Genomic DNA, 57,671 nt, shown 5'->3' with positions numbered 1-57,671 from the left:
CTTAATCCGAATAGACGACTTAGAGCTTGACCCGCAAGTACAACAAGAAGTCCATGCTCTTTTAGAGCAAATGAACGCCAATAACTTTAAAGAGATTGGTGATTACCAAGGCTTTAAAGATGAGTTTATGAAGCTAAATGGCTTTAACTTTGAAGACGTCGACTATTCGCAAGACATTTCTATTGAGTCGCTAAAATCGCTTAAACCTTAATGCTTGTTATCTGTTTCAAGTATGAGATATGTGATAACTATTCCTAGTCCTGAACACTTTTCAGGACTTTTTTTTGTTTCAAGCCCCAGCCACCCTATACTTAATTAAAAACCGAGAACAAGATAGAGCAGTCTACATTTTAAATTCACAGGAAGTGAAACCACGTAAAGGATGACCTATATGGGGAGATTGCAAACATTAGATTATGAAATCCCTGAGTCTATGCAAAAAAGTTGGCAGGAAATCGTCAACTTACTGGCTCAAATAACGCACGTACCCACCACATTAATCATGCGTATCCATCCAGATCGTATTGAAGTCAACACATCCAGTGAAACTCAAGGCAACCCCTATCGTACCGGCGATGCTGAACTGCTCGGCAACGGTTTATATTGTGAGCATGTCATTGAGCATAAGAGCGAACTCATGGTTCCTAATGCGCTCGAGGATGAAGAATGGTGCAATAACCCTGACATCAAACTAGGCATGATATCTTATTGCGGTTTACCGTTATTCTGGCCAAACGGAGAGACGTTTGGAACCATCTGCATGCTTGATTCCAAGAAGAATGAATACAGCGACACTTACCGCCAATTGCTCGGAACTTTCAAAGACTCAATCGAAGCGCAGCTCTCTGTCGTGTATCAGCAACACAAACTCCAGCGTCTCAATAATGAACTCAAAAATCGAGTTGAGAACCGTACTACGGACCTAGCGCAGTTGAGTTACTCCCTAACAAAAGAGATTGATCGTCGTAAGGCCGCAGAAAAACAAGTGAGCTATCAAAAAACACACGATCAGGGAACCGGGTTCTTAAACCGCGCAGCACTGGAAAGTGTTGTCGGAGAAACGCTCGGAACGTTGGATCATAGCCAGCAATCACTGCTCGTGATAAACATTGGCTTTAGTAATGCTCGCAGTATCCAAACCCGGTATGGCTTTGAGGCCTTTGACGAGATATTAAAGGAATTTCGGTATCGCCTTGGTAAACGAGAATCGAGTTATTTTGTTACCGGGAGACCGAGCTCGAATGACCTTGTATTACTCATTTGGGGCAACGATATTGATATGAAATTGCGTAAGCTACTGGATGATATCACCAATATTGGCTTGGGAAGCTTTTATATAAAAGACACAGAGGTTCACCTCAACTCTTATATTGGTGTTGTACAAGCCCACCAAACCAGCAATGCCAAACAACTTCTTCAAAATGCATGCTATGCCATGCTGCTGTGTAAAGAGTCTGGCGAAGCGTATAGTTATTTTTGTGAAAGTCATTCGAATGAGCTAAACAACCACAATCAATTGGAAAGCTACTTGTTGCAAGCGGTAAGAAATGACGACCTGATGCTGTACTTTCAGCCCAAAGTTCATCCCCATACTCACAAATGGATTGGCGCAGAAGCATTGCTGCGCTGGAGACACCCAATACTGGGAGACGTCTCTAACGAAGCATTAATACATATGGCCGAACAAAACGGACTTATTTTTGAAGTTGGCTCTTTTGTTCTTCGTACCGCGATAGACAAAGCGAAACAGTGGTCGGAGTTAATTGATAATTTCAAAATTGCCGTTAACGTCTCTCCAATTCAATTACAAAACGTGAACTTTGCGGAGCAAGTGCAACACCTACTCGAATCCTTCCATTTACCAGCACATTTTCTCGAACTCGAGGTGACCGAGAGCGCTTTAATTGCCGATGAAATAGTAGCACGCACAACGCTAAACAAATTGCATGAACTAGGTGTGACATTGTCACTTGATGACTTTGGTACAGGGTACGCCTCTTTCAGCTATTTGAAGAAATACCCATTTGATGCCATCAAGATTGATAAGAGCTTTGTCCAGCAAATGGAAAAGTCGGACGATGATCGTGCGATCATTTGCTCTATCATACACATAGCTAAAAAACTGGACCTCCAAGTGGTTATTGAGGGCATTGAATCACCCCAACAAGAGCAGTTTCTTATTGGTGAGGGTTGTGATATTGGGCAAGGCTTTCTCTATGGTAAACCGATGCCTTGTAATGAATTTGAGCAAAGTTTGTTTAATCAGCGTCTTTCAGGCGGACAATACGCCTACTCTTCCTAAGCATTCTCTTTACTAAGGTGTCGGTGGTTTCTATAATCGCCGCCCGCTTCTATTAAAAGGCCAATATCTTCATGGATCAGTTGACTGCCACGCTTAAGAAAATTGAAAAGCAGAACTACCGCGCTTATCAGCAAATAAAAGGTCAATACGACTTCACTGATTTCACTTTGTTCATCGATCACGTACAAGGAGATCCGTATGCTTCCGCGTCACGTTTTCGTGCAACTCGCGCCTGGTCCTTGACTGGTCTGGAATGGTTAAAAGACGAGTCCCCTGCTTTTCAACGAGCAGCACGTGATTTTATTGCGCGCAGTTTTGAGCAGTTTGCTAAACAAGAAAACTCCGTATCCATTTCATTGAATGGCCAAACTGTGTTGGATAGCACCGCAGTATTGTTTACCGAGGAAGGTATTGAACTGCGTTTTCGAGTTAACTTGCCTGCTGAAGGTCGTTCAGTGTTGGGGAAAAAAGCCAACAACATACTGACTTTCCATTTGCCTAAGTTTATCCGTCGAGCGACCTTAGAACGTGAACTCGACAAAGCAGCATTGATTGAGCATTGCCAAGTTGTTGAAGACCAAGATGCCCTGCGTGCACAGTTGGAAGCCAATAACCTAGTTGCGTTTGTCGCAAATGGCAGCATTCTCCCTCGAATTGCTGGCAACTGTGATCTCCCAATGAAAGAGGCGGTTGAGTTCAAAGCCCCTGAATCGCTGCAAGTGACTTTACATGCGCCAAACAGAGGCCATGTCACGGGATTAGGGATTCCAAAGGGCATTACGCTAATCGTTGGTGGCGGTTTCCACGGTAAATCTACCTTACTGAATGCGATTGAGCGTTCGATTTACGACCATATTCCAGGAGATGGTCGTGAATACATCGTAGCTGATGAAAAGGCAATGAAGATCCGCGCCGAAGATGGTCGATGCGTGCATCATTTGAACCTGTCGAATTACATCAACCATTTGCCAATGGGTAAAGATACAGCGGACTTTTCGACTCAAGATGCATCAGGCTCAACATCACAAGCCGCTTGGCTTCAAGAGTCTATTGAATCGGGTGCGAGCACGTTATTAATTGATGAAGACACCTCTGCGACGAACTTCATGATTCGAGATGAACGTATGCAGGCATTGGTGGCAAAAGGTGATGAACCAATTACCCCTCTTGTCGATCGCATTGGTCAATTGCGAGATGATCTCGATATCTCTACCATTATCGTTATGGGTGGTTCAGGCGACTACTTAGACGTTGCCGACACAGTCATTCAGATGCACGACTACCAAGCGGTTGATGTGACAGAAAAAGCGAAAGAAGTGATCGCTCAGCACCCTACTCAACGTCATAACGAATCGGAAGAACGTTTACAAACCTTCCCGCCTCGCGCCCTGAATCGCGTTGCTTTGATGAATATTCTCACTGACGGTAAATTCCGTGTGAATGCGAAAGGCAAAGAGTCACTTCGATTTGGCAAAGAGTTTACTGACCTTAGCGCTTTGGAACAGATTGAGTCCGCAGATGAAGTCAACACGATTGGCTGGTTATGGTTCCAAATCGCTCAGCTTCCAGGCTGGTGTAATCATCCAGCGAAGGAAATTGAAGAAATGCTGTCTGGTGAGTGGCATGCATCGCTCCCTAAGCAAGGGGACTTAGCCAAACCACGCACACTAGACGTAATGGCTGCGCTTAACCGCATGAGAAAATCTCAGTTTAAGCCTTCATGCTAGTTTTGATACGCTGATTGAGACAATCCAATGAAAAAAGGCAGCTAATAGTTAGCTGCCTTCCTTTATCTTTATTCATACCGAATCATTCGTTTCTCAGTACATTCCACGCTTCGCAAAGAATTCTAAACCTTTCTGCATCACCATTCTCTCTATCTGGGTGCCAACGAAGCGCGAGTTTTCGCCACTGCTTTCTAATTTCTGCGGGTGTTGCATCAGGGGTAAGCTCAAACAGTGAGAGTGCTTTTGTTTTATCCACACTGACTGTAGACGAACCACCAATGAATTTTTGATAAGTGGTCCAAAATTCATTCAACAATCGACGCACTTCATCTTCGTCCGCTTCGTAGTTGCGCCAATCCAGATAATATTCACGCAAAGGGTCGTTAATATCAACGATATGCCTCGAAGCTTCTAACGAAGACATCAGCTGGATATTCATCGCTTCAACTTGCAGCCAGGCATCTGGGTAAAGCGTTTCTTGCAGTTGGTATAGCGCGTTCATGATTAAGAAATTTCGTTTGAATAAATCCTTATCAGGAGAATCATCCAACTTCGAAATGTAGCCCTGTTCACTCAACTTGCTTGCTAAGGTGTGAACTTTCCAATCGGAAGGCTGCTTTCTAAGAATTTCTAGCATTGGCCAAAGCAACGGGTTTTCTATTGCGTGAGTCTCAATACTACTGACCGTGCGTTGTCCTTCCATTCATCCTCTCTGTTTTTAATATTGAAGCATCACTCTAATCTCAGAACTGTACTGGTAAAAATGCTTGCTGACGCGTGTTTCAGGCCCAATTTCTGTGGCACCGAATTAAGCGTGGGTATCATTTTGTACCATAAACAACAAAAGGCCGATAGTCATCAACCATCGGCCTTTGTAAGGAGATCACGTAAAGGTTAAATAACCCCTAGTTCACGTAAACGTTCCATAAGGTAGCTATGTGCGGTGTAGCGCTCAGACAAAACTACTTCTGGTTTTGGATGCAAGAACAACGGCAATGAGATACGCGACTTTTCTTGACGTCCACCCGTTGGATTGATTACACGATGAGTCGTTGAAGGAAAGTAACCGCCCGACGCTTCTTGAAGCATATCACCAATGTTGATGATTAAGTTACCAAAGTCACAGGGTACATCAATCCAATCACCTTCTTTGCTCTTTACTTGCAGCCCCGGCTCGTTAGCGGCTGGCAGAACCGTTAGCAGGTTAATGTCTTCATGCGCAGCAGCACGAATAGCGCCAGGCTCTTCTTCGCCTGTCATCGGTGGGTAGTGAAGAACGCGTAGTAATGTTTTGTCGCTGTTATTGATCATTTCTGACAACGCGATAGAGAACTTCTCTTGAACGTCCTTAGGTGCGTACGCTTCAACCCAGCCTAATAGCTCCTGAGCAAATGCATTCGCCCGCTCATAGTACTCTAAGATTTCAGCTTTAAGCTGCTCTGGGATCTGACCCCAAGGGTAAACATGAAAGTACTCTTTGATGTCTTTCACTTTGTGCCCTTTCGCTACTTCAGACACAGAAGGTGGGAAGTAGCCATCTTGGGTGTCTACGTTAAAGTGAAAATCATTCTTTTGATCTGAACAGAAAAACTCATGCCAGTTTTTGTAAATTGACTCTACAAGCTCTTGTGGAATCGGGTGGTTTTTCAACACACCAAACCCAGTTTCGCGCAGAGAGGTAACGAACTGTTGAGCAGCATCGTCAGCAAGATAATCGACAGTTTCCAGTTTCATGGCTTTACTTCTTTTTTATTAGACTGAATCACGGATTCTATGGATGGGCATGTTGTAAATCAAACTTTAATGAAAAGTGCACGCGCAAACGTTTTAATGTTGAGCAGTTTGGCAATAAATCAACATTTTCAGTGATCAAAAACACCATCAAAATAACAATTGCACACCGTTCAATTAAGTGTAATCATTACCCAAGTCTATGGAGTCCCACTGTAAGATAAATTGAAGGATCAAGTAACTCTATGAAAAGCACCTCGACACTCTTAGGATTGACGATTTTTTATGCCATCGTGTTTTTATTTTCTGCGTTAGAACCTAACTCACGTGCCGTTTGGTTTGCGGAGATTATCCCAGCAATTGGTATTCTTGTTGCTATTTGGGCAATCTCGATTCGCTATCAATTCAGTAATACGGCTTACTTTTTAATGTTCATCTGGCTCTGTTTGCACACTATCGGAGCGAAATATACGTTTTCCGAAGTACCATTTGACTGGTTTAACGACATGATTGGTTCAGATAGAAACAACTTTGATCGCGTTGCGCACTTTTCGATTGGTCTTTATGCGTATCCGATAGCTGAATACTTGATACACAAGAACAAGTTCAACAAAACGTTCTCTTGCTGGTTTGCTTTGTTTGCGATCATGTCGCTTGCAGCAGGCTATGAGATTATCGAATGGTGGTATGCAGAATTGGCTGGCGGCGATGAAGGAATCGCCTTTCTGGGCTCGCAAGGTGACATATGGGACGCCCAGAAAGATATGTTGTGCGACACCGTTGGTGCAGCGTTGTCGCTATTTTTAATGTCGGCTCAGCGTCGATTCTCTCAGCCACTCTAAATAAGGGTTAAACCCATCAACAATTGGAACCTGTACGATCTGTGCTACTTCATATTCGTGCAGGTTTTCTATTTTCTCTTCCACCAATTCATAGAGCTCTCGGCGAGTTTTGATCACCAGCAACCATTCGTTGTCAGTACAAATCTCCCCTTTCCACACATAGTGACTTTCAATAGGCATCGTTTGAATACACGCGGCTAATTGGGCATCTAGCAAACCTTTAATGATCTGATCTCGATTTTTTTCGTTGCTGGTTGTGCTTAACACCATGCAGTAGTCATATTTTATACTCATTTTCTAGCCCTTCATTATTTCATTGTCACTTTGCCGCCAATCATTTTGTAAGCGGGCGTTCCTCTCACTAGGGTATCTCTTGCAAACTCTTGCCCGCAACTGGGACAGGTGCATGGGGTTTGTGTGAAATCGTCAACAATGCGCTCTTTGAAGCACTTGACCAGTGCGCCTTTTCCGCCTTTACGGTACTTGAATAGTTGAGTTTTACACTTTGAGCAATAGATATCGACGGTTTTCGTCGGCTGTTTCTTATTCGGTTTCGCCATGATTCATTTTTATATCAGGTTTTACCCATACGTTATTAAAGTCAAACCAACCTAAGGCATTACACTTTGCATTTTGTAAGGCGCCGCTGTGGTCTTTATTGACACCCAACCAGCAGTGAAACATCGGAATCACCTGACAACTTTTTACCAACTGACGTCCTAACTCACGTGCAGGGAAGTCTGGATAAACACCAGCACGCCACTGATCAACGAGCTTCGCCCATTCGCTAAAATCGTAACCAGAACTGAATTTCTCAATATCACTGTAATCCAGAAGCCAGCCAGCCAACGCGTCATTTCGATTCGTTGCAATACCCATGGCTTTCACCCAAATATCCACTTCCTCCGGTGCGGGCGGTTGAGAATCATAACGAATAAACTCGACCTCTATACCGTGCGGTTTTAAGAGTGTCTTGATAGCCTTGGCAACTACTGGAAACATCGGATGCTTTTTCTGATACGCTACGGAAATCACCTTATCAGCCTGCGGCACGCTGCCCGCCTCTGCTGGCCTAAGATCAATCCAACCTGGCTTAAGGCCAAAGGCTTGCAATACACCCAATTCCATCACTTTATCTTGAGGAACATGCGCGTAAATCTGGTGACTGTTGAGAGTTTGTGATAGAAATTCTGCCCAGCGTGGGTCTTTTGCAATCCCGGTGTTTTTGTTTAGTAATAGAAATGTACAGCCAGGATCAAGCTCGACCTCATCAGATGAACCTTGTTTATCCATCTTTGGCTTAGACAAGCTTGGATAGACCATTGAAGAGTACGCTTCATCAATTACCCACACCTCAACTTGGTCCAGCAAGGGACGAAAGCCAAAGTAGCCATCAAAAGCAGTCAAAATGAGACGCTTATCATCATTCATTTTAACTTGGAACGGCCCAGTCCCTATTGGTTGTCTATCGAAGTTTTCTGAACGCAAAGCGCTTGGTAGCAAAATTTTTGCTTGCGACTCACTCAGCGCCAAAGGCAGGTAGCGATCAGGACGGACGAGTTCAATATCGACGGTCCATTCCTGTGGTGAAGATACCTTTTTTATATGAGAAAACAGGTTCAGGCTACTTAGTGCAAGCACACTTTCAAGTACACAACTGGTTGATAACGGTTCACCATTATGAAAACGCACCCCACGACGAAGATAAAAACGCCAGTGTGTATCAGAAATGGCTTCCCATGTGTGGGCTAAATCTGGCTGAAGTTGTTCATTTTCATCAAGACGAGTGAGCCCGCTAAAAATTTGTCGGGCGATGTGCTGTTCAGAACGCCGCATCGGTTTCTGTGGGTTTAACATCGCCAATGGTCGATAATAAGGCAAACGTACCACCTGCTCGCCCTGTCGATGCTGAAGCCCTAAATAACCCTGAATAACCTGCGTTAATCGAGCCGCGTCGTTATCAAGCGCATCTAGAGCCTGGCCAATTTTCCCTTCGTCGAGATAACGTCTGGCGAGGTTTTCACTGACATCGCTACGGTTACGTTTGAAAACGAGTTTTGAGAGCTTTCCTCGACCCGCCGCTGGATGCCATTCAATCCAGCCCTCCTCTTCTAATTTATTGAGAACAATACGGGCATTGCGACGTGTACAAAACAGCGCTTCGGTAATGTCTTCTAGCTGAACGTCCGTATCGTGACCGGCGAATTTTTCAAACAGTGTTTCGAACTGAACACGTAAACGAGGGCTACTCATAAAGAGGAAATTCTTATCTTATTGATGATAAGCTAAGTTTCCTCATTTTTATCAAAAAGTGCAAACGTCACGCAGTAAATTATTGAATATCGATGCCAATTTCTCGTGCAAGACCGACAAGTTGTTCCTCATTATCCAGCTTGATAGACCATTTACACTCTGCACCATGAGATAAAACAACGTTCGCTCCTCTACCCAGTAACTGGATAGAATCGGTTTGCGCTTGTAAGGTTACCATTGCACTGCCGGAGAGCTTAATCACGATTTCACGCTGGGTAGCAATGATTTTTCCTAATGAAAACTCAATCACCATCTTGCTTTATACCGACTTCGTTTTATGTTGCTTCACTGCGATAGTTAAGCGACTGGTACACACTAATCGGCCTCGTTCATCAGTTATGTCGATTTGCCACACTTGTGTTGAAACGCCAAGGTGTACGGGTTTTGCCGTACCAATCACATGACCACTTCGCATTGCACGTACATGGTTCGCGTTGATATCCAAACCGACACAGTAACTCCCCTCATCAACAGAGAAATTTGCAGCTAAAGAGCCTAATGTTTCTGCGAGTACAACAGAAGCGCCACCATGAAGCATTCCTAAAGGTTGATGAGTAAAACTACATACAGGCATGGTTGCTGTAAGGGAGTCATCCGTGAAATCTGTGTATTCAATTTGTAGATGCTCGATCAGGGTATTTTTTGATGTAGCATTCAGAATCTCTATGCTAACGGGCTTTTTCCATATACTCATTGTTTTACTCTTAATTTCACAAATTGGTTTGTCGGATTGTAACGATTTATTAGAGAGCTAGCATAGACTTTACTTAAGTCTAACTTCAAGATGTAACATCTTGGCCTCTTTGCCAGTTGATGAATAATTTGATCCATGCATCATGTTACTATTTGGGTATATACTATTGCTTCAAAACAAAAATAATTTAGATGGAGCCTATTATGAAGGTATGGATGAAAGCCTCTGCTCTTTTAACTATCGCGGGCTTAACGGCATGTAGCGCATCACCGACCGGCCGTAATCAGATCCTGATGTTTTCAGATCAAGAAATGTCATCGCTTGGCGCCAAATCTTTCGAACAAATGAAGAAAGATATCCCAATCAGCAAAGATCGCAAAACGAATGCCTACGTACAATGCGTTGCCAAACACATCACTGACACCATCCCTGCGCAAGCTGGATTTAAAGATTGGGAGGTGGTTGTTTTTGATAGTGAACAAGTCAATGCGTTTGCCCTACCTGGTGGGAAGATCGGCGTTTACACAGGGCTTTTAGGTGTCGCGAAAAACCAAGATCAGTTGGCAACAGTCATTGGTCACGAAGTGGCTCACGTCCTTGCTGACCACAGTAATGAACGCCTTTCACAAAGCCAGTTAGCAAATGCGGGATTGTCTCTGGCAAACGTTGCTATAGGAGCTTCCGAGTACAAACAGTATCAGCAAATGACGATGGCGGCACTTGGTATCGGTGTCCAATACGGTGTTATTTTACCATACGGTCGTACACAGGAATCCGAGGCTGATATTGTCGGGCTTGAGTTTATGGCAAAAGCAGGCTTCGACCCACGTCAAAGTGTCGATTTATGGAAAAATATGAGTGCTGCATCCGGCGGTTCTCAACCGCCTGAATTCTTCTCAACTCACCCATCGCACAGTACGCGTATTAAAGATTTACAAGCAACCATAAATAAGTTGCCTGCGTATAACACGAAAGCGCCAAAATGTGGCTAAACTTCTGCTACCAGTGTCTATTTTTCGCAAAAAAAGCTCCCTAAGGAGCTTTTTTAATGGGTATAAGGAATAGTTTAAGTACCCAGTATCTGTAGTGGCAAGCTCAATAGGCTATCTCCAAGGGTAGCAAAATACCAAATGATAGCGACAAAACCACCGACAGAAACCAAGTACCAAGCAAGTGAGAAGAGTTGTCCGTAACGGGTTAACGGCAATAAATGACTATGATGTCGACCTCTCCATTCCATGACCACTTCTAGCATCCCCATTAACAATAAAAACCCTAGCAACGTCAGCCCGAAAGAATAGCTGATAAAAATACCCAACAAGGCTGCTGCTATACTGCCGACTAATCCAACCCAAGTGTTCATCGAGAAGGTAATGCTTTTGAGTACATGACCACCATCTAGTGGCAGAATAGGCAACAGATTAAACAGGTTTAGTAACGCGTTAAACACTGCTAGGCCAGCGAAGAGCACCTCTCCAGTCATCCAATAAAGCAAAGTAAACGCGATGCTAAGAACTAAACCAAAAAATGGTCCCATAATCGAGATAACCACATCTTGCCAGCGTGTGTTGATCTTTTCATCACTCAGCGCTAAACCGCCAAGAAATGGAATCAAATAGATGCCCTTGGTCTTCATTCCAAAGTACTTCATCGCTCTAATATGGCCATACTCATGGAAAACTAAACAAGCGATCAAAGCTAACGCGAACTCGATAGAAAATAGCCAAGAATATGCAGCAAGACTTGCAGATGCTAGCGCCACTTTGATGACTTTCGCACTCTTGAGTGCTTTCATTCCAAGCGATACTAGCCCTATCACACTTAAACGCTTTTCCGTTGGCGGCTCAACTTCTGGTACTTGGCGTTCGATGTCTTTTTCATTTCGGCAACCTTCGCTAATAAGCTCATCGTTAATTGTGACCTTGTAACTCAATTCAAACGGTTGCCATGTTAATGAACACTCCAAATGGCATACCAGGACTTCCTCCCCTGCAGAGAGTCTAAACTGGTGAAGACAAGTGTCTGCAACATTATCACTGGCATCTATTTGGGACACCAAGGTGTTATCCCAGTATAACTGCTGCCAACCAGCCATCGATCCTTCGAGCCTTAACGAACGACCTAAAAATTCAACATTCAGTAATTCCAACACGATTCCTATTGCGTCTATTGAATAACAACAAAGCGAGGCGCGAATTATGCCTGCTAAGTACAGAAACGGCAAAGCCCGCTATCTCTTGGTTTGAATGCCATTTAACCATAAAGCCCGTAAAACAATTCTGGTCGTACCATTCTCTTAAAAAATATAACGATAATACATGCCCTTACGAATCACCGTTTGACCTATGCATCATATTTAAAACGCAAAATACGCTCAAACTTTGACAAGTTATTAAACATACAATTAACATTACATTTACATCACGGTTGTATTTCACGTATTAACAACTGGTGTAAGTATCACACAACAATTACAAGGACTTCGGTCCAACACTATGACACCCTAGGAGGGTCAAGGATGAACAAGAAGCACTGCTCTCTGCTTACAATTTCAATATTGTTTGCGTGTAATGCCCATTCAGCGGGCTTCCAGGTAGCTGAGCATTCAGCATCTGGTCTTGGTCGAGCATTTTCAGGTGAAGGAGCGGTCGCAGACAATGCCAGCGTTCTTGCACGAAACCCTGCAGCGATGACGCTTTTCAAAGAAGCTCAATTCTCGGGCGCGTTGTCTATCATCGATCCTGAAGTCGATGTGTATGACACGGTTAACAAAGAACATGCAAAAGATGTTGCCCCTTTACAAGTCGTGCCAGCGGGTTATTACATCAGCCCTATCAACGATAACTGGGCTTGGGGTATCGGTATGTTCACCACATACGGTGTTGCTACTGATTATCCAGATGATATTTCTGCGGGTGACATGGCAGGTGACACTTCCCTACTTTCAGTAAACATTAATCCTAATGTTGCTTACCGTATTAACGATTCTTTCAGTGTCGGTGGCGGTATCAACCTAGTGTACGCGGAAGCGGAGCTGACTCGTCACAAAGGCGCACTCGCCCGTATTTTAGGTGGTAATAAGTCCGATAACCTTGTCGGCATGGAAGGCGAAACTTTTGCTTGGGGTTGGAATATTGGCGCTTTGTACGAGCTAAATGAAAACAACCGTTTTGGCTTTGGTTACCGTTCTAAAGTTGATCTAGATTTTGACGACGGTGAGTTTAGTAGTTACGACTCAGGCCGAGCTCCATCACCAAAAGTGGATGGCCGTTTAAAAATCTCTCTCCCTTCAATTATCGAATTATCGGCTTTCCATCAACTGAATGAACAATGGGCAGTACATTACGGCTGGCAACAGACCGATTGGAGCACATTTAAAGAACTGAAAGCGACGAGTCCTCAATGTAATGATGGAACTGCTGGTCAATGTTTCTACAAACCAGAGAAATACGAAGACAACAATCGTTATTCTATTGGTGCCACTTACACCCTCAATGCGGATTGGACATTCCGTGCGGGCTTTGCATACGACGAACAAGCAGGTGAAGCCACATTGAGCATCCCTGACAGTGACCGTTTTTGGTACAGCGCGGGCCTAACTTACGCAATGAATGAGAATTTAACTTTCGATGCAGGCTTTGCACTTGTTAAGAGTAAATCAGGCTCTTTCACCGAGACAAATGCTCAGGATGAAGAGATCAAGTTCGACTCTGAAGGTACTGCTTACATCAGCGCGGTACAGATGAACTACACCTTCAAATAATGGGATTACGGAGTAAACCAATGAAACACACGTTTAAATTATCAATGCTTTGTTCTGCAATCCTTCTTGCTGGTTGTGGTGATAATACATCAAGCTCTGGTACTTCCGACAAAGTTCAATTTGAAGATGAAGTCCAAGCACTGCTCGACCGTGGAACATCTATCAGCTTTACGCTTCAAGGGGCGAATGCGGATGTACCTGCGCCCTCTTACTTATTAATGGACACAACAGATGGCACGCTTGGTCTGCCAACTGACGGTGATGATGCCTTAACCAACCCTAGAGCCTCGATGAATACGATGGATGGATGGTCAACGTCTATGCCAATCGTTCTGAACTTTAAAGGCGATGGTTTTGCAACGGGTATGCTGCCGTCTGGTATTAAAGTCATCAAGATTAATCAACGTTTGACCGAGTGGGATGGTAAGTCTAACCCAATCGAAGAAGTTCTCGTTCAGAACCAAGACTACGTTGTTCAAGCAAAAGGCAACTCTCTATATATCCAGTTCATGGATGCGCTTGATGAGTCAAGCGAGTACATTTTTGCAGTAACACAAGATGTTACTGACGTGAATGGTGAGCCAATCGGTACATCAGCCAGTTACGCGACAGGTAAATCGAAAGAAATCGTTTATGAAACTGGTGCTCTTGCTTCTATTCAAGCGGTGACACAAGCGGTGGAAGGCATTTTTGGTCTAGCTCAAGTTAACCCTGACGACATCGTTTACTCCTCCTGGTTCAGCACTCAGTCTGTAGGTGATACTTTGGCGGCGGTTAAAGGTGTAACCGCAACCGGTTTCTCAACGGGTGCAAATACACTAAACGCCGTTTACAAAAACGATGCGAACGAAGGTTCAGTAGATTTATCAACAGCCTATACAATGACACTTGGTGCAACACAAGACTTTAGCACTGCGCTAGACTCTGACGATGACTTCAGTAAGTACGTTAGTGACCTAGACGCAGCTAAAACGGCAATTAAAGGCCTTTATGCGAAGTCAGGTGCCGATGTAAATGTGACTCAAGGTGTAGTCAGACTGCCTCATTATCTAGAAAAAGGGGCAAACTGGAACATGCAGCCAATGGTATCTGCGATGCCAAGCCTAGCGAAGCTAAGCGCAGCACTGGCGGATCCGAACGAGCAAGCGAACATGGTTCAGCAGCTATCAACTGGCGTTTTCGCAAATAACCCTGTTGACGTGACAAAGCTTGCAACCGATCCTACAGAGCAGCTAAAACTGGTGGGTGCTAAACTCACATTAAGCGATGGTACCCAACTCGACAGTGAACGTATTGTGACTCGCTACTCCCCAGTTCCAGTTGTTAAATCGGTAGAAGATGTCGAAGTACTTGTCTTCACACCTAAATCTGGTGTCGCGACCGACGTTGTGATTTATCAACACGGCATCACTTCTGCAAAAGAAGATTCATATGCCTTCGCGTTTAATATGGTGAAAGCAGGTGTGGCTGTTATTGCTATCGACTTACCTATTCACGGCACACGTAGCTTAGATGAGCAACGTTCAGCTAATGCTAATATCTTGGCGTATCTAAATCTTTCTAACTTGGCAATCGCTCGTGATAACCTACGCCAAAGTGTACTGGATGTATTGGGTTTACGCGCGAGCTTAGTGGTATCGGCGCAAGGTGGTCTGTTGGCAGAAGGGCCTCTACAAGGCTTTAACCCAATGACGGGTTCTAAAGTCAAAATGTTAGGTCATTCACTTGGCGGTATTGTGGCTACATCTGCCGTGGCAGCAGCAAATAACACGCTAGGTAGCCCCAACGCAGATGCACTTTACACATTTAGCTCTGCTTCTGTACAGAACTCTGGTGGCCAAATCGGCAATTTGTTACTAGGTTCAGAAGCCTATGGCGCTCAGATCAGGCATAACTTAGCATATGCTGCGTCTGCAGACTACGCGAGTTATGCAGATGCGTCATGTACACAATTGGAAGATAAAACGTGTTACGAAGCTTTTGAGGCCGCAGCAACAGAAACTCAGTTAGCAACACTAGAAGCTGGCTTCTCGCAGTTTATCTACGCGGCACAAACCACGCTAGATACCGTAGACCCGTTCACAAACGCGTCAGATTTAGTTGCTTCTGGTTCACTAACAACACCATTCCTGATGACCGAGGTTGATGGCGATGGCAATGTACCAAACAGCGTTCCAAATGCACCGTTTGCCGGGACTGAGCCTCTAGCAGCTAAGCTAGGTTTAACGACCGTAAACAGTGCTAATACAGCCGTGTCTCCAATGGCAAGCTTTGTGCAGTATAACGCTACTGCATCGCACATTACGTTTGTTTCTCCAAATGGCACACTTTCTGATATTGACCATCACGTTGAGATGCAAATGGAAAACACTGACTTCTTAATGGATGACACTTTAACGGGTGTGACTAATACTTCCGTTCTGAAGTAATCGTATCATCTCTCTTACCAAAGCCCAGTTTCGACTGGGCTTTTTCGTTCTCTATCATAAAAAACCGTCCCGTATATCCTTTGCTATAGTTAAATCGGTGTCGTACCTAACTTACTTGTTTGAAAGGAAAACTCTATGCGCATATTCACTATAATGGTCACTGCTTTACTTCTTGCTGCATGCGGAAGTAGCCAATATCTTATGTCGACAAATGAAGGGAAAATTATTACTTCTTACGGAAAACCAGACCTTAACGAAGAAACGGGTATGTACGAGTATGAAGACATGGATGGGAAAGAAATGAGCATTTCAAAAGATCAAATTGTGCAGATTATAGAGCGCTAGCAATATGCCCTCTATATTTTTAGAGGGCCCTACCCACACTTCTGAGCGCAGTTAATACTCACAACGAACTTCTAACTTCCTCAATAAATGAAGCAACCAATTCATCACCCAAAGCAATCAATGCATTTTCTTATATACAGGTATTATTTGTTTAGCGAATATTTTACATCTTCACCCTAATCAGGTTGGAATATTGTAAAATCTCGGCTTTAATTCGCTAACACCCTTTTATTTCTCAGGATAAAGTGGATAATACCGCCACAAAATAACATTACTAAGGTGAGTCCTTATGTCTATTGAAGCTACTCTGCTTGCGCGCTGCGAGTCAAAATGTGAACTGTGTTCTTCTGAATCTCAACTAACAGCATACGCTGTCCCACCTCACGGTAACGTGACCGTTGATACTGCTATCATGGTTTGTGATAAGTGTCTGGGTGAGATCGATGAGCCAAAAGACATTAACCACTGGCGTTGTCTAAACGAAAGCATGTGGAGCCAGGTTCCTGCAGTACAAGTGACAGCATGGCGCCAACTCACTCGCCTAAACTCTGAAAGCTGGGCTCAAGATGCTCTTGACATGATGTACATGGAAGAAGAGCAAATGAACTGGGCGATGAAGGGGATGTCTGATGATGACAAAACGCTGGATTGCAACGGCACTGAACTTAAGAAAGGTGACGATGTAACGGTAATCAAAGACCTACCAGTTAAAGGCACTAACCAAGTAATCAAACAAGGCACAGTGATCCGTGGTATCAGCCTTGGTGATGATCCGAAACTAGTTTCGGGCAAGGCAAATGGCGGTCAGTCAATGTACGTGATCGCAGAATACTGCCGTAAGAAGTAATATCGTATTACTCTACAAGTCAAAACGGGGCACTATTAGTGCCCCGTTTTCATTTCTAATGAACACCAATTTGGAATAAGCTCCTCTACTCCGGTATTGACTCTGTATAGAGTTCTAGCTCCGTTATTCGCGTTTGAGCAGCTAAAAAAATACCGGCTTATAAGCCGGTATTTTCATTCATTATTTCAAGATTAACGGTACATACCGATATCTTTTTGAATGTGAGCTGACAAATCTTCCGCATAGTAACTGCGTGGTGCAGTATTATCTACGAATAGAATGTCTAGTAAGTGAGCAATCAGTCCTTTGAAGTTAACCGCGTAGGTTTTCTTATCCATAGAGGTTGGTAAAGCTACATTTGTCATTTGCATTGCTTGTGCCATGATTGCCTCTCTTTAAAGCAGTAGTCTGTTTTGTTGATTGTATATTAGTCAGTTTCTTATTGTTTAAGAAATGACAAATTTTACCTATTCGAATTAGATTATCTAATAAAACAAGTCCATTACAAACATCAAAAATACAAATGAATAATAACAGCATAAATAGTCATAAACTGTCTAATTATGTTGAATAACTTAACGTTACCTGCATAAAGCTATCTCAACTAACAACATATTCTTAACATTAAGTTTCGTTATTTATTTTATTTTTAGCGCTTTACTTATATTTTTTGATTAGTAATTTTAACGCTAGAGCGACTGTTCGACTTATTTTTGAGGAGCGATGCCACAACTGCTGATGTCATCACAACGATTAAGAATGTGAGTGACCACGTTGTCGGAATCTCATACTCTGTTCCCACCAATAACATCTTTACACCGATAAACATCATGATCACCGATAATGCTGGTTTTAAGTACACAAACTTGTCTAACATCGCTTGCAGAACAAAGTACAAAGATCGCAAACCCAACAGTGCAAACACGTTCGCGGCTAAGACTAAAAATGGCTCTCGTGTTACCGCGAATATGGCAGGTATAGAATCCAGTGCAAACATTACATCCATCACTGCAATTACACCGACTACGATCAGCATTGGTGTTGCCACCCACTTACCAGCTTGCTTTAAGATTAAGTGATTCCCTTGGTAATCATCCGTAACTGGCAATATTTTGCGAATAAACTGCTCAGGATATGGGTTAACCTCTTCTGCTTCACCTTTGTCGCGAGCAAGCTTAATACCTGTCCAAATAAGGAATGCGGCAAAAAGGTACAATACCCAGTGGTACTGCGCAAGTAACTGAGCACCAACCGCAATCATGATAGCCCGTAGAACTAACGCACCAATCACGCCCCAAAGCAGCGCTCGCGGACGCAAATGCTCCGGCACACTGTATTGTGCAAAGATGATGGCAAACACAAACAAGTTATCCACGCTTAGCGACTTCTCTAGTAAGTAGCCTGTTAAGAATGAAACCGTTGCTTTATCGTTCGTATAAGTGCTGTGCGGTGCGTAAAAGTCCCAGAATAAATAGATAGAACCTGCAAAAACAAAGGCAAGTAAGAACCAGAAAACACTCCAAAGGATGGCTTTTTTCATCGTTATAACGCCACCACGCGTTTGATAGATATCAAGCGTAACAAGAACAAGCGTAAAAAGACCAAAAGCACCATACATCGATAATGATTCTTGAAGTGGTGCCGATTGGCTCAATTGGGTGGTACTTTCGATAAGAGACATGCTTCCTCCCATGGCGGAAGGACATGAGTTTGGTGACCTTCCGCAGACAATAACAACAAGCAGTCACATAGTAATCATGTGCTGCCAGTCAATGAATGCGTTGGTCTCGTTGAAGTGTCGGCGTGGATGAATCACGCAACACCTTTACTTACCGGATAAGCTGATGCTTAACGAGATGACGATAAGTAAACTTGCGCTAACTACTCCCCAAACGCCGCAATGATAACGCCGAATGTAACGCTTTCCAACAAAAAAACTTTGTCCAATCGAAATAAAATTCTTATTAAAAATCAGAAAGAAATATAAAAACAAAGGAATTGGTTCAACCACGTGAACTTTTGTTATTAGATGTAAAGCTCAGCAAGTGACTCAAGATGATACATTTAGGAGTCAGAGCGTTGTCTTTGAGAACATAGACACAAAAAAGGAGCATAACTGCTCCTTTCCTAACTTCCGTGTTATTAGCAATTCAAAAGCCGCTCAAAGGTACAAAATAAACTAACGTTGACCAAATTGCGACCCAAGCAACCACCACTGCCGTATCTGTCCAATCTTTATTCCACATACTGCCACCCTCATCATCGCATGTAGCAATTGAAAGACAGCAAAATCGATACCAATATCTACTACCTGTGTTGCTGTGTATAAAGTTTGTGACTTTGATTCAAACAGTTTGGCTCATCGGTCAGAAGTTCAATAAAACAGTCTGCCATAGATAAGTTAGTTACGCGCCCCTCGCCTTTCATCTCCAGTAGCGCATCGTAACCTTCTTTCCCTTTCATGGTATAAGCGGAGGAAGTGCCTCGATACCAGGTGTCGTCTTGAACGTCGACCCATTGTTGACCATCAAAAATTGCTAATGACTGAATTCTTTCACCTTTAGGGGCATCAGCTCGGTACTCAAAGTTTAAATTGTAAGTGTATGGATAACTGCCAGAGCCAGTACCTTCCACATCATTGTTGAGTGCATTGTTTATGGCGCCTTCAAGTGCTCGGCGAATAGCACTGCCTTTTACGTCGTAAAAGCCGATCGGAACGGCAAAAGGCAACAATCGTCCGGCAATATCTGCCACTGTGATGTTGCCAGGATTCAATGATGTTCGCACGCCACCCGCATTATGAATCGCAAATTGAACCTCATGCCCGCGTTTATTTAGGCTGTACAAAAATGAACGAGCAACAGAAGAAGCCAGCTCGCTCTCACCAAACTCATCTGGGATTCGCACATGACGCTTTTTGGTGTCAATACTGGCAATGACTTGTGACTGTAACTGCCTTACCCGAGGGATGTATTTATCACTTAGGATTGCTTGAGTCTCCGGGTGTTTCTTACAGACCACCACATTAGGTTGACCATGGATAAAGTCACACGCGGTTTCGAATACGCCTTGGTCAAGCTGTTGATTTAGTGTCGAGTCCCAAAAAATACGTCGGCCAAGTAACAGTTCATTTTGACCACTCAGCATGGTTGCTTTGCCGTTTTCATCAAATTCAATGACGCAGTGCCCCATGGTCAAAGCATGAAAGCCCGCTTGCACAACGTAGGTATCTTTTACTTTGACACCATAAGGGTCATCTTGCCCTAAACCTATTGATGAGAAATCGCCTTGCAGTCGGTGGCTATGTCCACCAACAATAATACCAATCCCCTCAACTTGTTCAGCCAACTCTAAATCGCCTTCATAACCTAAGTGGCTCAGAAGAATGATATTTTTAATACCAGAGTAGTGAATTTGTTTTACGGTCGCCTTAGCGGTTTCAATTGCAGACTTAAATGGCGTATCTGCATCTGGGTTCGCGATATCGCTCATTTTATCAATGGATAATCCGAAAATCGCAACCTGCTCTCCATGAAACTCTTTGACGATGTATTGTGCGCTTTGTGTCTCCGTTTGATAGCTATACACATTGTTGCTATCGCTGACTCGGTGAGGCTTTTGAAGCGATTCATTTGATAGATCCCAGTTACCAGCAAGCAATGGAAACTGAGTGCGTTGACAGAATAAGGCAACAGGTTCATTACCCATATCCAATTCATGGTTGCCTAACGCCATCGCATCAATCTTTAACGCATTCAACAGATCGGCGTTGGCTTTACCTTTAAATAATGAGAAATAAAGTGTGCCTTGGAAACAGTCTCCAGCATGGAGAAATAACATCCCATGCCCTTGACGTTGAGCGTCGTCTCGTAGCTGCTCTACTCGGGTTGCGATGCGAGAAAACCCGCCAGCACTCACGTATGGCTCTAGCGTGAGTTCATTGTTGATCTTAAGCTTTAACTGTAATGACGTTGGCTCAAAGTAGGAATGTGTGTCATTGATGTGTGCCAGTTTGATTCTCACTGGCTTATGATTGTTATTCATCTTCATCTTCTCTCTTTTCATTCCTTATAATAATAAGAAGTGAATCATGACAGAATCATGAATTTTATGAAACTGTGATTTTTTGATTTCATGTTTAAGTGATCACGATGCTATCTACACTACTTTTGAAAGCAAGCGTCGCTTGTTGCGGTCTCTATTCAGTAAGGGGCTCTCGTAATTTTGTGAACTGAGCTTAACTCCAATATTTCGAATTAATATATGCTTAGGAGTAGCAAAATAACTCTCTATAATTCAAATAATTGCAAGGAGGATTGAGATGAGACTAGAACGCATCGAAATCTCCGGGTTTAGAGGCATCAAACGCCTTTCACTCTCTTTTGACGAACTCACTACGCTCATCGGTGAGAACACGTGGGGCAAATCATCATTGCTCGATGCCCTTTCTATCGCGCTACCTGCTAATGGCTCATTGTATCAATTCGAATTAAAAGATTTTCACGTTGATTATTCAATTTCTCATCCACAAACCCAACACTTGCAGATCATTGTTTGCTTTAAAGCACAAGACAAGAACGAAGTAAAAGCTGGGCGTTATCGACGGATAAAACCTGCATGGTGCACAAACGAAGATGGTGAGCAGGTCATTTACTATCGAATTAGTGCGTCTCGCGACGAGTATGATATTAAAACTGAATACGCGTTTTTGGATCATAACGGCAAGCCGAAGAAACTGCACCACTCTGAGAAACTCGCCGTAGAGTTGATGACTCTTCACCCTGTTATCCGCCTACGAGACTCCCGACGCTTCCCAGATTTAAACCACGTCAACGGCGACAGCAAAAATGCTCGGATAGAAAAACGAATCAACAACACCTGCCGACGGCTATTGGCGATGCCTGGGCACGTAAACAAGGGTGAGATTCGCAGTAGTCTCGATTCAATGCAAACACTTGTCGAACACTATTTTGCGTTCCGCAGCGTCAGCAAAGGTAACCCACGAAAACCTCGTGATGGTCTTTTTTATACAAGCCCTTCCTCTGATAAAGGATTAAGTCAATTCCTTAAGGAAACAAATGACAAACAAAGCCGCTTGCTTTTAATGGGGCTTCTCAATGCTTACCTTCAAGCAAAAGGCCCTACCGATTTAAGACGCTGCGCAAGACCGATACTGATCATCGAAGACCCGGAAGGCCGACTACACCCGACTCATCTCGCTAGAGCGTGGTCATTATTGCAGTTGTTGCCAATGCAAAAGATTTTAACTACCAACAGCGGTACGTTACTTGGCTCGGTTCCACTTTATTCAATCCGACGTTTGATTCGCTTGTCAGACCGAACCATTGCCAAGAGCTTAAACTCTGCCAAGTTTGGTAGAGATGAGTTACGCCGAATTGGTTTCCACATTCGTTTTCATCGCTCTGGGGCTTTGTTTGCACGGTGTTGGTTGCTCGTAGAAGGCGAAACTGAAGTTTGGTTATTTCATGAATTGGCTCGTCAATGTGGATATGACTTAGCTGCGGAAGGAGTTCAAATCGTTGAATTTGCACAGTCAGGACTGAAGTCACTGATCAAAGTAGCAAAAGAGTTCGGTATCGACTGGCATGTTGTTACCGATGGTGACCCGGCAGGTAAAAAGTACGCGCATGCCGTGAGAGCGCAACTCGATCATGATCAGGAAAGGCATAGACTTACAGAGTTACCTGATCGAGATATCGAACATTTTCTATATAATCATGGGTTTGAACTTTTCTTTAAGGACATCATCAAAGTTCCTCATGATCACCCTATCCCAGCTAAAAAAGTCGTCAACCGTGTTTTGAAAAAGCATGCAAAACCGGACTTAGCTTTGGCCATTGTATCTCACTGTGAAGAGAGAGGTATGGAATGCATTCCTGTACTTCTGCGTTGGACACTTAAGCGCGTTGTCACCATGGCAAACGGCAATACATGAGTTAGAGTATTTCACACTCACACTTTGTCTTGTAATACAAAAAAAGCACACCAAATTGGTGTGCTTGTATCAAACATCATTAATTTTGATTAAAGGTATTGAGAGGGATAAAACTCAATACACAGTGGATACAAATAAGATCGGGGGTTCACTACTGTGCTTGCTCAGCAAGCGTAGAAGAAGTAGTGCTTGATTTCGTATGCAACCAAAGTCCAGTCGCTTTCATTAGATAACCAAACACACCACCTAGCAGCAAAGATGGAATGACAAGTTGCCAGTTTCCATCAGCGGCAAATGTTGCGCAGGAACCAATAAAAGTGCCTGGAATGTACGCGAGCCAAGCCTGTTTCGCTTGAATACACATGAAAAATGCCACAATAGCGGTAATCACATAACCGATAATTTCCAAACCAACGTAAGTTGAACCGTGGATAATTACCATTGCCCAGAATACACCCGTCATATTAGTGATTAAGCTGATACCAAGTCCTTTCAATCCGCTAGTTGGCGCAGCAAAGTAGCTCGTGCAACCTAAAAAACCAGCCCAAGAAAGCAAACCTAAAGAAATGGCGATCCAACCCCATACGCCAGATAAAATTCCAGTAGTGATAGAGATAGCTAAAAGTGTCGTCATGGTAGTCGTACCTGCTTGGCTATTATCGTACCCATATGGCTCAATAACTGCCTTCATACATTGAAATCAAGGACACATGTTAGATACATCAGTCTTGTTTATCGGTGATAATGATCACAATAAGGTTATAACAATTTCATGACTTGCACTAAAAGTTTGACGCAACCGATAAATCAACAGATTTAGGGAATGAGTATTTCTAATACTCGGTAAAAAAGGATGTGTGTAGGACAGTTCTAATAGGTCACTCCAGCAAGCTTTAACGAGACTGGAAGCTAATATCGGCGTGCAGAATCATGGTTCACCAAGTGAGTGCATAAAAGCTCCTGAATCACGCTTATTCTTCGAAGTTCAGTATACTGTACATAGAAATATGCCACTCCCAATTAAGCGAGTGGCATTGCTGTGCTTCTAGAGTTTATTGCGTGTATTGAGTAGTAACTTATAATACCGAAGGCTTACCTTTCATCATTCGCAGACCTTCTCGTTTAATGCAGTCGACTAGTGGGTTTTCTGCCATATCAGCTCGCCATATAAATGAAAGTGTCCTTTCCATTTTTAGCTCGGGCACATTTAACGCAACAAGATGACCCGCTTCTATATATCGCTCTACATCTAAATACGGTAAACAAGTAAGGTACTGGCCGTTAGCAACTAAGCTGCGTAACACCGGAACGTGCTCGTACTCTCGCCATACATCCAAATCTTCAATAAGATGATGAATAGAGCTATCAAATGTTTTTCGTGTGCCAGAGCCATGCTCTCTCAACACCCACTTCGCTTGTTCTAACTGAGCGAGGCTTACAGATTGATTGCGAGCAAAAGGATGATGAGAAGCAGCGACAACAGTAAGATGGTCTCGGCACCAGACTTCTTGGTGCAAACGGTTATCGTCACAACGCCCCTCGATGATCCCTAAATCATATTTATAATCTAATACGCCATCAATAACCCCTTTTGTACTCTGAACACCAAGGGAAATACGCATTTCTGGAAAGTCATTATCAATGATACTGATAAGGTCTGGAACCAGATGCTCTGCCGGAGTTTGACTCGCGCCCATGCGAATCTCACCGCTTAACAAATGTTGCTCATAAAAGCCCATTTCAATCTGCAGTGCGTCTTGTAATAAGCGTTTTGCTTTTGGTCGTAACCACATACCCCAATGGGTTAACGCCATTTGCTTGCCCTGCCTCTCAAATAAAGGCCTGCCAAGCATTTTTTCTAATTGCGCAAGCGACATACTTGTCGCTGATTGTGTCAAAGCCAGTTTCTCTGCGGCCTGGCTTACACTGCCGGTATCTGCAACTGCGTCAAAAACCGCTAATTGCTTAAGTGAGTAGCGCAAAGTGTCCTCCATTATTGGTGAGTATTTTTCATACCCTCACAATCGTTAAAAACATGCCCCAATAAGCAATAGAGTTCATTTTACCTAGCCGCATAAAGTTATCAATTAATTTGATGAGGTTTCTAAATATTATCAATTTTACCTACCAAACCCTTCTCCTTATTCTGACTGTGCGGTTCGGGAACACCGCAAGCCTCAATGACTTTGAGACTGAAGTCATTGAGGCTTCTAAATAAAAACAACAATTTCATTTTTGAGTTAATAACCAAGGAATTTTTATGCGATTACAAATTAAGGAGTCAATATGGCGGTGACCAGCTCTCAAAATCACCAGTACTTTTCTCCAAAAGAAATGATGGCTGAAGCGGAAAAATTTGCGTTGAGTAAAGCAAACAAAACCAGCAGTATGACACTGAGTCTTGCCATCATGGCGGGCGCGTTCATTGGATTGGCGTTCTTGTTTTACATCACGGTGACTACTGGCAGCGCTGGTGCTGGTTGGGGCTTAAGCCGTCTTGCTGGCGGATTAGCATTTAGTATGGGCTTGATCCTCATCGTGATCTGCGGTGGTGAACTATTTACCAGCTCAGTTCTTTCCAGTATCTCATGGGCCAATAAGCAAATCTCGTTCGGAAAAATGCTTTCTATTTGGGGCAAGGTTTACGTTGGCAACTTCATTGGTGCGATGTTCCTACTTGCGCTAGTTACTGCAGCTGGTCTTTATCAAATGGATAGCGGTCAATGGGGGTTAAATGCGCTTAACATCGCGCAGCACAAGCTTCATCACACTCTCATTCAGGCGTTTGCGCTCGGCATCCTTTGTAACCTATTGGTCTGCCTCGCGATTTGGTTAACGTTTAGCTCTGCAAATGCAATGACAAAAGCAGCAATGACAATCATGCCTGTGGCCATGTTTGTCAGCAGTGGCTTTGAACACTGTGTCGCGAACATGTTTATGGTTCCACTTGGCATTGTTATCGCGAATTTTGCACCTGAGTCTTTTTGGGCCTCCGTCGGTGTGCCCGCTTCACAGTACGCAGACTTAAATATTGGCCACTTTATTACCGCTAACTTAATTCCTGTCACGCTTGGCAACATCGTCGGCGGAGCGGTTTTAGTTGGTCTTGCAAACTGGTGTATTTTTCGCCGACCAGAACTAAAAGCAGCGAATATATCTTCTATCACAACGACTACAACACTCTCGTCAGTTAAGGATTTCACCATGAAAAACGCATCTTTTGTTAAAGACATTATGAACCCAAAACCAGTTACCATCAGTGCAGAAACACCGATAGCAATCGCACTGGATGTGCTACTTGACAACAACGTAACTAGCGCACCTGTTGTAGACGTACAAAATCGATTGGTTGGTTTCTTCTCTGCTCACGATGTGATGGTAGAACTATGGTGTGAGGACTACATTCCGGTGAAAGACCAAAAAGTCGTCGACATCATGAGCCGCGATGTGGTCGCAATTGATGCTGGTGATCGTCTCGTTGATGTTGTCGAATTCCTATGTATCGATAAAGAGCAGTTGTACCCAACGAGCAGCATGGGCATCGCCACTCGCATGACGTCTCTATCTTTAGAAGAACGCGCAAAAAGCATCAAAGTGAGCAAGCCACAAGTACTTCCTGTACTTGAAAATGGCCAGATGGTCGGTGTTGTTACTCGTACTGAAGTATTAACAGCACTACGCCCGATTTTTGGTGAGCGTTTAAACCTAGTAGAAAAAAACGAGTTAGAAACAGCGTAATTCATTAAACGCTTGCAACGTCTGTTGGCTTTCAATCGCTGTCACTGACTGGCTTGCCAAGGTTGTCGATTGTGATTGAGGTAATAAAAAAGCGCTCTTCCGTTGAAGAGCGCTTTTACTGCATCTAAAAGAAGTTCGTTACTTCTTAACGCCTTCGATATGAAGTTCCATATCAACATAGCTTGAAGCACCCATTACTGGGATATCAAAGTCAGCAAGCTCAAGGCGAGTGTTACCAACGAAGCCAGCGCGCTCACCACCCCATGGGTCACTACCTGCGCCAACGAATGCAGCTTCGATAGTAATAGGCTTAGTAACACCGTGTAGCGTTAGATCACCAGTTACATCTAGCTTGCCATTGCCTTTATCAACCACTTTTGTGCTTTTAAAGGTCGCTTCGCTGTATTTACCAGCATCAATGAAGTCACCACTACGAATGTGCTTGTCACGTTCAGCGTGGTTGGAGTCTAAGCTGGTTGTATCAACAACAACATTCACTTTTGAATCGGCAATGTTGTTCTCATCAAAAGAAAAGTCACCAGAAAATGTATTGAAACGACCTTTGATGAAGCTGTAACCCAAGTGACTAACTTTAAAGTTAATTGAAGCGTGAGCACCTTTGGTATCGATGACATAATCTGCAGCTTGCGCACCAAATGGTAGTGCCATAGCGATAGCTAATCCTGTAGCGAAGAGTGACTTTTTCATTTTGAAGCTCCTAACATTTTTCTTAATGTGTTGTCTTTATCGATAAAGTGGTGTTTTAGCGCAGCAATAGCGTGCAAACCTGCTATCAGGATGACGGCCCAAGCTGCGTAGAAGTGAATTTCACCCGCTATGTCTGATTGTCCTGGGAATAACTCTCCCGCTCCTGGCACGGTAAACCAATTAAACACTTCGATACCGCGTCCATCAGACGTTGAAATGAGGTAACCTGAAACAAAGATGGTGACCAATAGTAGGTACATAACACCATGAGCTGCTTTAGCAGCAAGCACTTCGTAAGGTTTGCCTTCTACCTTTGGTGACGCCGTAACATGTTTCCATACAATGCGTGCCAAAGTTAAAATAGCGAGTAAAATACCGACAGAGCGATGGTAATGTGGCGCAGTTCGATACCATTCGCTGTAATAGCTAAGGTCGACCATCCACAAACCCACTGCAAATAGACCAATAATGCACAGCGCAGATAACCAGTGCATCACGCGTGCAGTAAGGTTGTAATTCTTTACCAGTGTATCCATCTCAAGTTCCTAGATATATTCCTAAGTTAATGTTGAGCAAGAAACACTACATTAACCTATTTACGTCATATGAAACAGATTATTTACCATCATTTACATCCAGCCAATGGCACCGTATCTATCAAGTTGTTCGAATTTTTTGAAGGAACTTTAAATCGTTTATAAAACTGAAACTTACAGCTTAACTTCTTGTTCTATCTCATACAGCTCTTCGGACACTTCTAACATTCTACGTTCAACCAGTGATTTTGCATCTTCCACCCCCTTGTTGTAATAAATTGGCCCTAGTTTTTCTGTAATGAAATCAATAAGAAATTCACTATCGAACTGGCCAATCTCAACATCTAGTTCGTCCTGCATATAATCTTGAATGGCGGTTGCCAGCGTTTCTTTTTGTGCACGTTCTAACTTTATCATCTTTGCCCTTTTTCAGAATTTTGTTCTATGTGTGCTTCTATCGTCTTGCTCTCTTAAAGAGTAGGCGCGATCATTTGTGAGAAATTTGGTGTTTAGATCAAGAAGTTGCCGAAGTAAATTAGTCTATTCTCAAAAGACTATGCTAACCTTTTGCAGTTCGTTTTGTTAATTATTAAGGGATATTCTTTGCTACTCGACCTAGTGATTCAAAGTGTTAATGATTTTCAAGACGACTGTCTTAAGCTGTGTGAAAAGCATTACCCTGCGGTACATAACCAAGGCATGAGTGAGCATCATCTTGGTCTCGCGTTTTCAAGAAGAATGGAACACACTTTCCGTCACTTCGGATACAACAGCGTGGTAAAACCAATTGAAGTTTTAAATACTCCGGACCTGCCTCATCACTACCGTATTTCATCTGAAATAGGCACGGTTTGGGTCCTGAGTCACCATATGGTCAGTGCGGGAAAATCTTGTCGAGAGAACTTACTCTCATCAATTACGGAATGGCAAAGCGAATACGGTTATGCGCTGCAACCGAATGATCTACTCTTTTTAGTTTGTGATCACTGGATCAGTCGCAGCAAAACGAGCCGAGAGTTGCTTCATTGGTGGATGGGAGAACTGCCCGATCAGATCAACGAATACACGGAGCAAGGCATCACGCTGTACACCAGCGAATCGCAGCTCACGCAATCGTTAGACACTCGATTTGGCATTAGCCCTTGTTACATTAAGTTTGGTCATCCTTTGCGTCGCTCGAACAAACAACAGTTGGTCAGAAAATACTTACAACTGTATGCAGTACTACAATGGTAACATCAAATTGCAATAGGAAGATTGTCAGTCATTTCATCAATTTGTTTGATATCACTCGACAAATCTAATCATCTCTTACCATCGTTCTTGCTTGAGTTCATGAGCCCACTTAGATTCACTGCCAATGAAATAAAAAATTAGCACGATAGCGCTGATGTAGAAGCATTGATTTAGGTTGTTGTAACAATGATGAGCACCTCGCAACTCCTTAGTTGCATCCGCAAACAAGCCGACGGGCAATATATTGCGAAATACGCAAAGCTCACTCTTCGAAGTGTCTTTCAACCTATATATAAAAAAGATATTTCTATCGTTGGCCTTGAGGCACTAGTAAGAATTACCAATGCTAATGGCACCATGATCAGGCCAGATCAGTTTTTCCAATCAAAAACCATTGCCGCTCAAGACCTACTCAATGTCGAACGCTTAAGTCGCCTAATTCATATCAAAAACTTTGCCCAATCTCACTTTCACAATAAACAACTGTTTCTTAATGTATTACCAGAAGCAGCAAAAATACTAGCCAGAGACATCACGTACAATAGGCTGCTAAAACAAACCATTTATCAATCTCATTTAGTAAATGAACAAATCGTCATGGAGTTGCTTGAGTTGAACGTAGAAGACGAGTCCTCGTTGTCGCAAGCAGCTCGTGAATTAAGCCAAGGCGAGTTTAAATTGGCGATCGACGATTATGGCGTCAATGCCTCAACAATTGAACGAGTGAAAGGCGTTCGTCCAGACATAATAAAGATGGATCGCTCGTTAATGCTGAGATACGAAAATGGTGACTGGAAAGCTCTAGTCGATGCATTATCACTAGCAAGAACGTTGCGCTCTAAAACCGTTATCGAAGGAATTGAAACCGAGCATCAACTTAACTTAATGAAAAAACTCGGTTTCGATATGTATCAAGGATACCTACTCGCTATCCCGCAAACGTTAGACGTTTATGAAGAGGCAAAAACAGCCTGACTATGTAAGAACAAAAGTTTGTGCGGTTTAGCGAGAGTTACGTGATTTACCACGGTTCTTATGAATCGCTAATTTTGCTTTTAGCTTACGCTTCTCTGATGAACGGCTTCGACGGCGCCCACTACCATTTTTCTCAGGCTCGACTTCTTCTATAAGACTTGGCTCGAAGCCTGCCAACCATTCTTGCGGTAGGCGTTGATCAAGCAAATTCTCGATAGCATGCAATAAATATTCTTCATCTCGACTCATTAGAGACACAGCTAACCCCGACTTTCCTGCACGGCCAGTACGGCCTATACGGTGGACATAATCTTCGGCTTTAAATGGCATATCAAAGTTCACCACTTGCTCTAACTCTTGAATATCCAGTCCTCGTGCTGCTACATCTGTCGCAATCAACGCACGCACCTTACCTTGCTTGAACTCATCCAACGCTCTTTGACGCGCACCCTGTGACTTATCCCCGTTAATTGAAACCGCTTTTATGCCATCTAACTTAAGCTCTTTTGCTAGCTCATCGCTACCTTGCTTAGTTTTTGTAAATACAAGCACTTGCTGCCAATTGCGCGAGCCAATCAAGTACGCCAATAATTCACGTTTACGCTTTTTGTCTACCGGATAAACCATCTGTTTTACTGTTTCAGCCGTCGTGTTTGCTGGTGACACTTCAACTTCAACCGGCGATTCCATGAGTTTGTACGCAATAGTCTTGATTCGCTTTTCAAATGTCGCAGAGAACAACAGGATCTGTTTTTCGGCGGGTAAACGTCGGAAGATGCGTTGCAAGTCAGGCCAGAATCCCATATCTAACATACGGTCGGCTTCGTCTAGAACGAGCATACTGGTTTTGGAGATGTTTACGTTGCCATTAAACAGATGATCCAAAAGGCGACCTGGTGTTGCAATCAAAATATCAGCGCCCTCTTCTAACTTCCTCTTTTGTACGCCAATGCTTGTACCACCATAAACACACACAATGCGAAGTTCGGTTTGTGCAGAGTACTGATTCAAATTATCAAATACCTGCTGCGCAAGCTCGCGTGTTGGAACCAAAACCAATGCTTGAGGCGTACCGTTGAGTTTCTTTTGCTGAACGGTTTGTATAATAGGTAAACCAAACGCAGCTGTTTTCCCCGTACCAGTTTGTGCAGCAGCAAGTAAGTTCTTTCCTTCAAGGACATGTGGAATAGACTTTTCTTGCACTGGTGTTGGCGTCACGATATTTAGATTGCTTAGCGTTTCGATTAGCTTTTGTTCAATGCCTAAGTCAGCAAAATTAACAGACATGTGTAACCTCATTATTTTTGGAGCGCAGAGTTTACCAGAGCCCCAATAGCCATACTACTTTTCTATCTCATTGGGCTGAATCAATAAGCTGTTGCTGAAAATCATACGACTGGCGTAAAACGTCTCGATAGAGTGTCGAGAACTTCTCTTCCAATTCTGTGTAATCACTCTCAATCACTTTAAATGTTGTAGTAAGGTCAGCCATTCTCGGGCTTCTTTGCGACATTCGATGTAGTGCAAATTCGATATTATCCAGGTCTTGGTATGACTGAAGCCATCGACCGTGCCACATCCGGCTGTGGAGCACCAAAAAACGCGGCGGCAAATGTTCATTAACGTCACGGTTTACTCGCTCGTATGCCGAATCGACAAAGTGTTCGAGAGATACGGCATAAAAGTCGTTCCAGTGTTTTGCGAGACAATGGTCCCAGAACATATCGAGAGCGATAGGGGCAAAGCGCCGCGCAGTACCTTTGAAGTGAGGTTTGCATTCGTTAACAATAGGATGGTGATCAGTAATGCGGTCAACAAATCTATGTAATTTGATGCCGTTAGAGATATCACGTTCATACAGCTTGCTTGGATCTCCTTTTACGAAGTCTCCAAGCAAGTTTCCCAATAAATGGCTGTTACAGTGGTCTGCGATATGCAGGTGGGCTAGAAAGTTCATCCGACGCCAGTTTTGGCCTTTAAGGCTTGGTGTGACATGAACTTAGTATAACGTCAATTACGACGAGATGAGAGTGTTCCGCTATTCGGCTTCGTTGTCTGAGCCAACGTATTCCGACAAGATAATGCCAATTTCAAGCGCATCTAGCAGCTCTAGGCTCTCATCGTTTTGGTATTGGTCGCTCATTGTGACCTCCTTTATTTTAAGCTCTCTTGCTTGTACTTGCTGACGGCTTGGCCTTGCCATATCCACGTCAACAACTCCTTTTTATAGTCTTTATATGACACATTCATGACAGCGAGAAGTAAAGATTTAAAAACCTATGAGCAGAATCAAAAGTAAACGTTTGCAACCAGATTTCATATCTACTTAGCACTACAGAGAAATAGCTCTTTATCAATATTTATGTCAATTTAAAGATATAACATACCGTTATAGGCGTCCTTAGATCTCATTTCTTAAACTAAATTTAGTTTTCGTTACATATTTTGCTGATTAACTTCGCATATTTTGTTTCGATATAGCAATAGATTTGGTCAATATCTTTTATCTCTAATGGAGCTTTAAATGAGAGAAGTTGAGTTTAGAACGATAGACAGGCTGTTTATCAAGATGTCTATCAACGACAAAATGTGGGTTATATTCCTGCTGTTTTTAGTAGCCCTCACTTCTGTGGCTGGAAGCCGCTACTTCAATGAAATACAACAATTTAAACAACAAGCGATTTCTGCTAGCGAAGCGAAACTTTCTGGTATTGTTGACGCTCAACCAGGTCATGTTTCACAAATTGACGGCGTATCGAAATCAAGTCGCGTAAGCGAGAGCTCTTTTGTTGATGGCTCTGTCACCGCTTATGCAAAGTTGCATTCTGGCGAAGTGATTAAGTTGACTCAAAACGTATCCGCGCAATACGAATCTGCAAAGTCGTCAGCCTTAACCTCTCTGTTACTCAGCTTTTTATGGGTTGTTCCTTTTGCCCTTTTCTCTTACTGGGTTGCGACCTTTATAGGAGGCGCCCTGTGGGTTTTATATACGACAACCGAAAAAATTGGTGAAGGTGATTTAACCTCTCGCCTTGGTTTTCATCCTGGCCGAGACGAGTTTGGCACCATTGGTTGCGCGTTAGATAAATCGATGGACACCTTAAGTGAACTAGTTAACAGTGTGAAAAATAATGCGGCTACATTGAGTGAGACATCTTCTGCATTCGAAAAAGATATGCAGTTGAGCGAAACGCAGATATCTCATCAATATCAAACACTCGATTCCGTCGCGACAGCAATGGAAGAAATGACAGCCTCTGCAAAAGAAGTATCCAGCATTTCCCAACAAGCGACGATGCAATCCGATCAGGATGCTCAAAAGATCGAGCTAAGCAGAAATCGCGTGCAAAATGTGATTGGAGAAATTGAGACGTTATCCAGCTATATTGAACAGGCTTCCACGTCAGTAACCAACTTAAATGAGAACACGACGCAGATTAATGACGTTATCACAACGATCAATGCCATTTCAGAACAAACCAACCTATTGGCTCTGAATGCGGCAATTGAAGCGGCACGCGCCGGGGAGCAAGGTCGTGGATTTGCTGTGGTTGCTGATGAAGTGCGTACATTGGCAAGCCGAACTCAACAGGCAACAGTAGAAATTCAAGCCATGATTGAGAAACTACAAACCGAGAGCCAGAACATTGCTTCAATCACTGACCGAACCGTTCAACAAGCGCAAACCAGTAGCCAGCTTATTGATGAAATTGGTCATGATGTGACGTCCATTGCTGAATCCGCACGCTCATTGATGGACATGAGTATCCAAATTTCCACCTCAGCAGAAGAACAAAGCGCAGTCGCCAACGATATTGCATCTGAGCTTTCAGAAATTCGCAGCCAGTCGAGCACAATCAGAGAAGTTGCAGAGCAATCTACCGTAGGGGTAGCTAATCTCACTCAGGCGTCAGTGTCTCTTGGTGAGGTATTACAACGCTACCGCACAGCATAACTTTGCAGCATTTATGATCAACAAGGGCTCCTCAGGAGCCCTTTTCTTTAAACCGTTTTCAGCCGTTATCGTCGATATTTTCTACTACACACAAGTGGATATTTGAAGTGAATCTCAAGTTCTCGCTGTACCTGATGAAATAATGTTCATAAACAAAGCGTTCCGCTATGCTTAATCCTGCCAATTCCAATTTGCTGCTGGAAAACAATATGAATAATTACAAAGATACAAAAGACATCGAAAACCTAAGTTGCCCTCTCTGCCAGGGGGATGAATATCTCATTTCATCGGATGGAGAGAAATTCACATGCGCTGCTTGCGGATTTCATACAAAAAGCTTCTCATCCATCCAATGCCTACATCAAACCCCTTACCTACAGTCCAAACTTAAACATATCCATAGCTTAAGTACGGTGTGCCATTAAGAGATTAAACAGAGCAGCTAAATAGCTGCTCTTTTAATTCATCTAAATGTTGAATGCGAATTACGCGTTCATCATCAACACGATTGATTGCCTCACCATTAAATAGCTGTACGGTTTTAATGCCAGCGTTTAATCCCGCTTCTACGCCTTTAGGTGTGTCATCAATATAAAGACAGTCGCTCGGTAAAAAGCCCATGCTCATTGCACTGTACATAATTAAGTCAGGTTCAGGCTTCCAACTATTCGCATCGAATGCAGAGAACACTTTCCCTTGGAAAGCATCGAGCAATCCTGTTAACTCCAATGCGTATTCTATTTTATCTTTCGGCCCATTGGACGCGACACAATATTCGATATTATGCGAATCTAAAAACTGAATTAATCGCTTTGCGCCATCCATCGGCTGTAAGTGGCGAACAAAAAGAGACTGGACTTCTTCACGGTATTGCGGCTCTAAGACATCAATAGGGACTTTGATATCTTTCAGCTCTTTAGTATCTAAAAGGATGTCAGCGAGCTTTCCTCCTTTAAAATGAGAAACGCACTCTTCCATCGTTAATTCTGCGCCATGCAGGTTAAATACATTGACGAGAGCTTGGCAACACAATCGTTCACTATCGACCAACGTACCATCACAATCAAATATCACGCACTTAATATTGGTAATTGCCATAGCCATCTCCAGACATCTTAAAGGCTAATGCCCTAGCTGATTTTAAAAATGTTGGCTTAATCTTATTTAAGTTTGGGATTGTTGAAACGACGAGCTTGGCATTTCATGGAAATAGAGGGGAGCAATTACAGTTTTTCTAAGCAAGATCACCTATCGTCATCTTGCTTTGCTTTTTATGCATTTGAGTGCGCAAATTAGCTTTCAATAATCACCGAATCTAAAAGCTTGTGTTCGGTACTTAGTCTTTTAGCAAGATCCGCCACAAACGAACTCTTGTATTTTGATTCAGAAACCGCGACATCAGAGATAAGCGTGTTTCCTTCAAGGTGGCTAATAATAGCGGCACCAATTGGAGCTCCAGCTTTAAAACCAACATATAACTCAAAATCTGGCGTTAGAATTATCTGAGTGAGATATTCCACAATCATATCTTTATCGTACTGTTGATCCCAACGCTGAGACTGCAGGACAGAAAACATGATAGTAAGTCGGTGAAAATCGACCAGAAAAATATCGTCAGAGCTAAATTCAGAATTACTTTCAAGTAGCGTGTCTTTGTCGACCACTTGATAGGTTGCTTGTTCTAGTGCTTTGAAATAGACATCACGCCCTTTCAGACTCTCTGGTGTTGGAAATTCAACTTCAACCAGATCATACAGCCATGTATTTTTACGCTCGATACTGGCTAACTGTTGTTCATTCATTTTGATACCTTAGTTGCAAAACGAAATGTGCAAAGTGTTTCATTCTCACATAGAGTGAAGCTTAGACAGAGCGACAAGCGATATAAAGTCAAACATATTGGGAGAAAGTATGGTCACTCTAACTCATCATTTCGTTTAGAGCAGTACATTAGCATGAAGCCTACAACAAACCTAGCGTACGTAGACCTTTCCTTGGCTAAATTTTGTTTTAGTTGCAAACCTCTGATAGATTTCATCAATATCTTTCCTAGTTAAGGACAAAAATAATGAAAAAGATGCTGTTAAGTGCATTGCTTGCTACTACGCTGGTTGGTTGTTCAGATAACGATGTTGCTGATGTAGGACTCGGTTGGTTTACTTTGAAAGACATCAAAGTCGGTGAATTAAAAGACGAGGTAGTCACGGGGGTAACGTGTCATATAGCTTCTATCGAAGCCGATTTTAGCTTAGCGGATCCAAGTGACAGCTCAATATCATGTCGTCAGACTGGCGAAATCACGCCTGAAATGATTGCAAAAATAGATAAAAGTAAGTCTGGCGAAATTGTATTTAAGAAGTCAAAAAGTATTTTCTTCAAAACAATGAAGGTTCGCCGAATTTATGATGCAGACAACCAAACCTTACTCTACCTGTCTTACACAACAAAAGAGACAGACGGTAGCTTTAAGCACAGCCTATCGACGGTTCCACTTTGGGGCACCAAGGCTTACGTTGAGCCAACTGAAGTGAAAAAGTAACGCAGCTAATTTTGGGTAGCTCCAAGCTCGTTGTTAAAGAGAATAACCGATCAACAATCTGAAAAGCGACCAATTGCAGTACTATAAGCATCAGTAATTTAGGCTATCTTGGTCGCAATTTCTCCAGCTCGCTGGTTTTTTCAGCGGGCAAACTTCTTTGTAATAAAACGCCACGATTTTCATTTTTTTGTGATACAATCCCGCCTCTTTTTTTTTCTCACTCAAGAACAAGCATGAAGTTTCCTGGTCAGCGTAAATCTAAACACTACTTCCCAACTCACGCTCGAGATCCATTAGTAAACCAAATCCGACAAGCGCCTAAGCTATATCGTCCAACTATCGTTGGTGTCGGTCAAACCATCGTAGATATCGAAGCGCGTGTAGATGATGCGTTTTTAGAAAAATACAACCTAAGTAAAGGACATTCACTCGTTCTTGAAGAAAGCAAAGCAGATGCACTTTACGAAGAACTGGTTGAGCAAGGCCTGATCACACACCAATACCCAGGTGACACGATTGGCAACACTCTGCACAATTACTCAGTATTGGCGGATAGCAAATCCGTTTTGCTCGGTGTGATGTCCAAGAACATTCAAGTTGGTTCTTTTGCTTACCGCTACCTTTGCCGCACGTCTTCACGCATGAACCTCAACCACCTACAAACGGTAGATGGTCCTATTGGTCGTTGCTATACCCTGATTTCTCAAGATGGCGAACGCACATTTGCTATCAATGAAGGTCACATGAACCAACTACTTCCGGAAAGCATTCCTGAAGAGATCTTTGAGAAAGCATCAGCTCTGGTTGTTTCTTCTTACCTAATGCGCGGTAAAGAAGAGGATCCAATGCCGAAAGCAGTACAAAAAGCGATCGACTTTGCCAAGAAGCACGATGTCCCTGTTGTACTGACTTTAGGCACAAAGTACGTTATCGAAGGTAACGCGCAGTGGTGGCAAGAGTACATTCGCGAGAACATATCTGTTGTTGCAATGAATGAAGAAGAAGGCGCCGCATTAACAGGCGAGACAGAACCGCTAGCGGCTGCTAATAAAGCACTTGAGTGGGTCGATCTTGTTCTATGTACTGCTGGGCCAAATGGCCTATACATGGCAGGTTACACCGACGAAAAAGTAAAACGAGAAACCACACACGACATTCTTGAAGGTTCAATTGAAGCCTTTAACCAATACGAATTTAGTCGTGCGATGCGTAAAGGAGATTGTGAGAAGCCAATGAAGGTATACTCTTACATTGGTCCTTACCTAGGTGGTCCACTAGAGATTAAGAACACCAACGGCGCAGGTGATGCGGCGCTTTCTGCTTTACTGCATGATATGGCTGCAAACTCTTTCCATCAAAAAGAAGTGCCTAACTCAGAAAAGCACGAAGTACGCTGTTTGACTTACTCATCACTTTCTCAGATCTGTAAATATGCAAACCGAGTAAGCTATGAAGTGTTGACGCAACACTCTCCTCGCCTATCGCGAGCACTTCCTGAACGAGAAGATAGCTTAGAAGAAACTTACTGGGATCGTTAAGATCACAGCTTTAAAGCTAAAAATACATCAAGGTCACCATTTGGTGGCCTTTTTGTTTTGATCTGGCCCAGTAAATAGTAGATTTTGTTAGTATGTAGCACAGTATAGAGCAGTAAACTCTTTACATACCGAATCGAAACAGTACCATCACCGAGCAAACGTTTGCCCAACAATAATACTTGCTCCAACTCAGATTGTTTTTCAACACTACCTGCGAGTCACTTTAGGGATTATCCATGCAGTCAGATATTGAAATTTGCCGAAACACACCACTTTCTTCTATTGATGTTATTGCGGAAAAAGTAGGGTTACTACCCGAAGAATATGACACTCACGGGAAGCACAAAGCCAAAGTCCATCCAAAATGTTTGGAGCGGCTCAAAGAGAATGATAACGGTAAGCTTGTGCTTGTTACTGCGATCACTCCTACCCCACTTGGCGAAGGAAAAACCGTTACAACAGTCGGACTGGCGCAAGGTTTAGCTAAGCTCAGACAATCCGTTATCGCATGTATTAGACAACCTTCTATGGGGCCTGTATTCGGTATTAAAGGCGGTGCTGCTGGCGGTGGTTATTCCCAAGTTGCTCCAATGGAAGAACTGAACTTGCACCTTACTGGTGACATCCATGCGGTGACGGCGGCGCATAATCTAGCTTCAGCCGCGCTTGATGCTCGCTTGTATCATGAACAGCGCGAAGGCTATGATGCCTTTGAGGCACGTACTGGATTAAAGGCACTTAAAATCGATACGGCAAGCATTACTTGGAAACGAGTAATGGACCATAATGATCGTGCACTACGTAAAGTCAAAATTGGGTTAAATGAGCCAGGAAAAGCCATCAATGGATACGAACGCGACGAAGGGTTCGATATTTCTGCCGCGTCTGAGTTAATGGCTATCATTGCACTGGCTAAAGATTTGAAAGATTTACGTCAGCGTATCGGGAAAATTGTCGTAGCGTACGATTTGAACGGAAACCCGGTAACCACTGAGGATCTGCAAGTTGCAGGAGCAATGGCTGTGACATTAAAAGAGGCCATTGCACCGACACTGATGCAAACTCTGGAAGGTGTTCCTACGTTGATTCACGCAGGCCCGTTTGCAAACATCGCCCATGGAAATTCATCCATTATTGCCGACGATATCGCGCTAAAACTATCAAGTTACACTGTAACGGAGGCGGGGTTTGGCTCGGACATGGGATTTGAGAAAGCGTGTAACATTAAAGCTGCCGCCGCCAGCAAGGCGCCAGATTGTGTAGTGATAGTAGCGACATTACGCGGCCTCAAAGCAAATTCTGGACACTACGATTTACGACCAGGTATGGCCATTCCAGATTCCATTTTTAATCCAGACCAAGAAGCATTGGAAGCGGGATTTGAAAACTTAAAATGGCACATTAATAACGTCCATAAATATGGCATTCCAGCTGTTGTCGCTATTAACCAGTTTCCGCAAGATTGTGAGAAAGAGCTTAAAATACTTGAAGAGCTGGTTCAGAAATTTAATCCGGAAGTTAAAGTCGCTATCAGCATCGCTTTTGCGCAAGGCGGGCAAGGCACTACTCAGTTAGCTCAATATGTTATTGACGCTTGTACCCAGCCTACAGAGTTTCGTCCTTTATACAATAAAGAACAATCGTTACACGAAAAACTTATGGCTGTGTGTGAAGCTGGCTATGGTGCCGCCAATATAGAAATGAGTTCTCTTGCTACTGAACAGCTCAACCATTTTGAAAATCTAGGTTTTAACAACTTAGCGGTTTGCATAGCGAAAACCCCACTATCAATAACAACAGATTCCGCTGTCAAAGGCGCGCCGACAGGTTTTACAGTCCCTATCCGCGAGTTACGTCTGTGTGCTGGCGCTGGGTTTGTGTATGCGTTATCAGGCACGGTGATGACGATGCCAGGTTTGCCTGATAAACCTGCATTTATGAATTTAGACCTTGATAATGAAGGAAATATCGTCGGTCTCTCTTAGTGTAACATCAACGTATAGTTGACTATAAAGGAAGCACGTTTAAAGAGTGAGTGGTTTACTTCTATATCCACTCACTTTGGACAGACGAAGAGGCGTGCTTGATTATCTTTATCTTACTGTTTTATCCTCACTTTACATTGTAAATCCATACTTATTTTCTCCCCTTCCCTATAATCTTGCGCCAATTTGATGCACGGCCTACTTAGCACTTCACTAATGTGGTGCAATTACCTTGCGATGAACTTTTAACCCCTTTGATTTTTAAAGAGATATTCTATGGCTCGAATCTTGTACTAAAGTTTGCAGTAGTAAACACATCAGCACATGCACTTTCAAAACCTCTGCGCTGTACACCACTTCCTCCTGGTTAGCACCGTTTTGATGCATGCAAAAAAGGGAAAGGGAATAATATGGAAGACGCACTCGCCGTAATTTTAGCTGGAGGGATGGGGTCTAGACTCAGCCCACTCACCGATGATAGAACCAAGCCAGCAGTACCTTTTGGCGGAAAGTATAGAATTATAGATTTCACACTAACCAACTGTTTACACTCAGGTTTACGTAAAATCCTTGTTTTGACCCAATACAAATCTCATTCACTTCAAAAACACTTGCGAGATGGTTGGTCGATATTCAATCCAGAGCTTGGCGAGTACATTACTGCGGTTCCACCTCAAATGCGCAAAGGTGGTGCATGGTATGAAGGAACCGCTGATGCGATTTATCACAACATGTGGTTACTATCGCGCAATGACGCGAAGTATGTGGTTGTGTTATCCGGCGATCATATCTATCGAATGGACTACGCCGCAATGCTTGAAGAGCATAAAGAGAAAGGTGCTAAGCTCACCGTTGCCTGTATGGATGTTCCCGTAGAGGATGCTTCAGCATTCGGGGTAATGGGCACCGCAGAAAACGGGCTAGTTACTTCATTTATAGAAAAACCAGAATGCCCACCTACCCTTCCAGGAAGCAAAACCAGAAGCCTCGTTTCCATGGGGATCTATATCTTTGATATGGATGTTTTAAAAGAAGCACTCGAAGACGACTCAAAACTCGATTCATCAAGTCATGACTTCGGAAAAGATATCATACCTAAGCTGATTGATACGGAATCCGTTTATGCTTATCAATTTTGTGGCAGTAAAGGGCGCGTTGATAAGGATTGCTACTGGCGCGACGTGGGTACCATTGATTCCTTCTATGAAGCGAATATGGATCTGCTAGAGCCAGTACCACCAATGAACCTATATCAATCCAATTGGGCGATTCGTACTTACGAGCCGCAGTTTCCACCAGCTCGTACCGTATCGTCAGCCACGGGCAATGAAGGTATTTTTATTAACTCCATCATTGCTACCGGTGTCATCAACTCCGGAGGCTCAGTACAGCATTCCATCATTTCCTCTAACGTACGTATTCAAGACAGTGCAACGGTTGTCGATTCCATCATTTTTGATGACGTAGAGGTCGGTGAAGGAAGTCAGTTGGTCAACTGCATAGTTGATAAACATGTTCGTATTCCGCCACATACTCAAATTGGCATCAACAAACTAGAAGATGCGAAGCGATTTAAAATCTCAGACAAAGGTATTGTCGTCATACCCGAAAGTTATCAATTCGATTAAACGACAAACCATCGCAACAAAAAAAGCGCACGGTCATCATCGTGCGCTTTTGTTTAAGTGCCTATTAACGTTAGGCTATAACAGTTAATCAAAAACGATTAGATGTTACATACCGTTGACCAGCTACCATCTGTGCCCGGCTCAGCCGCTGTCCACCAGTTCGCTTGGTAAACCACACCGTTGTGGATGATCTTATCACCCTGGTTTGCGTGGCTTGGGTTACCAGCCCAATCCGTTTGTGGTAGAGCTGGGTATGTCACTAAACCTGTCGTATCACACGTACCTGGTTCAGTAGTACCACCATCACCCGAGCCTGCATTTAGGTCGCCAATTGGTAGTTCTGGCTGTTCAAACTTGAACGCAAACTCTTTACCACCAGAAATCACTGAGTAGTTAGCCGGACCAGAGATTGGTAGGTAGTAAACCATATCAAGCTCGTAAGTACCGCCCGCTGGTAAATCTTTCCAAGCAGGTAGAGAGAACGATACGCGGTGCATTACGCCATCTAAGCCACCGATGTTGTTTGCACGAGTATGTCCAGAAGCAATGACTTTCAAACCGCCACCAGATTGATCTTTCGCATTATCAGGAGCTGATACTGGGATATCAAACTGGAATTCAGTACCACCAGGGATCGCTTGACCAGTGTTGTTCGTAAACGTGATCTTCGGATTAATTGGGTAGTTTTGGTCGCCAACCTTAAAGCCGCCAACGCTGACTGTAATGTCTACCGCTTCTGTTGGTGTTGGACCCGTCGCAACTTTATTGCCGTAAGGTGTTGCAGACTTAAACTTGTCGTAGATAGCTTTGGTCATAGTGTTACCCATGTGGTACTCACCATTACCAGCTGCACAAGCTTGTTCAGTTGCATCTACTGCCGTACGATTACCATTTGCATCCAGTACGTAACAGTTGTAGTCACCTGCCAGTTCCCAGAACATAATACCGCCGATTTCTTTATCGATAACGTAATCAGCTTTCACTTCGATAGAAGCTTTATCTTCCGTAGATAGGAACACGCTCTTCTCTGCGTTCCACAACCAAGGCGCTACAGCAACGCTATCGTAATGACGTGTATATGTACCAACAAACTTATCCGAAGGATCGTTAACTGGATCAAGACCGTAAGCGGCTGCGTATGAGCCCCAGATACCATTTTCTAGGTTCTTCGCATGCCACATTGGGTTAGAGCCAGCGCCCATTTCGTTGCCTTTAGGGTCGGTATCGTGCCACATGTTGTCGATACCAATAGCGCCGTGACCACAGTTGTTCTTCTCACCTTCACCGGTACCTGGTTGACACTCAGCTTGGTTTGGCAGTGCTGCTCGGCCCCACAGACCATTTTCACCACCAGTAACACCTTGCCAACCACGGGTGTAGTAAGGAACACCAATGTTGATACGACCTGCAGGCATAGAACCACGGAAGTAATGGTAAGCCCAGTCTGTGTTCAAGTAACCGATACCACCGTATGCAGCAGTGCCGTATACGTTCCACTGCGCTAGCTCCGAGTCTTTACCTGTATCGAATAATGCCGCGTTGTGACCAACGTGATCATTCCAAGCCCCATGCAAGTCGTAAGACATGATGTTTACGTAGTCTAGGTACTTAGTTACATCGAAGGTTTCCATCCCACGTAGTAAGTAACCTGAAGATGGGGCTGCGATAGTCAGCATATAATGAATGCCATCTTGCGCGGATGCCGCGTCAAGTTTCTCACGCAATACTTTCATAAGCTCTTGGTAAGACGCCCATAGATACTGACGACGTGGTTCCATGAAGTCTTTGTCGTAAGGGTTACCAGCACCAGCCATTGATGTTGGGTATTCATAGTCGATATCCAGGCCATCGAACTTGTACTGACGCATCATTTCAACAGCTGAAGTTGCGAACTTCTCGATGCCTGCATGGTTAATAGAACCATCCGCATTCGTCGTCATGGTGTAGAAGCCACCATCAGCTACACGATTGCCGTTCGTATCGAAGTGACCGCCCGTTTCAGCCCAACCACCGATAGAGATTAGCGTTTTAACATCATGTTTTTGCTTGTAAGTCGCGAGCGCACCAAAGTGACCTTTAAAGCCAAGAGCAGGATCTACCTCAACGCCAGGCCAAGTTTTACCCGTAGCAGGGTTGTTAGGGTCATTAACGTCACCAACGTTTACTTTACCATCAGAACCAATGCTCACAAACGCGTAGTTAATGTGAGTAAGTTGCTCCCAAGGAATATCTTTAACAAGGTAAGTCGATTGAGGGTCCTCACCTGCGCGCCAACTAGTAAAGTAACCAATCACACGACGTGGGTGATCGGCGCCCATTTTCTCGCGACCTTCTTCGTCATAAATAGAACAGTAAGGAACGTCTACACCCGTTGTTTGATACAAGCCATCAGGGCGACAGTTAGATGTCACCGCGCCACCGTTTACCGTTAACGTCGCAAGTGCAGAATCTGCTGTTGCTCCGGCATCATCGGTTGCTCTCGCATAAACACTTAGCGAACCAGCTTGTGAAGGCGTTACATCAAGCGTGTATGGCGCAGTTGTTGCGGTGCCAGCAAGGACACCCGCCACATAGAAATCAACTTTAGCAACGGTGCCATCCGCATCTGCGGCATTCGCAGTCAGTGTGACGGAACCACCCAAGTCAATAGAAGTCGCAGAAAGTGCAACATCCACTGTCGGCGCTTCGTTACCAGGTTGTGCTGGTGCCACAGTTAACGTCACAGCACTTGCTGTGCTCACTGCACCTGCATCATCATACGCCTTAGTAGAGAATTCGTGCTGGCCTTCAGTCGCTGTCCATGACGCAGCATAAGGCGCAGACGTTGCCTGACCAACTAATACGCCATCAACAAAGAATTCTACTTTGCTAACGGTTCCATCGGTATCTGATGCATCTGCAGCTAGGTTAACAACATCCCCCGCAGTCACAGAAGCCGACGCAGAAGGCGATGTCAGAGTAACAGTCGGGACTTCATTCTGAGGTGGATCAACCGGTCCAGTGCCATCACATGCGCCAAGTGTTTCCCACTCGCCCCACTCACCAGATTGCGCTGGGTTACTGTTTTGCGTCCAGTAACGTGCTTTGTAAGCATTACCTTCATGTTGAACTTGGTCACCACCGTTATAAACTTTTGATGATTGCCAAGTTTCTAGAGGGGCACAGTCAACCGCTGCGTAGCTATTGAAGGCCATAAGACAAGAAGCGGTGAGAGTGCTTAGTGTGAACACGCTTTTCACTGCGTTGCCGTTTTTAAGGTGCATAATCGCTCTTCCTTAAGTTATTGTTAAAACAATACTAAATGCGCTAAACAAAGCGCACTTATACTTTTATTTCGACGTAAAATAACTTAAGTACAAGATGGTGATTTCACACTATCTATTTACGAGTTTTCCACACCGCCTCGCAACAATCCACTAAATGCTTGCAACAACGTACCTATTATTTGGCACCAGTAACTAATTTTATAAATCAAATAAATATGTCACTCGCAAATTAATAAAAAGGCAAAAAAAGTCGTTATTTTGAAATAAAGATCACTAAGCCTTTGTTGACCTTGGCGTTTCATTAAAATGTCGCTTGTACTCGCGACTAAACTGTGATGGGCTTGTGTACCCAACCAGTCTCGCGGCATCGTTGACTCGTCTCCCCTCCAGTTGGATCAACTCGCGCGCTTTATTAAGTCGAACTTTCTTAATGTATTGCAACGGAGATTCAAGCGTGACATTGCGAAAAGCTTGATGGAAAGCAGACACACTCATATTGGCTTCTTCTGCCAATGTTTGTACGCTCAACTGTTCATGGTACGCTTGATGAACACGATTCAGTGCTTTGGCCACTCTAGCGTAAGAGCCTTCTTGGTGTGCTAAGTCAAATAAAACATACCCTTCTTTGCTTACCAAAGTGCGATAAACAATTTCCTCAAGAAGTAGATCACCGAGCATGACAACATCTAGCTCATTACACAACGCGCTCATTAGTCGCTTGCATGCATCCAGCATACCTTCGCTCATGCGTACCGATTTAAGGCCGCAACGGGTAGCGTCCAGACACTTATTACTGAATTTCTCAGCCTCAAGTTTTTTAACGAGCTTATGAAGAAGCGTTGGCGAAATATCTATCGAGATGCCGAGTAAAGGCTCATTGTTTGTCGCAAACGCTTCGCACTCCAGGGGCATGGGAACTCCTACGACAAGGTAATCATCGGGCCCATATTGGACAGGTGTATCACCGATATGAATGTTCTTATGTCCTTGACCTAAAACAATAATGCCAGACTGATAGACAAACGGCTGTCGATGATTTCCTTTGCTACTGCGATAAAACCATACGCCATCTATTGCGGTTTTCTTCATACCTTCTAAGTCATGCAGTCCCTGCTTTTCAACATATTGCTGCATGATATCTGCGAGAGTGTGCATTAGAGCGCTCCATCAATGACCAACGAGTTTGGTCTCTATTATTATTGTGAGCACTATACTTCCTCTCAACTTTAACTTTCTAGTTCAAGAGCATTAATTTTGTAGAAATAGGCAAATTATTTGCAGAAATCGACCTGTTAACGAACGTTAATCAGGACTAATATGCACGTATTCAATCTCCTTTACTGGAAGCAAGAGGGCTAATAATGAACTTTTCTTATGTAAACCCAACCAAGATTTTCTTTGGTCAAAAACAAATCGCTGCAATCAAAGAAGCTATCCCATCCGACCAAAAAGTTTTAGTGGTATACGGCGGTGGCTCAATAAAAAAAAATGGCGTGTACGACCAAGTCTCAGAAGCACTAGAGGGACATGAATGGCTAGAGTTTTCTGGTGTTGAACCCAACCCAACCAAAGAAACGCTCGATAAAGCGGTCGCAATGGTAAAAGAACATGGTGTTGACTTTATTCTTGCTGTAGGTGGTGGTTCAGTCATTGATGGCTCTAAATACGTAGCAGCAGCATCTAAGTATGATGGTGATGGCTGGGATATCATGATTGGTAAACACCAAGTCACTGAAGCGACGCCTCTAGCTGCAATTTTGACATTGCCAGCAACAGGCTCAGAGTCAAACATGGGCGCAGTTATCACTAAAAAAGAAACTCAAGACAAACTTCCGTTCATGTCTCCAGCAGTACAGCCTAAATTTGCTGTGTTAGACCCGGATGTAATGAAAACATTGCCAGAACGCCAGTTGATCAACGGCATTGTTGACGCGTGGGTGCACGTATGTGAGCAATACTTGACGCTTCCTACCGGCGCAATGGTTCAAGATGGTTATGCAGAAACACTGCTGAAAACCTTAAAAACACTCGGAGAACAGTTTGCCGAGCGAGACGACGATATGTGGCGCGCAAACTTAATGTGGTCTGCTAACCAAGCATTGAACGGGTTAATTGGTAGTGGCGTTCCACAAGACTGGGCGACACATATGATCGGCCATGAATTAACGGCTCTATGGGGCGTCGATCATGCACGTTCTCTTGCAATCGTCCAACCATCGCTACTTCGCAACCAAATGCAATTTAAACGTCCTAAACTAGAGCAAATGGGTCGCAACGTATTTGGACTTGAAGCTGGAGACGATCTTGCTGAACGTACCATCGAAGCGATCGAAGCGTTTTATCATCAACTTGATGTCGCAACTAAGCTAGAAAACTATGGTGAAAGTCGTGAACAAGCGATCGATGCCATCATCGAACAACTCAATAAACACGGAATGACCGTTCTCGGTGAAAACCAGGCGATTACTCTTGAACGTAGTCGTGAAATTTTAGAGCTCGCTGTTGCCTAACAGCAAAAACAGTTCACTGCCCTTTCTAGGGTTTAACGGTATTGTGACTTAACGGTCACAATACCGTTTTTTTATGCTATTTTGTAAGCTTCATCACGTTCAAATTCGGGAACTCCTCAAAATAACGATTAATCCCTACAAACTCATTGATCGTGTAGGTCAGTAAAGAGACAACTGTCCAGCTTTACACAAACAAAAATAAAATTGAATTCAAAGGTCTAACTTACTCATTTAATGGACCTTTTATTTGTTGTAGTTATCCACTACATTAGCTTGTCTGTTCGAGAATCCATTTTATGTGGCTAGTTGTTGTCGTATTAGCATTCATACATATCATCAGTATCCGTAAAGGTCCTAAGTGGGTCTTCTACGTATCCAAACCATTACCAGTGCTCTGTATGTTAGGAATTTTAATCCAGTCTCCTGCCTATCATATGCCATATACGCATTGGATTTTGATTGGCTTATCGCTCTCGTTGCTTGGTGATCTACTATTAATGCTCCCTAGAGATAAGTTTATTACCGGATTAGTGCTCTTCTGCTCTGCCCATCTTTCCTATAGCTACGGTTTTACCATCATGTCAGCTTGGCATTTTACGCCTTGGCTCCCTATTGCTTTATTTGGACTCGGTGTATGTTTCTATTGGTTGTTTCGACCGGACCTTGGTCAAGAAAAGCTCCCGGTTGCCAGCTACATATTGGTATTGATGACCATGTGTTGGGCTGCTATCGAGTATTATTTGAGTGGAAAAACACAATCGTCCTCATTTGCAGTGCTCGGAAGCTTTATCTTCATCGTTTCTGGTACCGTCTTAGCTTTTGAACGCTTCGGGGGACGATCCGTATTTTCCCGACAAGTCGTCATGGTGACCTACTATTCCGCACAAACATTGATGGTGATGTCCGTTGTTGCCATCGTTGTTCGTTATCCGTATCTCAGTTGAACTGAATTATTAGTAATAGCCTCTGTGTCTAATTCTTAAAACATTACTTTATCAAGCACTAAAGTGAGCAGGTTCTTAATCTTAGAACCTGAATATAAGCTTGTTCTTAATGAAATAATGCGCACAACTTGCTATTGTAGAAGGATATTTTTCCTTTATAGCGTGCCCCTTTGAAAGAGAACACTCCTATTGTTGAATTTAGCAACGTAAACAAGTGGTATGGCGATTACCACGCTCTAAAAGATATCAACTTCTCCGTGCATTCTGGCGAGATCGTCGTGGTGTGTGGCCCTTCTGGTTCAGGAAAATCAACGCTCATTCGTTGCATCAACCATCTTGAATCGATTCAAGAAGGCCAGCTTCATGTATTCGACCAGCCTTCTCACGCAAAATCTCTCAAGCCCGGTAAAATCGGCATGGTGTTCCAGCACTTCCACCTTTTTCCTCATTTGACTGTACTGGAAAACCTCACCTTAGCGCCGATTCGCACACTCAAATTGTCAAAACAAGAAGCTGAAAAACGCGCACGACATTACCTAAAGCGAGTCAACATTGAAGAGCAAGCGAGTAAATACCCTATCCAGCTTTCTGGCGGTCAGCAGCAGCGCGTCGCGATTGCCCGTTCCTTATGTATGGAACCGGACTTACTCCTTTTTGACGAACCGACTTCGGCGCTTGATCCGGAAATGATCAACGAAGTGTTGGATGTCATGGTTGAACTGGCACAAAGCGGAATGACGATGATTTGCGTCACGCACGAAATGGGATTTGCCAAAAAAGTAGCGAACCGCGTGGTATTTATGGATGAAGGCCAAATCGTGGAAATGAACTCACCGATCGCCTTATTTGAAACACCACAGCATCCACGAACCCAAGCATTTTTGAACCAAATTTTAAGTTACTGATGATAGTTCGCGTAATCAAACCCGTCCTTCAAGCTTTGCTGCAAATGATGATCCTCTTCATCGCGATTGTGTGGGTGTTGGACTCTGGTGCCGACGCTATGGGGTATCAATGGCAATGGGAGCGCGTACCTGATTACATCGCTTTTTATGAAGATGGCGAATGGTGGCCAGCAGAACTTATCGATGGGCTATTGGTCACGCTTAACATCTCGGCCATTAGTCTATTCTTCACCTTAGTGTTGGGGTTGGTCACCGCGTTACTAAGGCTTAGCGATTCGAAAGTCGGCAATGTTATTGGCACCACTTATGTCGAGGTAATACGTAACACGCCGTTGTTGGTGCAAATCTATTTGCTCTACTTCGTGTTTGGCCCCGTGATTGGTTTGGACCGATTCAGCACCGCCGTTTTGGCTTTGTCCCTTTTCCAAGGTGCTTACACTGCAGAAATATTCCGCGCAGGTTTAAACAGTATTCCTAAAGGGCAATTCGAAGCAGCACAAACACTCGGGTTATCACCGTTTTACACTTACAAAGACGTGATTTTGCCCCAGGTTTTACAGCGCACATTACCGCCATTGACCAATGAAGTGGTTTCTTTGATCAAAAACTCTTCCATTGTAAGCGTGATGGCGATTTTTGATTTAACAACACAGGCACGCAACATCGTCTCTGAGACAGCGATGCCGTTTGAAATTTGGTTTACCGTGGCAGCAATTTATCTTGCTCTCACTCTATCACTTTCTGGCTTGTCTGCATGGCTAGAACACAAACTCGGAGCCAGTTGGCGCAAATTATAAGGAGATAACATGAAGTTATTCAAAGCGACCATTACTGCATTATTAGGGCTAGCCATCGCTATGCCTACAATCGCGAAAGAAGATGTTGCCACACCCAATGTAGATCAAATCAAAGAACGAGGCACTTTGCGCGTTGGTATGTCAACATTTGTCCCTTGGGCAATGCGCAACAAGCAAGGTGAGTTAATCGGTTTTGAAATCGATGTTGCCAAACGCTTAGCACAAGATTCAGGTTTGAAAGTGGAATTTGTACCGACTGCGTGGGATGGCATTATTCCCGCACTACTGGCGAAAAAGTTCGACGTGATTATCGGTGGCATGTCGGTCACGCCTGAGCGTTCCAAAAGCGTGTTGTTTACTGAGCCCTACTCGCACTCTGGAGTTCAAGTGGCAGCGAACAAAGAGCTGGCTTCAGGTTTTAGCGAATTCTCCGATTTTGACTCACGACGCGTAAAAATAGCGGCTCGCCGCGGTGCGTTCACCGTTCAAGTAGCCAGAGAAACCTTCCCGAAAGCGAAGATTCTGCAATTTGATGATGACGCTCAAGCGTTCCAAGAGGTGCTGAATGGTAACGCCCATGCGGTCATTGCTTCTAGCCCAAAACCAGAGCATGAGACAGTGAAACACAGCGACAAACTATTCCTTCCATTTTCCGAGCGACTCTCAAAAGGTAACGAAGCCTTTGCGGTTCGCCTAGGAGAAGAAGATAAAAAAGCCTTTTTCAATCAGTGGATTGAAGAAAGAACCCAAGACGGATGGTTAAAGCAGCGTTATGAATACTGGTTCTCGACATTAGATTGGCAAGATCAAGTCGCGCAAGGCCAGTAATCTAAATGGCTCGTGGTCTTCGCGAGCCTATACTTTCCAATCATCCATTTTACTTTTTCATCATCTATCGGAGTCAAATTTTTGGGCGAACAAACCACCACTCGCACAGTACCCACTAATTCCAACACAGGTTCCTTTCTATCGCGGTTAAACACGCTAGATTGGGTACTGCTTATTATCTGTGGTATTGGTGGCGTTTGGCTGTACCATCGCTCCACTGTTGGTGTACATTATTTGTGGCAGTGGAAAGAGGCGTTTGAACTACTTTTTACGCCCAGAGCCGATGGTGGTTTGCCCTACTTCTTCCAAGGTTTGATTTCGACGTTAAGGCTCAGTATTTGGGGCATTAGCTTCGCACTAGTACTTGGCACCTTATTGGGCTTAGCGCGCTTCTCTCGCTCCGTTTGGTTGCGCGCACCTGCTAATGCGTTTATCCAATTGGTGAGAAACATTCCGCCGCTGGTGTTTGTTTTCATCTTCTACTTTTTCATTTCCAACCAATTGATCCCATTACTCGGTTTGGAAGATATTCTACGAAACTATAACAGCGAACCAAATGCGCTACAGAGCTTTCTTTTTGGGCCTTATAACCTTTGGGAAAATCTTGCCTCTGGCGTGTTATGCGTCGGCCTACTCTCTTCTGCCTACGTTGCAGAAGTGGTGCGTGCAGGTTTACAAAGTATCGACCAAGGACAGTGGGAAGCGGCAGATTCATTGGGCTTGTCTCGATGGGTGAAGTACCGATTCGTTATCGCGCCACAGGTGCTCAAAGTCATCACCCCAGCACTTGCAGGTCAAACCATCTCTCTAGTGAAAGACACCTCCATCGTTTCACTGATCTCGATACAAGAAATGACGTTTGTTGGTACCGAAATGGCAAATTCATCAGGGTATATCTTTGAAATTTGGCTCATTGTCGGCCTTGCTTACTTTTTGATTTGTTTCGGGTTGTCACTTATTTTTCGCTACATTGAAGCAAAATCGGAATCCATTTCAAATTAACTCAACCGTATATGTAATTAGACACATTTGAATCTTCAAATCAGAATTGCATCCTGTTACATTGAAAAGATGCTAAATTTTCGGCGTTTTTCATGGAGTTAAAGAATCAATCGGACTACGAGCGATACATTAAGCAAGATAATCTTGGTGAATATTACGTAGTTCTCAATCAATTCACTTTTCACAGTGTTTATCAGCCGATTTTTGATAAGCACCAGCGTATTATTGGAATGGAAGCTCTACTGCGAATTCGTGGCATTGATGGTTCGTTAATTCGTCCTGATGTATTTCTGGCCAACAATGGCCTCGATCCCTACTTTCGATTGTGTGTTGAGTTTTTATCCAGAGCAATGCACATTCGAAATTTTGCACGCTGTTTCGCAGGAACGCCTATAAAACTGTTCCTCAATGTCATGCCTCAAACCCTACTCACCCTAACCAAAGACATGGGCTTTAAAGACAACGGCCTGCTTTACAAGCGCCTTTCCGAACTTGGTATGAGCCCATCAGACGTGGTGTTTGAAGTAGTCGAAGAGTCCTGCGGTGATACTGATTTACTGATCAAAGCCGTACAGTTAATGAGAGCTAATGGCTTTATCTTTGCTATCGATGATTTTGGCGCTCAACATTCTGATATCGCACGTGTTCAGCAGCTCTGCCCTGACATCATAAAAATCGATCGCTCCTATCTACTTGATTACTGCGCCGGAGAAACCTTTTCCATACATAGCGCCGTTGAGCTCGCGGCTCATATGGGAGCAAAAGTGATCATAGAAGGGGTAGAAGAAGACGTGCAGCTGCAAGCGATGTATCAACTTGATTTGGATTATTACCAAGGCTTTTACTTAGGTAAGCCTTGCGCCATTCATCACTGGACCGATAGCCTAAACATTGAGACGACAGTGCATTGACACTCCCCCCTTACGATACAGTAAAACCAAAAAAGCGCCGATATACTCGGCGCTTTTGGGTTTTGCTTGGCGATGACATGCCTAGCTAGGTATTAATTTGCTTAGAAAAAGTCAATAGAGTTACGTCCGCTCTTCGGATCACGAGTCGCTTGCGGCTTTTCAGCTTTCTTACCTTTCTTCGCCGATTGCGACAGCGCGTTTTGTTGTGCTTTCCGCTCTTTATGCGCTGCTTTTCGGCCTGTTGACTTAGGTCCAGAGCCTTTAGCTGACTTGCTTTGGCGAGATTTCTCTTTACGTGCAGATTGCGCTTCTTTCTTCGCTTTCTTTTCCGCTTTTTGCTCTGCCGTTTCAGGTTCAGTTACTGGCGCATCGCAAACCACAACATAATATTCCTGGTTAAACTCAAAAAAGTCACCATCATACATCTTGCGGCGCTTACGTGTTTCTAGTTCACCATTCACCGCGACGTAACCTTCTTCGATGATATGCTTTGCTTCGCCGCCACCGCTGACCAAGTTCGCGATTTTAAAAAGCTTGTACAGTTCGATCGGATGCGCATCAACGTCGATGCCAATCGCTTCGATCTCAATCTCTTCGCCTTCTAAATACTCTTCGTGGTCGTAATCTTGGGTCATGTTACTTACTCTTACTATTTGATGCCCTGAAGTTTAAACGCAATGCTTAAAAATAGAAACCTCTGCCGATGCTCAATCACTGATTAGCCTTGGCATTTGAGCACCTCTTAACCCATTTAACTTGCTACTCGTTAGCTTGTATGTCGAGGCTTGGCTCAAACGAAGCTGCAATTACGCAGTCTGAAGGTATATACTCTTCAAGTTATTGTTGAAAAGAGCGAATACTTTGTCTCAACCAAGCAGAATTACCTTTGTCACGGCTAACTTGTTTAATTTTGTCGCACCTCCTGATGCCTACTATGATTTCGAAAACATCTACTCGTTAGAGCAATGGCAAGACAAACTTGATTGGACGCAACGTCAAGTTGAAAAACTGGAAGCTGACGTGATTGGCTTACAAGAGGTGTTCAGTATTGAGCAAACTCGCGCATTCTTTTCAACCATCGGCTACCCCTACTTTGCGACTGTTGACACCCCACATGTAGAGGATGAGTACATTTACTCAAGCCCTATTGTGGCAATCGCATCTCGGTTTCCAATCGAAAAAGTACAAGCTGTAGAATTTGACTTAGCAACGCTTGAGCCTTTTGGAGTAAGTGTTGCTCCAGAGTTCAGTCGCAAACCTATCTATGCCCAAGTCATACATCCTGTACTCGGTCATATCGCCGTTTACGTGACGCACTTAAAATCTCAACGCCCAGCCGACTCAGAACCACCAGAAACGTCTAGCACGATTATTGGGCGCTGGTTATCCACCCAGCAAAGAGGTTGGGAAGCAGCGATGTTAAGAGACGCGATGCAAAAAAGGTATAGAAAGGAGCCAATGCCAACGGTGTTAATGGGTGATATGAATCAACCTATCACTCTAACCAGTGTTAATAGCGCATTGGTAGCCAATACTGGTGACAGCGTCACTGAGTTGCAACTCAAAGATGGATGGTCATTACAAACTGACGCTCTGAAGGATGAACGCCCCGCTACGCATTATCATTTTTCCACTGGGAATGTGCTCGACTATATCTTGCTCTCTCAAGAGTTTGACACCTTATCAGATATATCGGTTGCCGAGGTTGTTGATTATCAGGTGTCTAACCAACATCTGATCAACCCGATTTATGACAGAGATAAAAACGCCAGCGACCACGCATTTGTGGCGCTGACGGCTGAAGTAAAGCTTTGAGTAACCTGTTTAGTGACGTTTAACAATTTTACGTGGAATCAACTCAACACCCGGTTTATAACGTTTGGCGGAAGCGTTGAGCGCTAACTCCATTGCGCTGTCCGCGATCAACTCAAACTGTTGAGGCAAAGAATTGATTTTCACAGGCAAGAAGTCCAGCAGTCGATTATCACCAAACGTCGCTAGGCGAACTTTGCTCATGAGTTCTGGCTTTTCGAGCATCACATCCAACACACCTTCTAACAGTGTGTATGACGTTGTGACAATGGCATCTGGCAGCTCGTTCTCTGCTAGCCATCTCTCTAAGACTTTCTTACCTTCTTCTCGGGAGAAGTGTTGTCCATAACCCACTGTTGCCGTTTTGCCACCTTGTTGAGAAGCGGATAGAAAACCGAGCTCACGCTCTTTTGAAACTTGAAGGTCTTGCAACGCTCCAATCAAGCCTATGGACTTTATATCCTCGGACAGCACTGACTGAGTGAGTTCAAGTGCGGCGTCAAAATCTTCGCTGATGACACAACAAAAGTGCTCATCATCCATTGGACGGTCCAGCGCAATAACTGGCGTACCCGAGTTTTGCAACTTAAGATAATACTCGTTTGCAGTGGGCATACCACTTGCCACAAATAACGCATCAATGCGACGACTAACTAACGCTTCCGCCACCTTTTGCTCTGTATCAGGATCATCATCAGAGCAGCCAATTAAAATTTGGTACCCTGCTTTACGCGAGTTTTGTTCAATCAGTTTTGCAAGACGCGCATAACTGGTGTTTTCTAAGTCTGGGATGATAAGCCCAAATGAGCGTGAATTACCTGCTCGCAAAGAAGACGCCGCATGATCTGGCTTATAATTGTATTCTTCTACAACGGCCATCACTTTCTTCTGAGTCTTCTCGCTGATGCGGTATTTCTGCGCTTTTCCGTTAATCACATAGCTTGCAGTTGTCTTAGAAACGCCTGCTAATTTGGCTATTTCATCCAGTGTCATATTCTAAACCTTATTCTGTGCGCGCGATCATATTAATACATCAGCGATCTTTCGATAAGTTGAATTATAAGCTGAACCGATTCAGTATAAAAGCTGAAAGGATTCAGCAAAACTTAAAAATTGACGTAAATCACCTGAATACACAACAAACCAATTTGTAGGCTAGGCTATAGGACAGCGCCAAAGACTCATTTGTTAACGTCAGTTTTTAAAATAGTTTTTCTGAGTCTTTTAAAAAATTTACCAATAAGCTGAATCGATTTAGCTTGAAAAATAGAATGGTTTGAGGAGTGATAAGCGCTCAGCAGAAGCAGCGTTCAACTTCTCACACAGAATACATTTTTAAATTGATACCTTAAGGCTGGAGAAGCACCATGCTTAAGCTAAATAAGAACGACATTACCCTCTCGCAATCAGCGACAGATAAGTTTGAAGCAATAAAAAGTATTGCACAGAGTCTGACTGATAAAGGTCTGGTTGAGCAAGGTTACGTGGAAGGCATGCTAAACCGTGAAAACCAAAACTCTACGTTTTTGGGGAACGGTATTGCCATCCCGCACGGCACGACTGACACTCGCTCAATGGTGAAAACAACGGGTGTTGCTGTGCACCACTTTCCACAAGGTGTCGACTGGGGTGATGGTAACACGGTATTCGTCGCTATCGGCATTGCAGCTAAATCTGATGAGCACCTTGGCATTCTTAAACAGCTAACGAAAGTGCTAGGCGCTGACGGCGTAGAAGAACGCCTACGTAATGCAAAAAATGAAGACGAGATTATTGCCCTGCTCCACGGTGATGTTCAGCTTGAAGCAGACTTTGACGCTTCTTTAATTCAACTGATGTTCCCTGCGAGCGATATGCTACAAATGAGTGCTGTTGCTGGTGGTCTTTTGAAAAACACGGGCTGTGCTGATAACGAGTTCGTCGCAGATCTCGTTACCAAAACACCAACTCACTTAGGTAATGGCCTTTGGTTAATTGGCAGTGACAAACATGTAACTCGCACAGGCGTGTCATTTGTCTCGACGGCAAACGACTGCGAATATGAAGGTCAAAAAGTGCGTGCACTTGTCGCGTTTGCGGCATGTAACAATGCTCACCAGCCTATCCTAAAAACGCTTTCTCATATTGTGTTTAACAATGAGCACGGCAAGCTTTTAGATGCATCAGTAGAACAGATTCTTGCTTTGTTTAAAGGTGAAGAAGTCACAGCCGCATCTTCAGAAGAAGGCAATACCGCTGTATTTAAAATCAAAAACTCTCATGGTTTACATGCTCGTCCGGGTGCAATGTTAGTGGCGGAAGCGAAAAAATTTGAATCCACCATTCGCGTTGCCAACCTAGACGGTGATGGCAAAACAGTAAACGCGAAGAGCCTAATGAAAGTCATTGCGCTTGGCGTTAAGCACGGTCATCAACTTCAATTTACTGCGGAAGGCCCTGATGCACCGCAAGCCTTGGAGTCTATCGGGAATGCTATCGCTTCTGGCCTTGGTGAAGGTTAAGGAGCCGATATGACGAACAAAACAAGTAAAGTTGTCACTATTACGCTCAACCCGGCATTGGATTTAACAGGTTCAGTAAATGAGCTAAACGTTGGTTCCGTGAGCCTAGTGCAGCAAAGCAATCTCCATGCTGCAGGTAAAGGTGTCAACGTAGCAAAAGTGTTGAGCGATTTAGGCGCAGATGTCACGGTTACCGGCTTTCTCGGTAAAGATAACCCTGAGCTATTCCATCAGCTTTTCAATGACATCGGCGTCAAGAATGAGTTTGTAGAAGTACAAGGTGCCACTCGTATCAACGTCAAGCTCGTTGAGGCTAATGGCAACGTTAGTGACATTAACTTCCCTGGTGTTCAAGTAACGGCTGACGAAATTGCTCGCTTTGAGGAGACGCTATTCCGTCTCGCAAAG

At 43.7% G+C, this 57,671-nt stretch carries 52 protein-coding genes (2 of these 52 only partly in view); 28 read left to right on the top strand and 24 right to left on the bottom strand.

All coding sequences use genetic code 11. The annotated features are described in order from the left end of the window. The 3 genes from fabV to CBX98_RS18295 all read left to right on the top strand — a co-directional run. Nucleotides 1-211: the final stretch of an enoyl-ACP reductase FabV gene (gene fabV, locus CBX98_RS18305; protein ID WP_012842298.1), read on the top strand. Its footprint begins 989 nt before the window's first position; the window shows 211 of its 1,200 coding nt (coding positions 990-1,200); its start codon lies off the left edge, out of view; it ends in the stop codon at nt 209-211. Between the two features lie 180 nt (nt 212-391). Then, the gene (locus tag CBX98_RS18300; protein WP_053808423.1) at nt 392-2,302 is read left to right on the top strand and encodes an EAL domain-containing protein; all 1,911 of its coding nucleotides are present in this window, start codon (nt 392-394) and stop codon (nt 2,300-2,302) included. Between the two features lie 71 nt (nt 2,303-2,373). Further along, nucleotides 2,374-4,029 (top strand): ABC-ATPase domain-containing protein, encoded by a 1,656-nt coding sequence (locus CBX98_RS18295; RefSeq protein ID WP_109169957.1) that lies wholly within the window; start codon nt 2,374-2,376, stop codon nt 4,027-4,029. Nucleotides 4,030-4,111: 82 nt separating this feature from the next. Here CBX98_RS18295 and CBX98_RS18290 read toward each other — a convergent pair whose 3' ends face one another. Further along, nucleotides 4,112-4,732 carry a DNA-J related domain-containing protein gene (locus CBX98_RS18290; RefSeq protein ID WP_109169956.1) on the bottom strand — a complete coding sequence of 207 codons (621 nt, stop codon included), beginning with the start codon at nt 4,730-4,732 and terminating at the stop codon, nt 4,112-4,114. Between the two features lie 191 nt (nt 4,733-4,923). Continuing rightward, nucleotides 4,924-5,763: a 2OG-Fe(II) oxygenase family protein gene (locus CBX98_RS18285; RefSeq protein ID WP_005376329.1), complete on the bottom strand. Its 840-nt coding sequence runs from the start codon at nt 5,761-5,763 to the stop codon at nt 4,924-4,926. 242 nt (nt 5,764-6,005) lie between these two features. On the opposite strand from CBX98_RS18285, the gene CBX98_RS18280 reads away from it, so the two are divergent. Beyond that, a complete protein-coding gene (locus CBX98_RS18280) occupies nt 6,006-6,602 on the top strand; it encodes a DUF2238 domain-containing protein (protein ID WP_005395495.1) in 597 nt (198 codons plus the stop codon). Here the strand turns inward: CBX98_RS18280 and cutA are convergent. The 5 genes from cutA to CBX98_RS18255 form a co-directional block, all read right to left on the bottom strand. Beyond that, on the bottom strand, nt 6,564-6,896 hold the full coding sequence (gene cutA / locus CBX98_RS18275) for a divalent-cation tolerance protein CutA (protein ID WP_109169955.1): 333 nt from the start codon (nt 6,894-6,896) through the stop codon (nt 6,564-6,566). The genes CBX98_RS18280 and cutA overlap by 39 nt on opposite strands. A 14-nt stretch (nt 6,897-6,910) precedes the next feature. Further along, nucleotides 6,911-7,162, bottom strand: coding sequence for a hypothetical protein (locus CBX98_RS18270; protein ID WP_012842304.1), 252 nt, complete (start codon nt 7,160-7,162; stop codon nt 6,911-6,913). Beyond that, nucleotides 7,146-8,855, bottom strand: coding sequence for an SgrR family transcriptional regulator (locus CBX98_RS18265; protein WP_109169954.1), 1,710 nt, complete (start codon nt 8,853-8,855; stop codon nt 7,146-7,148). Before CBX98_RS18265 ends, CBX98_RS18270 begins: the two co-directional genes overlap by 17 nt. A 79-nt stretch (nt 8,856-8,934) precedes the next feature. Further along, nucleotides 8,935-9,168 carry a DUF3389 domain-containing protein gene (locus tag CBX98_RS18260; RefSeq protein ID WP_054867596.1) on the bottom strand — a complete coding sequence of 78 codons (234 nt, stop codon included), beginning with the start codon at nt 9,166-9,168 and terminating at the stop codon, nt 8,935-8,937. A 6-nt stretch (nt 9,169-9,174) separates the two neighbouring features. Next, nucleotides 9,175-9,609, bottom strand: a complete 435-nt coding sequence (locus tag CBX98_RS18255) for a hotdog fold thioesterase (protein WP_012842307.1) — start codon at nt 9,607-9,609, stop codon at nt 9,175-9,177. 203 nt (nt 9,610-9,812) lie between these two features. Here CBX98_RS18255 and CBX98_RS18250 point away from each other — a divergent pair, with 203 nt between their 5' ends. Next, nucleotides 9,813-10,601, top strand: a complete 789-nt coding sequence (locus tag CBX98_RS18250) for a M48 family metallopeptidase (protein ID WP_109169953.1) — start codon at nt 9,813-9,815, stop codon at nt 10,599-10,601. 74 nt (nt 10,602-10,675) lie between these two features. Here CBX98_RS18250 and CBX98_RS18245 read toward each other — a convergent pair whose 3' ends face one another. Beyond that, nucleotides 10,676-11,704: a site-2 protease family protein gene (locus CBX98_RS18245; RefSeq protein ID WP_047010406.1), complete on the bottom strand. Its 1,029-nt coding sequence runs from the start codon at nt 11,702-11,704 to the stop codon at nt 10,676-10,678. 423 nt (nt 11,705-12,127) lie between these two features. Here CBX98_RS18245 and CBX98_RS18240 point away from each other — a divergent pair, with 423 nt between their 5' ends. The 4 genes from CBX98_RS18240 to CBX98_RS18225 all read left to right on the top strand — a co-directional run bounded on the left by CBX98_RS18240 (nt 12,128) and on the right by CBX98_RS18225 (nt 16,993). Next, on the top strand, nt 12,128-13,372 hold the full coding sequence (locus tag CBX98_RS18240) for an outer membrane protein transport protein (protein ID WP_109169952.1): 1,245 nt from the start codon (nt 12,128-12,130) through the stop codon (nt 13,370-13,372). A gap of 20 nt (nt 13,373-13,392) precedes the next feature. After that, nucleotides 13,393-15,801, top strand: coding sequence for a VolA/Pla-1 family phospholipase (locus tag CBX98_RS18235; protein ID WP_012842311.1), 2,409 nt, complete (start codon nt 13,393-13,395; stop codon nt 15,799-15,801). Nucleotides 15,802-15,936: 135 nt separating this feature from the next. After that, nucleotides 15,937-16,146 carry a YgdI/YgdR family lipoprotein gene (locus tag CBX98_RS18230; RefSeq protein ID WP_109169951.1) on the top strand — a complete coding sequence of 70 codons (210 nt, stop codon included), beginning with the start codon at nt 15,937-15,939 and terminating at the stop codon, nt 16,144-16,146. A 289-nt stretch (nt 16,147-16,435) separates the two neighbouring features. Then, complete coding sequence (locus CBX98_RS18225; RefSeq protein ID WP_005395511.1) at nt 16,436-16,993, top strand: alkylphosphonate utilization protein; 558 nt, start codon at nt 16,436-16,438, stop codon at nt 16,991-16,993. 191 nt (nt 16,994-17,184) lie between these two features. On the opposite strand, the gene CBX98_RS18220 is transcribed toward CBX98_RS18225, so the two are convergent. The 3 genes from CBX98_RS18220 to CBX98_RS18210 all read right to left on the bottom strand — a co-directional run bounded on the left by CBX98_RS18220 (nt 17,185) and on the right by CBX98_RS18210 (nt 21,043). Next, entirely contained in the window at nt 17,185-17,376 is a 192-nt protein-coding gene (locus CBX98_RS18220) for a hypothetical protein (RefSeq protein ID WP_005376351.1), read from the bottom strand. Nucleotides 17,377-17,654: 278 nt separating this feature from the next. Further along, nucleotides 17,655-18,674: a TerC/Alx family metal homeostasis membrane protein gene (locus CBX98_RS18215; RefSeq protein WP_104972573.1), complete on the bottom strand. Its 1,020-nt coding sequence runs from the start codon at nt 18,672-18,674 to the stop codon at nt 17,655-17,657. A 626-nt stretch (nt 18,675-19,300) separates the two neighbouring features. Further along, complete coding sequence (locus CBX98_RS18210) at nt 19,301-21,043, bottom strand: bifunctional UDP-sugar hydrolase/5'-nucleotidase (RefSeq protein ID WP_109169950.1); 1,743 nt, start codon at nt 21,041-21,043, stop codon at nt 19,301-19,303. A gap of 271 nt (nt 21,044-21,314) precedes the next feature. On the opposite strand from CBX98_RS18210, the gene CBX98_RS18205 reads away from it, so the two are divergent. Next, nucleotides 21,315-22,949: an ATP-dependent endonuclease gene (locus CBX98_RS18205; protein ID WP_012842315.1), complete on the top strand. Its 1,635-nt coding sequence runs from the start codon at nt 21,315-21,317 to the stop codon at nt 22,947-22,949. A 151-nt stretch (nt 22,950-23,100) separates the two neighbouring features. Here CBX98_RS18205 and CBX98_RS18200 read toward each other — a convergent pair whose 3' ends face one another. After that, the gene (locus tag CBX98_RS18200) at nt 23,101-23,583 is read right to left on the bottom strand and encodes a DUF1097 domain-containing protein (RefSeq protein ID WP_005395520.1); all 483 of its coding nucleotides are present in this window, start codon (nt 23,581-23,583) and stop codon (nt 23,101-23,103) included. Nucleotides 23,584-24,025: 442 nt separating this feature from the next. Further along, nucleotides 24,026-24,931 (bottom strand): LysR substrate-binding domain-containing protein, encoded by a 906-nt coding sequence (locus CBX98_RS18195; protein ID WP_005395522.1) that lies wholly within the window; start codon nt 24,929-24,931, stop codon nt 24,026-24,028. Between the two features lie 304 nt (nt 24,932-25,235). Here CBX98_RS18195 and focA point away from each other — a divergent pair, with 304 nt between their 5' ends. After that, a complete protein-coding gene (gene focA, locus CBX98_RS18185; RefSeq protein WP_048625025.1) occupies nt 25,236-26,687 on the top strand; it encodes a formate transporter FocA in 1,452 nt (483 codons plus the stop codon). A 138-nt stretch (nt 26,688-26,825) separates the two neighbouring features. Here focA and CBX98_RS18180 read toward each other — a convergent pair whose 3' ends face one another. From CBX98_RS18180 to CBX98_RS18170, 3 genes are all read right to left on the bottom strand, one after another. Continuing rightward, nucleotides 26,826-27,395 (bottom strand): YceI family protein, encoded by a 570-nt coding sequence (locus CBX98_RS18180; protein ID WP_109169949.1) that lies wholly within the window; start codon nt 27,393-27,395, stop codon nt 26,826-26,828. After that, nucleotides 27,392-27,931 (bottom strand): cytochrome b, encoded by a 540-nt coding sequence (locus tag CBX98_RS18175; RefSeq protein WP_012842319.1) that lies wholly within the window; start codon nt 27,929-27,931, stop codon nt 27,392-27,394. The genes CBX98_RS18180 and CBX98_RS18175 overlap by 4 nt, the downstream gene beginning before the upstream one ends. A gap of 174 nt (nt 27,932-28,105) precedes the next feature. After that, a complete protein-coding gene (locus CBX98_RS18170) occupies nt 28,106-28,348 on the bottom strand; it encodes a DUF2164 domain-containing protein (protein ID WP_005395529.1) in 243 nt (80 codons plus the stop codon). A gap of 186 nt (nt 28,349-28,534) precedes the next feature. Between CBX98_RS18170 and CBX98_RS18165 the strand changes: the two genes are divergently transcribed. Further along, complete coding sequence (locus CBX98_RS18165) at nt 28,535-29,167, top strand: hypothetical protein (protein ID WP_005395531.1); 633 nt, start codon at nt 28,535-28,537, stop codon at nt 29,165-29,167. A 186-nt stretch (nt 29,168-29,353) separates the two neighbouring features. Continuing rightward, complete coding sequence (locus CBX98_RS18160; RefSeq protein ID WP_109169948.1) at nt 29,354-30,142, top strand: EAL domain-containing protein; 789 nt, start codon at nt 29,354-29,356, stop codon at nt 30,140-30,142. A 27-nt stretch (nt 30,143-30,169) separates the two neighbouring features. On the opposite strand, the gene CBX98_RS18155 is transcribed toward CBX98_RS18160, so the two are convergent. Together CBX98_RS18155 and CBX98_RS18150 are read right to left on the bottom strand one after the other, a co-directional pair. Then, nucleotides 30,170-31,429, bottom strand: coding sequence for a DEAD/DEAH box helicase (locus tag CBX98_RS18155; protein WP_085343685.1), 1,260 nt, complete (start codon nt 31,427-31,429; stop codon nt 30,170-30,172). Between the two features lie 67 nt (nt 31,430-31,496). Next, the gene (locus CBX98_RS18150; RefSeq protein WP_109169947.1) at nt 31,497-32,099 is read right to left on the bottom strand and encodes an ACP phosphodiesterase; all 603 of its coding nucleotides are present in this window, start codon (nt 32,097-32,099) and stop codon (nt 31,497-31,499) included. A 567-nt stretch (nt 32,100-32,666) separates the two neighbouring features. On the opposite strand from CBX98_RS18150, the gene CBX98_RS18140 reads away from it, so the two are divergent. Next, nucleotides 32,667-34,097 carry a methyl-accepting chemotaxis protein gene (locus CBX98_RS18140; RefSeq protein ID WP_109169946.1) on the top strand — a complete coding sequence of 477 codons (1,431 nt, stop codon included), beginning with the start codon at nt 32,667-32,669 and terminating at the stop codon, nt 34,095-34,097. A gap of 429 nt (nt 34,098-34,526) precedes the next feature. Here CBX98_RS18140 and CBX98_RS18130 read toward each other — a convergent pair whose 3' ends face one another. Both CBX98_RS18130 and CBX98_RS18125 read right to left on the bottom strand, forming a co-directional pair. Next, complete coding sequence (locus CBX98_RS18130) at nt 34,527-35,195, bottom strand: HAD-IA family hydrolase (RefSeq protein WP_005397612.1); 669 nt, start codon at nt 35,193-35,195, stop codon at nt 34,527-34,529. A 194-nt stretch (nt 35,196-35,389) separates the two neighbouring features. After that, complete coding sequence (locus CBX98_RS18125; protein WP_109169945.1) at nt 35,390-35,899, bottom strand: flavodoxin; 510 nt, start codon at nt 35,897-35,899, stop codon at nt 35,390-35,392. Nucleotides 35,900-36,165: 266 nt separating this feature from the next. Here CBX98_RS18125 and CBX98_RS18120 point away from each other — a divergent pair, with 266 nt between their 5' ends. The 4 genes from CBX98_RS18120 (at nt 36,166) to glgC (ending at nt 41,787) form a co-directional block, all read left to right on the top strand. Then, a complete protein-coding gene (locus CBX98_RS18120; protein ID WP_005397614.1) occupies nt 36,166-36,636 on the top strand; it encodes a CreA family protein in 471 nt (156 codons plus the stop codon). 233 nt (nt 36,637-36,869) lie between these two features. Beyond that, nucleotides 36,870-38,174 carry an inosine/guanosine kinase gene (locus CBX98_RS18115; RefSeq protein ID WP_048625017.1) on the top strand — a complete coding sequence of 435 codons (1,305 nt, stop codon included), beginning with the start codon at nt 36,870-36,872 and terminating at the stop codon, nt 38,172-38,174. Nucleotides 38,175-38,410: 236 nt separating this feature from the next. Next, nucleotides 38,411-40,159, top strand: coding sequence for a formate--tetrahydrofolate ligase (locus CBX98_RS18110; RefSeq protein WP_109169944.1), 1,749 nt, complete (start codon nt 38,411-38,413; stop codon nt 40,157-40,159). Nucleotides 40,160-40,569: 410 nt separating this feature from the next. Then, on the top strand, nt 40,570-41,787 hold the full coding sequence (gene glgC / locus CBX98_RS18105) for a glucose-1-phosphate adenylyltransferase (protein ID WP_006742254.1): 1,218 nt from the start codon (nt 40,570-40,572) through the stop codon (nt 41,785-41,787). Between the two features lie 98 nt (nt 41,788-41,885). On the opposite strand, the gene CBX98_RS18100 is transcribed toward glgC, so the two are convergent. Beyond that, nucleotides 41,886-45,050: a glycosyl hydrolase family 18 protein gene (locus CBX98_RS18100; RefSeq protein WP_048625014.1), complete on the bottom strand. Its 3,165-nt coding sequence runs from the start codon at nt 45,048-45,050 to the stop codon at nt 41,886-41,888. A 276-nt stretch (nt 45,051-45,326) separates the two neighbouring features. Further along, a complete protein-coding gene (locus CBX98_RS18090) occupies nt 45,327-46,208 on the bottom strand; it encodes an AraC family transcriptional regulator (protein ID WP_053808441.1) in 882 nt (293 codons plus the stop codon). Nucleotides 46,209-46,414: 206 nt separating this feature from the next. On the opposite strand from CBX98_RS18090, the gene CBX98_RS18085 reads away from it, so the two are divergent. From CBX98_RS18085 to CBX98_RS18055, 7 genes are all read left to right on the top strand, one after another. Beyond that, on the top strand, nt 46,415-47,563 hold the full coding sequence (locus CBX98_RS18085; RefSeq protein ID WP_006742257.1) for an iron-containing alcohol dehydrogenase: 1,149 nt from the start codon (nt 46,415-46,417) through the stop codon (nt 47,561-47,563). Nucleotides 47,564-47,859: 296 nt separating this feature from the next. Beyond that, nucleotides 47,860-48,507 (top strand): lysoplasmalogenase, encoded by a 648-nt coding sequence (locus CBX98_RS18080; RefSeq protein ID WP_048625012.1) that lies wholly within the window; start codon nt 47,860-47,862, stop codon nt 48,505-48,507. A 170-nt stretch (nt 48,508-48,677) separates the two neighbouring features. Next, complete coding sequence (locus CBX98_RS18075) at nt 48,678-49,412, top strand: amino acid ABC transporter ATP-binding protein (protein ID WP_109169943.1); 735 nt, start codon at nt 48,678-48,680, stop codon at nt 49,410-49,412. Beyond that, entirely contained in the window at nt 49,412-50,209 is a 798-nt protein-coding gene (locus tag CBX98_RS18070) for an amino acid ABC transporter permease (protein ID WP_109169942.1), read from the top strand. The genes CBX98_RS18075 and CBX98_RS18070 overlap by 1 nt, the downstream gene beginning before the upstream one ends. Before the next feature lie 9 nt (nt 50,210-50,218). Next, nucleotides 50,219-51,037 (top strand): transporter substrate-binding domain-containing protein, encoded by an 819-nt coding sequence (locus CBX98_RS18065; protein ID WP_109169941.1) that lies wholly within the window; start codon nt 50,219-50,221, stop codon nt 51,035-51,037. Between the two features lie 81 nt (nt 51,038-51,118). Then, on the top strand, nt 51,119-52,039 hold the full coding sequence (locus CBX98_RS18060; protein ID WP_109169940.1) for an amino acid ABC transporter permease: 921 nt from the start codon (nt 51,119-51,121) through the stop codon (nt 52,037-52,039). A 92-nt stretch (nt 52,040-52,131) separates the two neighbouring features. Further along, the gene (locus CBX98_RS18055) at nt 52,132-52,950 is read left to right on the top strand and encodes an EAL domain-containing protein (protein WP_046876068.1); all 819 of its coding nucleotides are present in this window, start codon (nt 52,132-52,134) and stop codon (nt 52,948-52,950) included. 101 nt (nt 52,951-53,051) lie between these two features. Here the strand turns inward: CBX98_RS18055 and CBX98_RS18050 are convergent, their stop codons facing one another. After that, nucleotides 53,052-53,585, bottom strand: coding sequence for an RNA-binding S4 domain-containing protein (locus CBX98_RS18050; RefSeq protein WP_053808449.1), 534 nt, complete (start codon nt 53,583-53,585; stop codon nt 53,052-53,054). A gap of 226 nt (nt 53,586-53,811) precedes the next feature. Here CBX98_RS18050 and CBX98_RS18045 point away from each other — a divergent pair, with 226 nt between their 5' ends. After that, on the top strand, nt 53,812-54,765 hold the full coding sequence (locus CBX98_RS18045) for an endonuclease/exonuclease/phosphatase family protein (RefSeq protein ID WP_172605994.1): 954 nt from the start codon (nt 53,812-53,814) through the stop codon (nt 54,763-54,765). Nucleotides 54,766-54,774: 9 nt separating this feature from the next. Here the strand turns inward: CBX98_RS18045 and cra are convergent, their stop codons facing one another. After that, nucleotides 54,775-55,755, bottom strand: a complete 981-nt coding sequence (cra, locus tag CBX98_RS18040) for a catabolite repressor/activator (RefSeq protein WP_005397989.1) — start codon at nt 55,753-55,755, stop codon at nt 54,775-54,777. 374 nt (nt 55,756-56,129) lie between these two features. Here cra and fruB point away from each other — a divergent pair, with 374 nt between their 5' ends. Together fruB and pfkB are read left to right on the top strand one after the other, a co-directional pair. Continuing rightward, a complete protein-coding gene (gene fruB, locus CBX98_RS18035; protein ID WP_109169938.1) occupies nt 56,130-57,263 on the top strand; it encodes a fused PTS fructose transporter subunit IIA/HPr protein in 1,134 nt (377 codons plus the stop codon). A gap of 9 nt (nt 57,264-57,272) precedes the next feature. Further along, nucleotides 57,273-57,671 carry the start of a 1-phosphofructokinase gene (pfkB, locus tag CBX98_RS18030; protein ID WP_109169937.1) on the top strand. 573 nt of this gene lie beyond the right edge of the window, so only the first 399 of its 972 coding nucleotides appear in the window; its start codon is at nt 57,273-57,275; the stop codon falls past the right edge of the window.

The sequence above is a fragment of the Vibrio sp. T9 genome, from assembly GCF_003123985.1.
In the GTDB taxonomy this organism is placed as follows: Bacteria; Pseudomonadota; Gammaproteobacteria; order Enterobacterales; family Vibrionaceae; genus Vibrio; species Vibrio diabolicus.
Note: the sequence above shows the minus strand (reverse complement) of the source record. Positions and strands in the feature narration are given on the sequence as shown.

Bases quoted from the DNA above. Each gene is read 5' to 3' on its own strand.
- CBX98_RS18215 (WP_104972573.1), bottom strand. From the start codon at position 18,674: ATGTCTCTTATCGAAAGTACCACCCAATTGAGCCAATCGGCACCACTT.
- cutA (WP_109169955.1), bottom strand. From the start codon at position 6,896: ATGAGTATAAAATATGACTACTGCATGGTGTTAAGCACAACCAGCAAC.
- CBX98_RS18130 (WP_005397612.1), bottom strand. From the start codon at position 35,195: ATGGCAATTACCAATATTAAGTGCGTGATATTTGATTGTGATGGTACG.
- CBX98_RS18205 (WP_012842315.1), top strand. From the start codon at position 21,315: ATGAGACTAGAACGCATCGAAATCTCCGGGTTTAGAGGCATCAAACGC.
- CBX98_RS18290 (WP_109169956.1), bottom strand. From the start codon at position 4,732: ATGGAAGGACAACGCACGGTCAGTAGTATTGAGACTCACGCAATAGAA.
- CBX98_RS18090 (WP_053808441.1), bottom strand. From the start codon at position 46,208: ATGCACACTCTCGCAGATATCATGCAGCAATATGTTGAAAAGCAGGGA.
- CBX98_RS18155 (WP_085343685.1), bottom strand. From the start codon at position 31,429: ATGTCTGTTAATTTTGCTGACTTAGGCATTGAACAAAAGCTAATCGAA.
- fruB (WP_109169938.1), top strand. From the start codon at position 56,130: ATGCTTAAGCTAAATAAGAACGACATTACCCTCTCGCAATCAGCGACA.
- CBX98_RS18260 (WP_054867596.1), bottom strand. From the start codon at position 9,168: ATGGTGATTGAGTTTTCATTAGGAAAAATCATTGCTACCCAGCGTGAA.
- CBX98_RS18245 (WP_047010406.1), bottom strand. From the start codon at position 11,704: ATGGCTGGTTGGCAGCAGTTATACTGGGATAACACCTTGGTGTCCCAA.
- CBX98_RS18070 (WP_109169942.1), top strand. From the start codon at position 49,412: ATGATAGTTCGCGTAATCAAACCCGTCCTTCAAGCTTTGCTGCAAATG.
- CBX98_RS18220 (WP_005376351.1), bottom strand. From the start codon at position 17,376: ATGGCACAAGCAATGCAAATGACAAATGTAGCTTTACCAACCTCTATG.
- CBX98_RS18140 (WP_109169946.1), top strand. From the start codon at position 32,667: ATGAGAGAAGTTGAGTTTAGAACGATAGACAGGCTGTTTATCAAGATG.
- CBX98_RS18110 (WP_109169944.1), top strand. From the start codon at position 38,411: ATGCAGTCAGATATTGAAATTTGCCGAAACACACCACTTTCTTCTATT.
- CBX98_RS18160 (WP_109169948.1), top strand. From the start codon at position 29,354: ATGATGAGCACCTCGCAACTCCTTAGTTGCATCCGCAAACAAGCCGAC.
- CBX98_RS18280 (WP_005395495.1), top strand. From the start codon at position 6,006: ATGAAAAGCACCTCGACACTCTTAGGATTGACGATTTTTTATGCCATC.
- CBX98_RS18050 (WP_053808449.1), bottom strand. From the start codon at position 53,585: ATGACCCAAGATTACGACCACGAAGAGTATTTAGAAGGCGAAGAGATT.
- CBX98_RS18065 (WP_109169941.1), top strand. From the start codon at position 50,219: ATGAAGTTATTCAAAGCGACCATTACTGCATTATTAGGGCTAGCCATC.
- cra (WP_005397989.1), bottom strand. From the start codon at position 55,755: ATGACACTGGATGAAATAGCCAAATTAGCAGGCGTTTCTAAGACAACT.
- CBX98_RS18125 (WP_109169945.1), bottom strand. From the start codon at position 35,899: ATGAATGAACAACAGTTAGCCAGTATCGAGCGTAAAAATACATGGCTG.
- CBX98_RS18300 (WP_053808423.1), top strand. From the start codon at position 392: ATGGGGAGATTGCAAACATTAGATTATGAAATCCCTGAGTCTATGCAA.
- glgC (WP_006742254.1), top strand. From the start codon at position 40,570: ATGGAAGACGCACTCGCCGTAATTTTAGCTGGAGGGATGGGGTCTAGA.
- CBX98_RS18265 (WP_109169954.1), bottom strand. From the start codon at position 8,855: ATGAGTAGCCCTCGTTTACGTGTTCAGTTCGAAACACTGTTTGAAAAA.
- CBX98_RS18285 (WP_005376329.1), bottom strand. From the start codon at position 5,763: ATGAAACTGGAAACTGTCGATTATCTTGCTGACGATGCTGCTCAACAG.
- CBX98_RS18055 (WP_046876068.1), top strand. From the start codon at position 52,132: ATGGAGTTAAAGAATCAATCGGACTACGAGCGATACATTAAGCAAGAT.
- CBX98_RS18235 (WP_012842311.1), top strand. From the start codon at position 13,393: ATGAAACACACGTTTAAATTATCAATGCTTTGTTCTGCAATCCTTCTT.
- CBX98_RS18150 (WP_109169947.1), bottom strand. From the start codon at position 32,099: ATGAACTTTCTAGCCCACCTGCATATCGCAGACCACTGTAACAGCCAT.
- CBX98_RS18085 (WP_006742257.1), top strand. From the start codon at position 46,415: ATGAACTTTTCTTATGTAAACCCAACCAAGATTTTCTTTGGTCAAAAA.
- CBX98_RS18250 (WP_109169953.1), top strand. From the start codon at position 9,813: ATGAAGGTATGGATGAAAGCCTCTGCTCTTTTAACTATCGCGGGCTTA.
- CBX98_RS18170 (WP_005395529.1), bottom strand. From the start codon at position 28,348: ATGATAAAGTTAGAACGTGCACAAAAAGAAACGCTGGCAACCGCCATT.
- CBX98_RS18210 (WP_109169950.1), bottom strand. From the start codon at position 21,043: ATGAAGATGAATAACAATCATAAGCCAGTGAGAATCAAACTGGCACAC.
- CBX98_RS18080 (WP_048625012.1), top strand. From the start codon at position 47,860: ATGTGGCTAGTTGTTGTCGTATTAGCATTCATACATATCATCAGTATC.
- CBX98_RS18120 (WP_005397614.1), top strand. From the start codon at position 36,166: ATGAAAAAGATGCTGTTAAGTGCATTGCTTGCTACTACGCTGGTTGGT.
- CBX98_RS18295 (WP_109169957.1), top strand. From the start codon at position 2,374: ATGGATCAGTTGACTGCCACGCTTAAGAAAATTGAAAAGCAGAACTAC.
- CBX98_RS18115 (WP_048625017.1), top strand. From the start codon at position 36,870: ATGAAGTTTCCTGGTCAGCGTAAATCTAAACACTACTTCCCAACTCAC.
- CBX98_RS18175 (WP_012842319.1), bottom strand. From the start codon at position 27,931: ATGGATACACTGGTAAAGAATTACAACCTTACTGCACGCGTGATGCAC.
- CBX98_RS18180 (WP_109169949.1), bottom strand. From the start codon at position 27,395: ATGAAAAAGTCACTCTTCGCTACAGGATTAGCTATCGCTATGGCACTA.
- CBX98_RS18255 (WP_012842307.1), bottom strand. From the start codon at position 9,609: ATGAGTATATGGAAAAAGCCCGTTAGCATAGAGATTCTGAATGCTACA.
- CBX98_RS18240 (WP_109169952.1), top strand. From the start codon at position 12,128: ATGAACAAGAAGCACTGCTCTCTGCTTACAATTTCAATATTGTTTGCG.
- CBX98_RS18230 (WP_109169951.1), top strand. From the start codon at position 15,937: ATGCGCATATTCACTATAATGGTCACTGCTTTACTTCTTGCTGCATGC.
- CBX98_RS18100 (WP_048625014.1), bottom strand. From the start codon at position 45,050: ATGCACCTTAAAAACGGCAACGCAGTGAAAAGCGTGTTCACACTAAGC.
- CBX98_RS18270 (WP_012842304.1), bottom strand. From the start codon at position 7,162: ATGGCGAAACCGAATAAGAAACAGCCGACGAAAACCGTCGATATCTAT.
- CBX98_RS18200 (WP_005395520.1), bottom strand. From the start codon at position 23,583: ATGACGACACTTTTAGCTATCTCTATCACTACTGGAATTTTATCTGGC.
- focA (WP_048625025.1), top strand. From the start codon at position 25,236: ATGGCGGTGACCAGCTCTCAAAATCACCAGTACTTTTCTCCAAAAGAA.
- CBX98_RS18225 (WP_005395511.1), top strand. From the start codon at position 16,436: ATGTCTATTGAAGCTACTCTGCTTGCGCGCTGCGAGTCAAAATGTGAA.